Annotated in this window: 48 protein-coding genes (1 of these 48 running past the window's edge); 37 read left to right on the forward strand and 11 right to left on the reverse strand. The window is 30.8% G+C overall.

Going from position 1 to position 57,671, the window contains the following annotated elements:
- The 11 genes from ACKGJI_RS03310 to argH form a co-directional block, all read left to right on the forward strand.
- On the forward strand, nt 1-639 hold the end of the coding sequence (locus ACKGJI_RS03310) for a sensor histidine kinase (RefSeq protein ID WP_458701137.1). Its footprint begins 1,572 nt before the window's first position; 639 of the gene's 2,211 nt are visible here — the last part of the coding sequence; its start codon lies off the left edge, out of view; its stop codon occupies nt 637-639.
- Nucleotides 614-1,273 (forward strand): response regulator transcription factor, encoded by a 660-nt coding sequence (locus ACKGJI_RS03315; RefSeq protein WP_458701138.1) that lies wholly within the window; start codon nt 614-616, stop codon nt 1,271-1,273. Before ACKGJI_RS03310 ends, ACKGJI_RS03315 begins: the two co-directional genes overlap by 26 nt.
- 140 nt (nt 1,274-1,413) lie before the next feature.
- Nucleotides 1,414-2,475 carry a TRAP transporter substrate-binding protein gene (locus ACKGJI_RS03320; RefSeq protein WP_458701139.1) on the forward strand — a complete coding sequence of 354 codons (1,062 nt, stop codon included), beginning with the start codon at nt 1,414-1,416 and terminating at the stop codon, nt 2,473-2,475.
- A gap of 119 nt (nt 2,476-2,594) precedes the next feature.
- On the forward strand, nt 2,595-3,131 hold the full coding sequence (locus tag ACKGJI_RS03325; protein ID WP_458701140.1) for a TRAP transporter small permease subunit: 537 nt from the start codon (nt 2,595-2,597) through the stop codon (nt 3,129-3,131).
- Nucleotides 3,128-4,474: a TRAP transporter large permease gene (locus ACKGJI_RS03330; RefSeq protein ID WP_458701141.1), complete on the forward strand. Its 1,347-nt coding sequence runs from the start codon at nt 3,128-3,130 to the stop codon at nt 4,472-4,474. Before ACKGJI_RS03325 ends, ACKGJI_RS03330 begins: the two co-directional genes overlap by 4 nt.
- Before the next feature lie 124 nt (nt 4,475-4,598).
- The gene (locus ACKGJI_RS03335) at nt 4,599-7,427 is read left to right on the forward strand and encodes an FAD-binding and (Fe-S)-binding domain-containing protein (protein ID WP_458701142.1); all 2,829 of its coding nucleotides are present in this window, start codon (nt 4,599-4,601) and stop codon (nt 7,425-7,427) included.
- A gap of 134 nt (nt 7,428-7,561) precedes the next feature.
- Nucleotides 7,562-7,807: an OadG family protein gene (locus ACKGJI_RS03340; RefSeq protein ID WP_458701143.1), complete on the forward strand. Its 246-nt coding sequence runs from the start codon at nt 7,562-7,564 to the stop codon at nt 7,805-7,807.
- Between the two features lie 10 nt (nt 7,808-7,817).
- Nucleotides 7,818-9,599, forward strand: a complete 1,782-nt coding sequence (locus tag ACKGJI_RS03345) for a biotin/lipoyl-containing protein (RefSeq protein WP_458701144.1) — start codon at nt 7,818-7,820, stop codon at nt 9,597-9,599.
- Between the two features lie 13 nt (nt 9,600-9,612).
- Nucleotides 9,613-10,935, forward strand: coding sequence for a sodium ion-translocating decarboxylase subunit beta (locus ACKGJI_RS03350; RefSeq protein ID WP_458701145.1), 1,323 nt, complete (start codon nt 9,613-9,615; stop codon nt 10,933-10,935).
- A gap of 25 nt (nt 10,936-10,960) precedes the next feature.
- Nucleotides 10,961-12,538, forward strand: a complete 1,578-nt coding sequence (gene pckA, locus ACKGJI_RS03355; RefSeq protein ID WP_458701146.1) for a phosphoenolpyruvate carboxykinase (ATP) — start codon at nt 10,961-10,963, stop codon at nt 12,536-12,538.
- A 53-nt stretch (nt 12,539-12,591) separates the two neighbouring features.
- Nucleotides 12,592-13,977, forward strand: coding sequence for an argininosuccinate lyase (argH, locus tag ACKGJI_RS03360; protein ID WP_458701691.1), 1,386 nt, complete (start codon nt 12,592-12,594; stop codon nt 13,975-13,977).
- Between the two features lie 10 nt (nt 13,978-13,987).
- Here argH and ACKGJI_RS03365 read toward each other — a convergent pair whose 3' ends face one another.
- Entirely contained in the window at nt 13,988-14,344 is a 357-nt protein-coding gene (locus tag ACKGJI_RS03365; protein WP_458701147.1) for a histidine triad nucleotide-binding protein, read from the reverse strand.
- A 129-nt stretch (nt 14,345-14,473) separates the two neighbouring features.
- Between ACKGJI_RS03365 and pheS the strand changes: the two genes are divergently transcribed.
- The 13 genes from pheS (at nt 14,474) to ACKGJI_RS03430 (ending at nt 31,614) form a co-directional block, all read left to right on the forward strand.
- Nucleotides 14,474-15,466 carry a phenylalanine--tRNA ligase subunit alpha gene (pheS, locus tag ACKGJI_RS03370; protein WP_458701148.1) on the forward strand — a complete coding sequence of 331 codons (993 nt, stop codon included), beginning with the start codon at nt 14,474-14,476 and terminating at the stop codon, nt 15,464-15,466.
- Nucleotides 15,463-17,799 (forward strand): phenylalanine--tRNA ligase subunit beta, encoded by a 2,337-nt coding sequence (gene pheT, locus ACKGJI_RS03375; protein ID WP_458701149.1) that lies wholly within the window; start codon nt 15,463-15,465, stop codon nt 17,797-17,799. The genes pheS and pheT overlap by 4 nt, the downstream gene beginning before the upstream one ends.
- The gene (aroA, locus tag ACKGJI_RS03380) at nt 17,796-19,076 is read left to right on the forward strand and encodes a 3-phosphoshikimate 1-carboxyvinyltransferase (RefSeq protein ID WP_458701150.1); all 1,281 of its coding nucleotides are present in this window, start codon (nt 17,796-17,798) and stop codon (nt 19,074-19,076) included. Before pheT ends, aroA begins: the two co-directional genes overlap by 4 nt.
- A 327-nt stretch (nt 19,077-19,403) precedes the next feature.
- Entirely contained in the window at nt 19,404-20,234 is an 831-nt protein-coding gene (locus ACKGJI_RS03385; protein ID WP_458701151.1) for a 4-hydroxy-3-methylbut-2-enyl diphosphate reductase, read from the forward strand.
- A gap of 77 nt (nt 20,235-20,311) precedes the next feature.
- A complete protein-coding gene (locus tag ACKGJI_RS03390) occupies nt 20,312-21,991 on the forward strand; it encodes a 30S ribosomal protein S1 (RefSeq protein ID WP_458701152.1) in 1,680 nt (559 codons plus the stop codon).
- A 3-nt stretch (nt 21,992-21,994) separates the two neighbouring features.
- On the forward strand, nt 21,995-22,474 hold the full coding sequence (locus ACKGJI_RS03395) for a hypothetical protein (RefSeq protein WP_458701153.1): 480 nt from the start codon (nt 21,995-21,997) through the stop codon (nt 22,472-22,474).
- Nucleotides 22,471-24,051, forward strand: coding sequence for a phosphoglycerate dehydrogenase (serA, locus tag ACKGJI_RS03400; protein WP_458701154.1), 1,581 nt, complete (start codon nt 22,471-22,473; stop codon nt 24,049-24,051). The genes ACKGJI_RS03395 and serA overlap by 4 nt, the downstream gene beginning before the upstream one ends.
- A 211-nt stretch (nt 24,052-24,262) precedes the next feature.
- On the forward strand, nt 24,263-25,729 hold the full coding sequence (locus ACKGJI_RS03405; RefSeq protein ID WP_458701155.1) for an NAD(P)/FAD-dependent oxidoreductase: 1,467 nt from the start codon (nt 24,263-24,265) through the stop codon (nt 25,727-25,729).
- A gap of 219 nt (nt 25,730-25,948) precedes the next feature.
- Entirely contained in the window at nt 25,949-26,098 is a 150-nt protein-coding gene (locus ACKGJI_RS03410) for a hypothetical protein (RefSeq protein ID WP_458701156.1), read from the forward strand.
- A 14-nt stretch (nt 26,099-26,112) separates the two neighbouring features.
- Nucleotides 26,113-27,531 carry a TolC family protein gene (locus ACKGJI_RS03415; protein WP_458701157.1) on the forward strand — a complete coding sequence of 473 codons (1,419 nt, stop codon included), beginning with the start codon at nt 26,113-26,115 and terminating at the stop codon, nt 27,529-27,531.
- Nucleotides 27,528-28,331, forward strand: coding sequence for an efflux RND transporter periplasmic adaptor subunit (locus ACKGJI_RS03420; protein WP_458701158.1), 804 nt, complete (start codon nt 27,528-27,530; stop codon nt 28,329-28,331). The genes ACKGJI_RS03415 and ACKGJI_RS03420 overlap by 4 nt, the downstream gene beginning before the upstream one ends.
- 8 nt (nt 28,332-28,339) lie before the next feature.
- Entirely contained in the window at nt 28,340-29,962 is a 1,623-nt protein-coding gene (locus ACKGJI_RS03425) for an efflux RND transporter permease subunit (RefSeq protein WP_458701159.1), read from the forward strand.
- Complete coding sequence (locus ACKGJI_RS03430; RefSeq protein WP_458701161.1) at nt 29,959-31,614, forward strand: efflux RND transporter permease subunit; 1,656 nt, start codon at nt 29,959-29,961, stop codon at nt 31,612-31,614. The genes ACKGJI_RS03425 and ACKGJI_RS03430 overlap by 4 nt, the downstream gene beginning before the upstream one ends.
- A gap of 14 nt (nt 31,615-31,628) precedes the next feature.
- On the opposite strand, the gene ACKGJI_RS03435 is transcribed toward ACKGJI_RS03430, so the two are convergent.
- Together ACKGJI_RS03435 and ACKGJI_RS03440 are read right to left on the reverse strand one after the other, a co-directional pair.
- The gene (locus ACKGJI_RS03435; protein ID WP_458701162.1) at nt 31,629-31,784 is read right to left on the reverse strand and encodes a hypothetical protein; all 156 of its coding nucleotides are present in this window, start codon (nt 31,782-31,784) and stop codon (nt 31,629-31,631) included.
- 260 nt (nt 31,785-32,044) lie between these two features.
- Nucleotides 32,045-32,203, reverse strand: a complete 159-nt coding sequence (locus ACKGJI_RS03440) for a hypothetical protein (RefSeq protein WP_458701163.1) — start codon at nt 32,201-32,203, stop codon at nt 32,045-32,047.
- Nucleotides 32,204-32,334: 131 nt separating this feature from the next.
- Between ACKGJI_RS03440 and efp the strand changes: the two genes are divergently transcribed.
- From efp to ACKGJI_RS03455, 3 genes are read left to right on the forward strand one after another with little or no spacing between them, the layout of a single operon-like run.
- A complete protein-coding gene (gene efp, locus ACKGJI_RS03445; RefSeq protein ID WP_458701164.1) occupies nt 32,335-32,898 on the forward strand; it encodes an elongation factor P in 564 nt (187 codons plus the stop codon).
- Nucleotides 32,899-32,907: 9 nt separating this feature from the next.
- Nucleotides 32,908-33,450, forward strand: a complete 543-nt coding sequence (locus ACKGJI_RS03450; RefSeq protein ID WP_458701165.1) for a DJ-1 family glyoxalase III — start codon at nt 32,908-32,910, stop codon at nt 33,448-33,450.
- Complete coding sequence (locus tag ACKGJI_RS03455; protein WP_458701166.1) at nt 33,447-36,665, forward strand: EAL domain-containing protein; 3,219 nt, start codon at nt 33,447-33,449, stop codon at nt 36,663-36,665. Before ACKGJI_RS03450 ends, ACKGJI_RS03455 begins: the two co-directional genes overlap by 4 nt.
- On the opposite strand, the gene ACKGJI_RS03460 is transcribed toward ACKGJI_RS03455, so the two are convergent.
- Nucleotides 36,655-39,588, reverse strand: a complete 2,934-nt coding sequence (locus ACKGJI_RS03460; protein WP_458701167.1) for a MutS-related protein — start codon at nt 39,586-39,588, stop codon at nt 36,655-36,657. The genes ACKGJI_RS03455 and ACKGJI_RS03460 overlap by 11 nt on opposite strands.
- Nucleotides 39,589-39,724: 136 nt before the next feature.
- On the opposite strand from ACKGJI_RS03460, the gene ACKGJI_RS03465 reads away from it, so the two are divergent.
- Both ACKGJI_RS03465 and ACKGJI_RS03470 read left to right on the forward strand, forming a co-directional pair.
- Complete coding sequence (locus ACKGJI_RS03465; RefSeq protein WP_458701168.1) at nt 39,725-40,150, forward strand: desulfoferrodoxin family protein; 426 nt, start codon at nt 39,725-39,727, stop codon at nt 40,148-40,150.
- 73 nt (nt 40,151-40,223) lie between these two features.
- On the forward strand, nt 40,224-42,053 hold the full coding sequence (locus tag ACKGJI_RS03470) for an ABC-F family ATP-binding cassette domain-containing protein (RefSeq protein ID WP_458701169.1): 1,830 nt from the start codon (nt 40,224-40,226) through the stop codon (nt 42,051-42,053).
- 277 nt (nt 42,054-42,330) lie between these two features.
- On the opposite strand, the gene ACKGJI_RS03475 is transcribed toward ACKGJI_RS03470, so the two are convergent.
- Both ACKGJI_RS03475 and ACKGJI_RS03480 read right to left on the reverse strand, forming a co-directional pair.
- Entirely contained in the window at nt 42,331-44,127 is a 1,797-nt protein-coding gene (locus ACKGJI_RS03475) for a TRAP transporter permease (RefSeq protein WP_458701170.1), read from the reverse strand.
- A gap of 8 nt (nt 44,128-44,135) precedes the next feature.
- Complete coding sequence (locus ACKGJI_RS03480) at nt 44,136-45,086, reverse strand: TAXI family TRAP transporter solute-binding subunit (protein ID WP_458701171.1); 951 nt, start codon at nt 45,084-45,086, stop codon at nt 44,136-44,138.
- A 75-nt stretch (nt 45,087-45,161) separates the two neighbouring features.
- Between ACKGJI_RS03480 and ACKGJI_RS03485 the strand changes: the two genes are divergently transcribed.
- From ACKGJI_RS03485 to ACKGJI_RS03515, 7 genes are read left to right on the forward strand one after another with little or no spacing between them, the layout of a single operon-like run.
- Nucleotides 45,162-46,001 carry a CvfB family protein gene (locus tag ACKGJI_RS03485; RefSeq protein ID WP_458701173.1) on the forward strand — a complete coding sequence of 280 codons (840 nt, stop codon included), beginning with the start codon at nt 45,162-45,164 and terminating at the stop codon, nt 45,999-46,001.
- A gap of 41 nt (nt 46,002-46,042) precedes the next feature.
- A complete protein-coding gene (locus tag ACKGJI_RS03490; RefSeq protein ID WP_458701174.1) occupies nt 46,043-46,258 on the forward strand; it encodes a hypothetical protein in 216 nt (71 codons plus the stop codon).
- Between the two features lies 1 nt (nt 46,259).
- Nucleotides 46,260-46,544 carry a type II toxin-antitoxin system RelE family toxin gene (locus tag ACKGJI_RS03495; RefSeq protein ID WP_458701175.1) on the forward strand — a complete coding sequence of 95 codons (285 nt, stop codon included), beginning with the start codon at nt 46,260-46,262 and terminating at the stop codon, nt 46,542-46,544.
- Nucleotides 46,541-47,749 (forward strand): BaiN/RdsA family NAD(P)/FAD-dependent oxidoreductase, encoded by a 1,209-nt coding sequence (locus ACKGJI_RS03500; protein WP_458701176.1) that lies wholly within the window; start codon nt 46,541-46,543, stop codon nt 47,747-47,749. Before ACKGJI_RS03495 ends, ACKGJI_RS03500 begins: the two co-directional genes overlap by 4 nt.
- Before the next feature lie 2 nt (nt 47,750-47,751).
- Nucleotides 47,752-49,029 carry a sensor domain-containing diguanylate cyclase gene (locus ACKGJI_RS03505; RefSeq protein WP_458701177.1) on the forward strand — a complete coding sequence of 426 codons (1,278 nt, stop codon included), beginning with the start codon at nt 47,752-47,754 and terminating at the stop codon, nt 49,027-49,029.
- 45 nt (nt 49,030-49,074) lie between these two features.
- On the forward strand, nt 49,075-52,971 hold the full coding sequence (gene dnaE / locus ACKGJI_RS03510; protein WP_458701179.1) for a DNA polymerase III subunit alpha: 3,897 nt from the start codon (nt 49,075-49,077) through the stop codon (nt 52,969-52,971).
- A complete protein-coding gene (locus tag ACKGJI_RS03515) occupies nt 52,971-53,819 on the forward strand; it encodes an exonuclease domain-containing protein (protein WP_458701180.1) in 849 nt (282 codons plus the stop codon). The genes dnaE and ACKGJI_RS03515 overlap by 1 nt, the downstream gene beginning before the upstream one ends.
- Here ACKGJI_RS03515 and ACKGJI_RS03520 read toward each other — a convergent pair.
- The 5 genes from ACKGJI_RS03520 to ACKGJI_RS03540 are packed head-to-tail and all read right to left on the reverse strand — an operon-like array spanning nt 53,816 to nt 57,482.
- Nucleotides 53,816-54,223, reverse strand: coding sequence for a CBS domain-containing protein (locus ACKGJI_RS03520; RefSeq protein ID WP_458701182.1), 408 nt, complete (start codon nt 54,221-54,223; stop codon nt 53,816-53,818). The genes ACKGJI_RS03515 and ACKGJI_RS03520 overlap by 4 nt on opposite strands.
- On the reverse strand, nt 54,224-54,577 hold the full coding sequence (locus tag ACKGJI_RS03525; protein ID WP_458701183.1) for a transcriptional regulator: 354 nt from the start codon (nt 54,575-54,577) through the stop codon (nt 54,224-54,226).
- Complete coding sequence (locus tag ACKGJI_RS03530; RefSeq protein WP_458701184.1) at nt 54,578-56,074, reverse strand: DUF1538 domain-containing protein; 1,497 nt, start codon at nt 56,072-56,074, stop codon at nt 54,578-54,580.
- Complete coding sequence (locus ACKGJI_RS03535; RefSeq protein ID WP_458701692.1) at nt 56,068-57,090, reverse strand: sensor histidine kinase; 1,023 nt, start codon at nt 57,088-57,090, stop codon at nt 56,068-56,070. Before ACKGJI_RS03535 ends, ACKGJI_RS03530 begins: the two co-directional genes overlap by 7 nt.
- On the reverse strand, nt 57,090-57,482 hold the full coding sequence (locus ACKGJI_RS03540) for a DUF234 domain-containing protein (protein ID WP_458701693.1): 393 nt from the start codon (nt 57,480-57,482) through the stop codon (nt 57,090-57,092). Before ACKGJI_RS03540 ends, ACKGJI_RS03535 begins: the two co-directional genes overlap by 1 nt.
- Between ACKGJI_RS03540 and ACKGJI_RS03545 the strand changes: the two genes are divergently transcribed.
- Nucleotides 57,418-57,582: a hypothetical protein gene (locus ACKGJI_RS03545; protein ID WP_458701185.1), complete on the forward strand. Its 165-nt coding sequence runs from the start codon at nt 57,418-57,420 to the stop codon at nt 57,580-57,582. The two genes, ACKGJI_RS03540 and ACKGJI_RS03545, sit on opposite strands and share 65 nt — an antisense overlap.
- The last annotated feature ends 89 nt before the right edge of the window (nt 57,583-57,671 follow it).

Raw genomic sequence — 57,671 nt, forward strand, 5'->3', positions numbered from 1 at the left:
TCAGCAATTTTACAAGACATGGAGTTTTCATACAAAGAAGGTGAAATGGATGAAGAAAAAATGAAAGGTTTTGTAAATGAGTCTATGATGCAAATTCAGTATATGTCAAAAACGCTTAAAGATTTTAGAAATTTTTTAAAGCCATCAACAAAAAAATCTCTTTTTTGTACTAAAAAGGCATTAGAAGAGGTGATAGAGATAGTTGGAAGACAAGTATTTTATGCTCATATTAATCTAAATGTTACATGTAAAGATGAAGAAGTTTTAGTGTATGGTTATGAAAATGAGTTTAAGCAGGTACTTTTAAATATCATAAATAATGCTAAAAATAAAATTTTAGAGCAAAAAAGAGGAAAAAACATCAATATAAAATTATCAGCCAATAAAGGTTACTCAAAAATTAGAATAATGGATGATGCAGGTGAAATTCCTGAAGAAATTATTAACTTTATATTTGATCCGTATTTTACTACAAATAAAGATGGAACAGGACTTGGTTTGTATATGGCAAAGGTAATAATAGAAGACAAGATGGGTGGGATAATAAGAGCATACAATTATGTAAATAAGGCTGTATTTGATATTATATTAGTAAATAAAGAGGGAGGGAAAATTGAAGATTTTACTTTTAGAAGATAATAAACGTTTAAATGAAACAATAGTTAAAAGATTAAAAGCAAAAGGATTCAAAGTTGATAGTTTTATAGATGGTAAAGAAGCATATGATGCAATTGACAATGGTTATATATGTTTTATATTGGATATCAATGTACCATCTATTGATGGGTTAGAAATATTAAAACGTATAAGAGAATTTAATGAAGATACACCAGTTATCATAATAAGTTCTACGATAGAGTTAGATTGTATAAGAAACTCATATAGTTATGGATGTAATGATTATTTAAAAAAACCTTTTTTTATTGATGAATTGGAAATAAAAATTGATAAATTGTGCAATTTTGACAAAGATTTGATAAAAGTTTATGAGGGATGTAATTTTAATTTAAAAGACAGTACTTTAGAAATTAATGGGGAGATTGAACATCTCTCAAAAAAAGAGAGGCTTCTTTTGAATTTACTTTTAGCAAATAGGGGGAAAGTAGTTTCTTTTAGTACTATTCAAGCAATCGTTTGGGAAGGAAATTTTGCAAGTATTGAATCTATTAGGTCATTAGTTAGAAGAGTTAGAAAAAAGATTCCAAAAGATTGTATTGAAACATCAGTTGATGTTGGGTATCTTTTAAAGAAAGACTTTGAATGTAACGATTAGTAACTAAAATTATGATTTTGATTAATTAAGGTTTCATTGGCTAAAATGTCATATGCATGTCATACGGCAGAGTTAGAATAGTCTTACGTGCATGGTAGGGTATGCAAAAAAATGTCGTGAAAATCATATAAGGAGAAAATATGAAGTTAACAAAAGTTCTAGGAACTTTGGGTTTAGTGGCTGCTTTAGCAGTTTCTGCAAGTGCTGCAGAAAAAAGAGTTAAGTGGAAACTAGCTATGACTTGGGGACCAACACTAGCACCTTTTACAACAGCTGTACATGAAATGGCAGATTTAGTAAAAGAGATGAGTGATGGAAAATTTACAATTAGAGTTGATGCTTCAAATAAGCATAAATCACCATTTGGTATTTTAGATATGGTTAAGCTTGGACAATATGAGATGGGGCATTCTGCATCTTATTATTGGAAAGGTAAAGATATAAATCTTCTTCCTTTTACTACTATGCCTTTTGGAATGACTACTCCTGAGCAATATGCATGGTTTTACTATGGTGGCGGAATGGAGTTAATGGAAAAAGCATATGCCCCACACAAAGTACTATCTTTCCCTGGTGGAAATACAGGAAACCAAATGGGTGGATGGTTTAGAAAAGAGATTAAATCACTTGATGACTTAAAAGGTCTTAAAATGAGAATTCCAGGATTTGCTGGAGAAGTTATGGCTCAATTAGGACTAACTGTTACAAATATTGCTCCAGGTGAGCTTTATACTTCATTAGAGCGTGGAACAATTGATGCGCTTGAATGGGTTGGACCTGGTATGGATATCAAAATGGGATTCCATAAAGTTGCACCATATTACTATACAGGATGGCATGAGCCAGCAACTGAGTTGCAATTTCTTGTAAATAAAAAGAAATTTGACAAACTTAGTGATAAAAACAAAGCAATTTTAAAAACTGCTATGAAATTAGCTGCATATGATATGTATATTGACAACTACCATATGAGTGCTATGGCATGGGATAAAATGAAAAAAGATTATCCAAATATCAAAGTTAAAACTTTCCCTAAAGAAGTTATGGATGCTATGAAAGCTGCTAACAAAAAACTTTTGGCAGAAAAAGTAAAAGGTCATCCACTACTAAAAGAAATTTTAGATTCACAAGCTGCTTATCAGAAAAAAGTTAGAAAGTGGACTGAAATGTCAGATTATCTATACTTAAAAGATAATTTATAATACCCAATTTAACCACCATACTTTATGGTGGTTAAATTTTATAAGAGTTGTGGATAAGGATTCTTATAAAATTTAAAAAGGGAGTATTGGTATTCTCCTAAAATTAAACAAGGACAGATATGCTTGATAAAATAGAAAAATTTTATAATAAATTAACAAAATATCTTGGTACTATTTTGTTTATTATTATGCTTCTTATGACTTTCAATGTCTTTTATGATGTTGTTATGAGGTATGTGTTTAATAAAGGCTCTATTGCTATGCAAGAGCTTGAGTGGCACTTTTTCTCAGTTTTAATACTCTTAGGGATGTCTTATTCACTTATGGAAGAGGCTCATGTTAGGGTTGATATATTGTATGATAAATGGGCAGTACGTAAAAAAGCTATGGTAAATATGATTGGCTCAATCATATTTATTTTACCAATTGCTCTTTTAGTGGCAACAAACTCAGTTGATTTTGTTATGGAGGCTTTTACATCTCATGAAATCAGTGGAGACCCAGGTGGACTTACAAACAGGTGGATTATAAAAGCATTTATTCCTGGTTCATTTTGGTTATTGATATTTTTTACAGTTGGTTATTTTATTAAAAACTTAAATATTTACAAAAAAGGTAAAATTAGCGAAGATGAAGATGCAGGAGTATTAGTATGATAGGTATTGTCATGTTTTTTGCAGCACTTTGTATGCTGCTCATTGGATTTCCTGTAGCTTTTACCTTTGGTGCGGTTGCAGTATTTTTTGGTTTAGCTGCTGGTATTTTAGAAGCTATACAAGATGGAATACCACTTATGGAAGGCCTAGTTGATACTGGTATTGATATGTTTGCTTTTATGCCGTTTAGAATTTACAGCATTATGCAAAATACTATTTTGATGGCAGTACCTCTTTTTATATTCATGGGTGTAATTTTACAAAAAACTGGGCTTGCAGAAAAACTTCTTGAATCAATGGGAAAACTCTTTGGTAAGATGAGAGGTGGAGTTGCTATTAGTACAGTTTTAGTTGGAGCACTTTTGGCTGCATCAACTGGTGTTGTTGGAGCAAGTGTTGTTGCTATGGGTGTTATATCACTTCCTGTTATGCTAAAATATAACTATAGTAAAAAACTAGCAACAGGAACTATATGTGCTTCAGGAACTCTTGGTCAAATTATACCACCTTCAATTGTTCTTATTATATTAGGAGATGTATTTCAAGTACCAGTAGGTGATTTGTTTAAAGCAGCATTTATTCCTGGTCTTGCGTTGGTTGGTGCTTATGTTTTATATATCATACTAGTTTCATTTTTTGATAAAAATGCAGCCCCAGCAATCCCAATGGATGAAGATGCTGGTACAAAGATAAAACAAATTTTTGATGCTCTAAAAGCTATCATTCCTCCACTCGTGTTGATTGTCTTAGTACTTGGTTCAATTTTTGAAGGAGTTGCTACTCCTACTGAATCTGCTGCTGTTGGTTCAGTTGGTGCAATGATATTGGCAATTACTTATAAAGCATTTTCTTTAAATATGGTAAAAGAATCAGCTCTTGAAACTGCAAAAGTAACAGCTATGGTATTTGCAATATTAATCGGAGCAACTGCATTTTCAATGGTATTTACTTATACTGGTGGTGATGCTATAGTTGAAGAAGTAATGATGAGCTTGCCTGGTGAAAAATGGGGATTTATAATAACTTCAATGCTAGTCATTATGGCTTTAGGATTTTTTATTGACTTTGTTGAGATTTCATATATTATTGTTCCAATATTAGTTCCTATTTCATTGAATCTAGATATAAACCCAGTTTGGTATGCAATATTGATTGCTATGAACTTACAAACTTCTTTTTTAACTCCTCCATTTGGATTTAGTTTATTTTATCTTAGAGGAGTAGCCCCAGATAGTGTTAGAACAACTGATATATATAAGGGTGTAATGCCATTTATTGCTATACAAATGGCAATACTAGCTATCTTGGTAATCGAACCAGGTTGGTTTGGTATAAAATTTTAATTACTACTTTTCTGCATTGTAGCTTGTAGCTACAATGCAGAATAAACTTAAACCACCCTCAATATCATATAATTTTTATTTCTTGTTGATAAAATTTAAATAATATTTATACGAAGGATTTAATATGACACAGCTTAGAGGTCCGTATCTTGATTTTTACAATAAAATAGTTTCTTATATACCAAAAGATAGAATTTTTACAGATCCTTTACATACTTTAGCGTATGGAACAGATGCTTCTTTTTATAGGTTAGTTCCAAAGATTGTAATATGGGTAGATGACGCAGAAGAAGTAAAAAAAATACTTAAAATTTCTTCATCAAAGTCATTGCCAGTTGTTTTTCGTGCTGCTGGCTCAAGTCTCTCAGGACAAGCAATTACAGATTCAATTTTGCTTGTAAGTTCTCGAGATTGGAATGGTGTTAAAATCAGTGATGATGCATCTTTAGTTACTCTTGAGCCTTCTGTTGTAGGAGCGCACGCGAACGCAAAATTACTTCCTTATGGTAAAAAAATTGGACCAGACCCTGCTAGTATAAGTTGTGCTATGATAGGGGGAATTGCAGCTAACAATGCTAGTGGAATGTGCTGTGGTGTGAGCGATAACTCTTATAAAACATTAAAATATATGAAAATTATCTTTCATGATGGAAGTGAACTAGATACATCTTCTAAAAAAAGCATAGAAAAATTCAAAGAGACTCACGGAAGTTTAATTGAAGGTATAAAAGCTCTTTCTAACAAGGTTAAAAATAATAAATCACTACATGATAAAATTGTTAGAAAATTCAAAATTAAAAATACTTGTGGATACTCTTTAAATGCATTAGTTGATTTTGAAGACCCAATAGAAATTATTCAACACCTTATGATAGGAAGTGAAGGAACTCTTGGATATATAAAGGATATTACTTTTAGAACGGTTCCAGAGTATAAAGATAAAGCAAGTGCATTAATGATTTTTAAAAATATAAAGGATGCATGTGATGCTGTTATTATTTTAAAAACCAAATGTAGAGAAAATGTAGATGCTGCTGAAATTATGGATAGAGCAGGATTAAGAAGTGTTGAAGATAAAGATGGAATGCCAACATTTTTAAAAACACTAGGAGATGAAGCAACAGCTGTATTGGTTGAAACAAGAGCTGAATCAAAAGAGAAACTAAATAAAAATATAGAAATTATTTTAGATAAGTTAAAAGGTATAACGCCAGAATTACCTCTAGAATTTACTGATAAAGAGAGTGAATATAGCTTATTTTGGAAGATAAGAAAAGGGCTTTTTCCTGCAGTTGGAGCTGTAAGAGAAGCTGGTACAACAGTTATAATTGAAGATGTTGCTTATCCAATAGAAGATTTGGCTGATGCCACATTGGAGCTTCAAAGTATGTTCAAAAAGTATGGATATAATGAAGCTATTATTTTTGGACATGCACTTGAAGGAAATCTTCACTTTGTATTTACTCAGGCTTTTGATGATGAAAAAGAGGTAAAGAGATATGAAGAATTTATGGCTGAAGTTGCAAATCAAGTTGCTCTAAAATATAAAGGTAGTTTAAAAGCAGAGCATGGAACAGGAAGAAATATGGCTCCATTTGTTGAACTTGAGTGGGGAGAAGATGCTTATAATTTAATGAAAGAGATAAAATTTCTTTTTGATCCAAAAGGATTAATCAATCCAGGTGTAATTTTAAATGATGACTCAAAAATACATCTTAAAAATTTTAAAATGATGCCTAAAACAAATGATTATATTGATAAATGTATTGAATGTGGCTATTGTGAACCAACTTGTCCATCAAATTTTTTAACTCTTACTCCAAGGCAGAGAATTGTTGCAAATCGTTATATGACAACTATAAGTGAACAAAATAAACATAGTGAGTTAGAAGATTTTAAAAAGCTATATCAATATGATGGTGTTGAAACCTGTGCTACATGTTCTTTGTGCTCACTTTCTTGTCCAATTGGAATTGATACTGGTAATTTGACTAAACACTTAAGAAATGAACAAATAAGTTCACTTGGCCACAAAGTTGCTAATAGTATTGCTGATAATTATAGTGCAGTATTGGGTGTTGGTAGAGTTACTCTTAGTAGCATTAAATGGGTAAATAAAAATTTGATTTCTGATGAATCTATGAGCTCAATTAGTACAAAGCTTAGAAAATTAACAAATAATAAACTGCCACTTTGGAGCAAATCGCTACCAAGTGGAGAAAAATTTAATCCAAAACTCAGTCTAAAAAGTGATGATAAAGTTGTTTATTTTTCATCATGTATTAATAGAACTATGGCAAATCCAAATCAAAAAGATAATGAAAAATCAATACATGAAATCATTATTACTCTTTTAGAAAGAGCAGGATATGAAGTTGTAATTCCAAATCATATTGAAGGTCTTTGCTGCGGCATGCCATTTAGCTCTAAAGGATTCAAAGAAGAAGGCAAAAAGAAATCTAACGAATTAGAAAATGAGCTTAGAATTGCTAGTAAAAATGGTGAATTACCAATACTTTGTGACATGAGTTCATGTACTAAAACAATAGCTGATAATTTTCCAGAAGATTTAAAAGTTTATGATACTATAGAATTTATTTTAGAATTTTTAGTTCCAAGATTAAAGTTCAAACAAATTGATGAGCCTGTAGTAATCCATGCAAATTGTAGTGTCAAAAAAAGAGGTCTTGATAAAAAATTGGAAGAAGTTGCAAAATTGTGTAGCTCAAATGTAATTATTCCAGAAAACGTAGGTTGTTGTGGATTTGCAGGAGATAGAGGATTTACATTTCCAGAACTCAATAAATCTGCTCTAAGGCATCTTAAAAGTTCAATCCCTAGTAATGCTAAATATGCATTTTCTACAAATAAAACATGTGAGATTGGACTTAGTGAACATAGTGGGCTTGATTATAAGTCAATTTTTTATCTTGTTTATAAGTGTACCGAATAAAAATTATTACTAAACTACACAGTTAAAATTCATTTGATTTTAAAAAATATAGCATAGGGTTTATTTAATAAACTCTATGTTAGAATAAACCATAAATCTTATAGATATGTTATCTAAAATAAAAGGCAATTTCTATGGAGCATAACTTAGTCGCAGAAGGCTTAAAATTTATGGTTTTGGGTATGGGTACAGTATTTGTATTTCTCATGCTAATGGTTTTAATTTTACATTTTCAATCTAAAATTATTAATAGGTATTTTCCTCAAAAGGAAAGTGTTCCTTTAGATACTTCATCGGTTTCGAATACAACTTCAAAAAAAGACAATAATGCACTTGTAGCTGCAATAACTGCAGCAATTATTACTCATAAAAATAGTTAAAAGGAAGACAATGTCAAAAAAATACATTGATATAATGGATACAACCTTCAGGGACGGATTTCAGTCTGTTTTTGGCGGTAGAGTTTTGATGGATGATTTCATGCCAGCAGTAGCAGCTGCAAGAGAAGCTGGAATTAAGCATTTTGAGTTTGGTGGAGGAGCAAGATTTCAAAGTTTGTTTTTTTACTTAAATGAAAATGCTTTTGATATGATGGATAAATTTAGAGAAGTTGCAGGACCTGAAGCAAATCTTCAAACTTTAGCTCGTGGAGTAAATACTGTAATGCTTGATACGGGAAGTAGAGAGCTAATTGATTTACACGCTAAAATGTTTAAAAAACATGGAACTACGACAATCCGTAATTTTGACGCTTTAAATGATGTTGAAAACCTTAAATATAGTGCCGATAGAATTACTCATCACGGTTTGAAACATGAAGTAGTTGTGACAATGATGGATTTGCCTCCAGGATGTAGCGGAGCACATGATGTTGCTTTTTATGAAAAAACACTAAGAGATATATTGGATGCTGGTATTCCATATGATAGTGTCTGTTTTAAAGATGCTAGTGGAACATCTAGTCCAAATAAAGTTTATGAAACAATTAGAATGGCTAAAAAACTTCTTCCTGAGAATACACATGTAAGACTTCACACTCATGAAACTGCTGGGGTTAGTGTTGCTTGTTACATGGCGGCATTAGAAGCTGGTGTTGATGGGATAGACTTAGCAGCAAATCCAGTTAGTGGAGGAACAAGTCAACCTGATATTTTAACTATGCTTCATGCAGTAAAAGGTAAAGATTTTGATCTTGGTGGTTTAGAGCTTGAGAAAATTTTAAAATATGAAGAAGTTTTACAAGATTGTTTAAAAGATTATTTTATGCCACCAGAAGCTACACAAGTTTCACCTCTAATACCATTTTCTCCAATGCCAGGTGGTGCACTGACTGCCAATACTCAAATGATGAGAGATAATAATATCTTAGATAAATTCCCAGAAGTTATTAAAGCTATGAGAGAAGTTGTTGAAAAAGGTGGATATGGAACAAGTGTAACACCAGTTAGCCAGTTTTATTTTCAACAAGCATTTAATAATGTTATGTTTGGTAAATGGAAAAAAATTGCTGATGGATATGGCAAGATGGTTCTTGGCTATTTTGGACATACTCCAGTTGAACCAGATAGTGACATTGTGCAACTTGCAAGTGAGCAACTCAAATTAGAGCCAACCACTCAAAATGCCATAGATATAGCTGATGCTGATGAAACAAAATCTTTAGAACATACAAAAGAAATTCTTGAAAAAGAAGGAATTGAAGTAACAGAAGAAAATATTTTCATTGCGGCAAGTTGTAAAGAAAAAGGTATTGCTTTTCTAAAAGGAGAGGCAAAGGTAAATGTTAGAAAAATTGATAAAAATACAAAAGAGGAGAAAAAGGCTGTGGCAAATTCAAATGGTGAGTATACTGTAATAGTAAATGGTGAAAAATTTAATGTACAAGTTAAAGAGGGTTTAGATGCTTCTGTAGAGGTAAAATCAATTACTCCAGCATCACCAGCACCAAGCACTAGTTCTAGTGGAGAAGAAATAAAAGCTAATTTGCCTGGTAGTGTATTTAAAATTGTTGCAAATGTAGGTGATAGCGTTAAAGAAGGTGATGTTATAGTAATCCTAGAGGCTATGAAAATGGAGATAGAAGTAGTAGCACCTTGCGATGGAGTGATAAGCTCAATTGCTGTTAAAGAGGGTCAAAGTGTCGAAAATGGCCAATTATTAGCTGTCATTTAAAAGGTTAAAATTGATGAAAAAACTTATATTCTTACTACTTAGTTTTTGTGCTTTTAGTTTACTGCAGGCGAATTCTGAGGTTTCTCATGTAACTAATAGTGTGCAAGAAGTAAAACAAGAAAAACATGAGGTAAAAAGTATATCCCAAATGTTTAAAAACTTTTACAAAACAACAGGTATTTATGCATTTTTAAATCCAAAAGAAGGTGCAACAAATGCCTTAGGTGAGCCTTTGAGTAAATTTGCACAGAGTTGGGGTAGAGTTATAATGATACTTATAACTTTTGTACTTTTTTACTTAGCAATTGCAAAAGGTTTTGAACCACTGCTTTTATTACCTATTGCTTTTGGAGGTTTACTCTCAAATATACCTCTAGCAAATATTATAGGCCACGAAGGGTTTTTAGGCGTTTTGTTTAACGCAGGTATTAACAATGAACTTTTCCCACTTATAATCTTTATGGGTGTAGGAGCGATGACTGATTTTGGACCACTTTTAGCAAATCCTAAAACTGCTCTACTTGGAGCTGCAGCACAATTTGGTATTTTTGGTTCACTAATTGGGGCAGTTGCATTATCTCAATATACTGACCTTTTCGATTTTACATTGCAACAAGCTTCAGCTATATCAATTATTGGTGGGGCAGATGGTCCAACATCTATCTTTGTTGCTTCAAGATTGGCTCCAGATCTTATGGGAGCAATTGCAGTTGCAGTTTATTCTTATATGGCTTTAGTTCCAGTGATTCAACCACCTATTATGAGAGCACTTACAACTAAAGAAGAGAGAAAAATAAAAATGAAGCAATTAAGAGAAGTGAGTATGCTTGAAAAACTTATGTTCCCATTGACTGTTTTGATGCTTTCAATTTTAATTTTACCAGAATCAACTCCTCTAATTGGTGCACTTACTTTTGGAAATTTTGCAAGAGTTTCAGGAGTTGTTGATAGACTTAGTGATACAATGCAAAATGCATTAATCAACATAGTTACAATTTTCTTAGGTTTAGCAGTTGGCTCAAAACTAGCCGCAGAAAAGTTTTTAGTAGCAGATACTTTAGGAATTATAGCTATAGGCCTAGTAGCTTTTGGTCTTGGAACAGCTGCCGGAGTTATAATGGCTAAGATTATGAATAAATTTTCTAAAGAAAAAATTAATCCTCTAATAGGATCAGCAGGAGTTAGTGCGGTTCCTATGGCAGCAAGAGTTTCAAATAAGGAGGGTATGAAAGATGATCCAACTAATATGTTGCTTATGCATGCAATGGGACCAAATGTTGCTGGTGTAATAGGTTCAGCTGTTGCAGCCGGTGTTTTATTATCTATATTTAAATAAAAATTGAAAGTGGGGATATTGTATTATGTCTAAAGTGAATGGATTGGAAGATCTTAAGCTTGAAAATATCGGCAAGGTTTTTCACAATCTTGATTATGATGAATTGTTTGAAGATGAGTTGAAAAATAATGAGGGTAGAGTAACAGATAATGGCACTTTTGCAGTTGATACTGGTATTTTTACTGGTAGAAGTCCAAAAGATAAGTATTTTGTTGATCAAGAGCCTTCTAATAAATATATTTCATGGGGAAATATAAATCAACCAATAAGCAAAGAAGTATATGAAGACTTATTTGAAAAAGCCAAAAAACAATTATCAAATAAAGATTTATACATTCAAGATGCATTTTGTGGCGCTAGTTTAGATAGTAGAAAATCTATTAGAGTAGTAACTGAAGTTGCATGGCAGGCACATTTTGTAAAAAATATGTTTATTCGCCCAACTAAAGAAGAATTAGAAAATTTTAAACCTGATTTTACACTTTATGTTGCATGTAAGACTATAAATGAAGATTATAAAGAACAAGGATTAAATTCTGACGTTTTTGTTGTTTTTAATATTGAAGAAAATACTGCAATTATTGGTGGTACTTGGTATGGTGGTGAAATCAAAAAAGGTGTATTTTCAATGATGAACTATTGGTTACCACTTGAAGGTAAACTATCTATGCATTGTTCAGCTAATGTTGGAAAAGATGGAGATAGTGCACTATTTTTTGGTTTGAGTGGAACTGGAAAAACAACACTTTCAACTGATCCTAAAAGAAAGCTTATCGGTGATGATGAGCATGGTTGGGATGAAAATGGAATTTTTAATTTTGAAGGTGGATGTTATGCTAAGTGTATAAATCTTGATCCAAGTAGTGAACCAGAGATTTTTGGAGCAATAAAAAGAGATGCACTTTTAGAAAATGTTGTTTTAGATGAATCAGGAAAAGTTGATTATAGTGATGGTAGTAAAACAGAAAATACTAGAGTTTCTTACCCTATTTATCATATTCAAAATCATGAACCAAGCTCACAAGCAGGTCATCCTACAAAAATAATATTTTTAAGTGCAGATGCATTTGGTGTTTTACCTCCTGTTAGTAAATTAAGCAAAGAACAAGCAATGTATTACTTTATGAGTGGATATACAGCAAAAGTTGCTGGAACAGAAAGAGGTATCACTGAGCCAGTTGCTACATTTAGCTCTTGTTTTGGAGAAGCTTTTTTACCACTTCATCCAACAGTATATGCAAAATTACTAGGTGAAAAAATAGATAAACATAATGTTGAAGTTTATCTTGTAAATACAGGTTGGACTGGTGGTGCATATGGTGTTGGTAAGCGTATGAGTATAAAAGCTACAAGAACTTGTATCAATGCAATATTAGATGGAAGTATTAATGATTCTGAATTTGAAAAAATGCCTATATTTGATGTTTTAGTACCTAAGAGTTTAGAAGGGGTTGACTCTAATATATTAAATCCAAGAAATACTTGGGAAGATAAAGATGAGTATGATAAAACTGCTAAAAAATTAGCTTCTATGTTTATAGAAAACTTCAAAAAATATATCACAGAAGATTCAGACTTTTCAGGTGCTGGACCAAGATTATAAATAATTCAAGGGGAAATCTTCTCCCCTTGCACTTTTCAATAAAAGGATAAATGTTGGCTAAGGTAGCAAGTGGCAAAACAACAATGCCAAAAGCAAAACTATTAGATGAATTTAATGCTTCAATAATGTTTGATAAAGAGTTATACCTTGAAGATATAGAAGGCTCAATTGCACATGTAAAAATGCTAGCAAAGCAAAATATCATAGATAATGAAGCAAAAGATAAGATAATAAATGCTCTACATGTAGTAAAAAAAGAGATTGAAGATGGAGCATATGAGTTTAATATAGAAGATGAAGATATACATATGTCTATCGAAAATCGTTTGACTAAGTTAATAGGCGTTGATGCTAAAAAAATGCATACAGCTAGAAGTAGAAACGACCAAGTTGCACTTGATTTTAGAATGTATGTTTTAAAAAGCAATAAAAAGCTTGTAAATGAACTTATAGAACTAGAAAATGTATTATTAGAGATTTCAAAAAAACATACAAAAACTTTATTACCTGGAATGACGCATCTTCAACACGCACAACCTATCAATTTTGCTTATCATATGTTAGCTTATATGAGTATGTTCAAAAGAGATATAGCAAGGTTTGAAGATTCATATAAAAGAAACAATGTCTCTCCAATAGGATGTGCGGCACTTGCAGGAACTCCTTATAACACAGATAGAGAATATGAAGCAAATGAGTTAGGATTTGAGAGTGTAAGCATTAATTGTTTAGATACGGTTAGTGATAGAGATTTTGCATTAGAGATTTTATTTAACATAGCAACTATGATGATGCATATTTCAAGAATTTCTGAAGAAATTATACTTTGGAGTAGTAGTGAGTTTGGATTTGTTGAGCTTAGTGATGAGTATAGCACAAGTAGTTCAATTATGCCTCAAAAGAAAAATCCTGATGTCCCAGAGCTTCTAAGAGGAAAAACAGGTAGAGTAAATGGAAATCTTATATCATTACTTACTGTTTTAAAAGGACTTCCGTTAGCCTACAATAAAGATATGCAAGAGGATAAAGAGGGTGTTTTTGATAGTGTAAAAACTGCTTTGATTTCAGTTAAAATTTTAACTGAGGCTCTAAGAGGTATGAAAGTAAATAAAGATGCTATGCTAAATGCTACAAAAAAAGGGCATTTAAGCGCTACTGATTTAGCTGATTATTTGACTCAAAAATGTGGTTATGCTTTTAGAGATGCATATAAATTAACAGGTAAAATTGTAGCTTACGCTGATGAAATAGGCAAGGATGTTAGTGAGTTAAGCTATGATGAACTTATAAAGTTTGAGCCAAAAATAAAAGAAGATATAGTACAATCACTAGCTTTAGAAAACTCAATGAATGCTAGAAATTCACAAGGTGGAACTTCTACATGTAGTACTTTAAAACAATTAGAATATTTTGAAAAATGGTTAAAAACAAGAGCCTAAGCTCTTGTTTTTAAAAAAACTCTTTTGAGTTACTATCGCTTAAATGGCCCCACTTTAGTTTTGCACCACCTAGCAAGTGGAAATGAAGATGCATAACTTCTTGTCCACCATTTTCTCCGTTGTTTGTTATGAGTCTGTAACCAGTTTTATCAAGTCCTAAAAGTTTTGCAACTTCTTGGATAAATTCAGTCATTTCGCCCATAATTTTAGGATCAACTTCTTGAAAGCACTTATACTCTTTTTTAGGAATAATTAGTATATGAATTGGTGCTTTTGGATTGATGTCATGAAATGCTAAAAAATTATCATTTTCTAAAACTTTATTGCAAGGAATTTCTCCATTTACTATTTGAGTAAATATTGTCATTTTATCTCCTGTTTTTTAGTTGTATTTATTGTATCAAAAAAAAGTTGAATTTTACCCTTAACCCTTTTATAATCATTTTTGTAATAAAATAGGTAAAATTATTGTAAGTCATAAAAGGAAAAATATATTATGAAAGAGATGGAAAACTCTATTAATTCTTGTAGTTCTTTAAAAGAGTTAGAGAATTTAAGAGTGTCGTTGTTTGGGAAAAAAGGACACTTTGCTGGAGAGTTTGCAAAGATGAAAAAGCTCTCAAATGAAGAAAAAAAAGATTTTGCACAACAATTAAACAGAGATAAAGAGTTTTTTTTAAATCTTTTAAATGAAAAAAAACTACATTTAGAAGCTGAAGCAATTGCATATGAGATGAAAAAACAAAGTGTTGATATAACACTTTATAATCAAACTAGTGAAGCTGGAGCTCTTCATCCTGTGATGGATACTATGGATAAAATTATTGAGTATTTTGTTGGTATGAATTTTTCAATTGAAGATGGTCCATTAGTTGAAGATGATTTTCATAACTTTGAAGCATTAAACCTTCCAAAGTACCATCCAGCTCGTGATATGCAAGATACTTTTTATTTTGAAGATAGTATGTTGCTTAGAACTCACACAAGTCCAGTTCAAATTAGAACAATGTTAAAAGACAAACCTCCAATTCGTATGATTTGCCCAGGAGCTGTTTTTAGAAGAGATTATGATTTGACTCACACTCCAATGTTTCATCAAGTAGAAGGCTTAGTTGTAGATAAGAGTGGTGTTGTATCTTTTGCAAATTTAAAATATATATTAGAAGATTTTTTAAAGTATATGTTTGGAGATGTTCAAGTTAGATTTAGACCATCATTTTTCCCTTTTACAGAGCCTAGTACTGAGGTTGATATAAGTTGTATCTTTTGTAAAGGAGAAGGCTGTAGAGTTTGTTCTCACACAGGTTGGCTTGAAGTTCTTGGTAGTGGATATGTAGATGAAAATGTTTTTAAAGCTGTAGGTTATGAAGATGTAAGTGGATATGCTTTTGGACTTGGAGTTGAACGCTTTGCAATGCTATTACATAAAATACCAGATTTGCGTTCACTGTTTGAAGGAGATTTAAGATTATTGGAGCAATTTAGATGATATTTACAAGAGCATGGTTAAATGAATGGATAGATATAAAAGATATTAGTAGTGAAGATATATGTAAAACTTTAAATGCTATTGGTTTGGAAGTTGATAGTTTAACTAAGATTAGAATTCCTAAAAATATTGTAGTTGGAAAAGTTCTTACATGTAAAAAACACCCTGATGCAGATAAACTAAATGTTTGTGAAGTTGATTTAGGTGATGAAGTAAAGCAGATAGTTTGTGGTGCTAAAAATGTAAAAGCTGGTTTACATGTAGTAGTTTCTAAAGTTGGTGCTGTTTTACCAAATGGTATGAAGATTAAAGAAGCCAAACTTAGAGGCGTTGAATCAAGTGGTATGATTTGCTCGAGTGAAGAAATTGGTCTTCCAAAGATGGGTGATGGAATCATGGTACTAGATGAGAGCATAGGAAAGCTTGAGCTTGGAAAAGAATTTAGTGAGTATGAACTAGTAAATGATGATGTTATAGAAATCGAACTTACTGCTAATAGAGGAGATTGCTTAAGTATACACGGAATTGCAAGAGACCTTAGTGTGCCTTATAATTTAGATTTAAAAACATTTAGCAGTGAAGATGAAGAAAACCAGCTAGGTATAGGAAGAGTTTTAAATGTAAGTGCAACTGAAAAAGTTGATTCTTCACTTCTTTATAGGGTTTATGATAAAAAAGAGATAAAAAGTTCATTTTTGATTGATCTTCGCTTGGCAATAGCAGGTTATTACAAAGGCTGTGAGTTAGAGAGACTTGTAGAGTATGCAACTTATACAACAGGTGTACTTCTAAGAACATATGCACATAAATGTTTTGTTACAAAAGATGAAAAAGCAACAGTCAAAATTAAAAAACATACAAATAAATTAGATGCTGTGTTTGATAAAAACAATAATATAAGCTCTTATGTAGGAATTTATCAATTAGAAGAGACAAAAGCAACTTCAAGTGATGAAAGAGTGATTTTAGAAGCAAACTATACTCCACCTGAAATTATCTCTATGAATAGTGCAAATAAAAAATTAGAATCAGATAGACATTTATATCTTTCTAGTAGAGGAAGTGAGCCAAACTTGGATTTTGGTATGAATTACTTGATTGAATTATTAAAACAGTATTCAGATGTTGTAATGTATGCAGGTTCACAGCAAGTAATTCAAGATATAGAAGAAAAAAGAATACCTGTTGATTTGAATGTTTTATATAGTATTATCGGAGAAGAAGTTCCTAAAAATGATATTATTCAGATATTAAAAGGATTAGGTTTTGGTGTTGCTTTTAAGAGTGAGCAAAGCGTAATGAACGTACAAGTTCCTCCTCATAGACACGATATACAAAATATACAAGATGTTTGTGAAGAAATTGTTAGGATTGTTGGAATTGATAACATTGCTTCAAAACCGTTAATATTTGCAGAAATAAATAGAATGAATGACGCTTATCATAAGTTTATGAAGCGTAAAATGTATAGATTAAGAGCTGTTGGTGTAGGTTTTTTTGAATCTCTTCATTTTGTGTTTGACAACAAAGAAAGACTTGAAAAATATGGTTTGCCAACAATTTATAAAAAAAGAGAAATTGCAAATCCAATAACAAATGAATTAAATACATTAAGAACTTCATTAGTACCAAATTTATTAGAATCAGTAAGTAGAAATACAAAATTTGGAAAAAAATCTATAAGATTGTTTGAAGTTGGAACTGTTTTTAATAAATCAAGAGAAGAGAGAACTTCTATCGGTTTTGTATTTAGTGGAACAAAAGAGTTACCAAAAGTTGCAAATCATGGAAAACCTGAAGGGATAGACTTTTTTACATTTGCTGATCAAATTAGTAAAATCATAGGTGCTTTTGAGATAAAAAAAGAGACTCCAAAAGAAAAACTTTATAGTCCTTATGAGTATGCAAAAATCATCCAAAATGACAACGAAATAGGGTTTATAAGTAGAGTTCATTTAGAAGTTGAAAGAGATTTAGATTGTGCAAGAACTTATGTTTGCGAATTAGATATGGATAAGTTAAATTATGAAAGAAAAATAGCTTCAAGCTATTCAAAGTTTCAAGAAAGCACTAGAGATCTTAGTTTGATTGTACCAAAAGATATAGAGTTTTTTAAAATAAAAGAATTTTTACAAGAAATTGCACCAAAAGAACTTAGAAAATTTTATCCTATAGATGTTTATGAAGATGAAAATCTAGGTGATAATGTTAGTTTGACTATCAAGATGCATTTTCAATCAAACGAAAAAACTTTCGAAGAAGATGAAATTTCTAGCATGATAGAAAAATTACTCGAAGGCTTAAAAGAAAAATTTGGAATTAAATTAAGATGATAAGCAGTTTAAGAGTTGAGCCATCTGGTAGTTTTGAACAGGTTTTTGAGGATATTGCAAGTGATAAATCAATCTCACATAGATGTGCAATTTTCTCTATGCTTAGTGATAAGCCCTCAAAGATAAGAAATTTTTTAAAAGCTGAAGATACTCTTTGTACATTAAATATTGCAAGTAGTTTGGGAGCTGATGTAAAGATTGAGCCTAAATTAATAACAATAAACCCACCAAAAGAAATCAAAGAGCCACCTTTGATTTTGGATTGTGGTAACAGCGGAACTGCTATTAGATTACTTATGGGTTTTTTAGCTGGAATTGATGGTTTTTTTGTGCTTCATGGAGATAAATATTTAGCCAGTAGGCCTATGAGAAGGGTTGCTAATCCTTTAAGAGATATCGGTGCTAAAATCGATGGTAGACAAAATGCCCAGTTTGCACCTCTTAGCGTTAGAGGTGGAAAAATAAAGAGTTTTGATTATGAGAGTAAAATAGCTTCAGCACAAGTAAAAAGTGCTCTTATATTAGCTGCACTTAGGGCAGATGGAGATTGTTATTTTAGTGAACCAAGCCTCAGTCGTGACCATAGTGAAAAAATGCTAAAGCAAATGGGAGCAGACATAAAAAGTGATGGTTGTAAAGTTATGATATCTCCACTAAAAAGACCTTTAAAACCACTTGATATAACTGTACCAAATGATCCATCAAGTGGCTTTTTCTTTGCAGTAGCAGCAGCAATCACTCCAAATGCTAAAATAACTTTAAAAAATATGCTTTTAAATCCAACAAGAATTGAAGCGTATAAAGTTTTACAAAAAATGGGTGCTATTGTTGAGTTTAAGCAAAAAGAGAACTTATATGAAAGTGTTGGAGATATAGTGGTTGAGTATGCACCTTTAAGTGGTGTTGAGGTAAAAGAAAATATCGCTTGGCTAATAGATGAGCTTCCAGCATTGAGTATCGCTTTTGCTTGTGCAAAAGGCAAAAGTGTAGTTAAAAATGCAAAAGAGCTTAGAGTAAAAGAGAGTGATAGAATCTCTACAGTTGTTACTAATTTAAAAAAATGTGCTCTACATGTAGAAGAATTTGAAGATGGGTATGAAGTAACAGGTGGCGAGTTAAAAAGTGCAAAAGTAGATAGTTTTGGAGATCACAGAATTGCCATGAGTTTTGCTATTGCTGGACTTAGAGTTCCTATGGAAGTAACTGATATAGAGTGCATTAAAACATCTTTTCCAAATTTTATAGAATTATTATCACAAATAGGACATGTAAAATGAGATATATTCTTAGGAAAAGTTCAATAATAGATAGGGCATTGGAAAATTATACGACCGCAAGGTTGTGCTTCAGTGAGAAGAATTTAACTTGGGCTTTCAGAGAAACTTTTCGCTACGCGAAACCGCATTTGCTAGTTTTGCTCAAGTTAAAGGAGACAGTAAAATGAAATGTATTCTAGGCGACAGCCTAAGCTTCAGTGAGAGGAATTTAACTTGGGCTTCGCTCAAGTTAAAGGAGACAGTAAAAAAGAAACATACGACCGCAAGGTTGTGCTTCAGTGAGAGGAATTTAACTTGGGCTTCGCTCAAGTTAAAGGAGACAGTAAAATGAAAATTAAATTAGCAAAAAATTATGGATTTTGTTTTGGTGTAAAAAGAGCTATTAAGATAGCTGAAGATTCTAAAGATGCATCTACAATAGGACCATTAATTCATAATAATGAAGAGATAAAAAGATTAAAAGAAAATTTCAATGTTGAAACACTAAAAGATGCTAGTGAAGCAAACAATGTTAAAAAAGCTATTATTAGAACTCATGGTATAACTAAACAAGATTTAGAATCACTAAAACAAAAAGGAACAGAAATAATAGATGCAACTTGTCCTTTTGTGACTAAGCCTCAACAAATTTGTGAGCAAATGAGTGATGAAGGCTATGATATAGTTATTTTTGGAGATGCTAATCACCCTGAGGTAAGGGGTGTTAAGAGTTATGCAAAAAATGGGGCTTTAGTTATCAATAGCGTTGATGATCTAAAAGAGACTAAATTAAGTCATAAAGTAGCAGTGGTTTCACAAACTACTAGAAAAGTTGATGATTTTTTAGAAATTGTAAATTATTTAACTACAAATTATAAAGAAGTTAGAGTTTTTAATACAATTTGTAATGCAACTTTTGAAAATCAAGATGCGGCTTATGAATTATCTCGTGAAGCAGATGTGATGATTGTAATTGGGGGTAAAAACTCATCAAATACTAAGCAGTTATATACTATCGCAAAAGAGAATTGTGAAGATAGTTTTCTAATAGAAAATGAAAATGAGTTAAAAGAAGAGTGGTTTAAAAATAAAAAATTATGTGGAATAACTGCTGGTGCATCGACTCCTGATTGGATTATTGAAAAAATTATTGGAAAAATAAGCAAAATTAAAGTATAATAGTGCAATTTTATGCAGAGGGGTATTTTTACCCATTCTTTCTTGTGTAAAAATCAAATTTAAATAAAGGGAATATAATGGTAAATGAGGCGAACGAGATTGTTCAATCTGAAACCGCAGACGAACTAGAGGAGATGGATTTTGCGGCGATGTTAGAAGAATCTTTCAAAAAAGATTCTGGTAGAGATGCACTAATAGATGGTGTTATTGTTGAAATAAAAGATGATGTTGCTTTAGTTGATGTAGGTAAAAAATCGGAGGGAAGACTTCATACTTCTGAACTACTAGACAGTGAAGGCAATTTAGCATACAAAGTAGGCGATACTATCAAAGTTGTAATTTCAGGTTTCAGAAATGAGCATCCAAATGTTTCTCATAAAAAAGCAATCCGCAAAGAGCGTGTTAAATCATTTATTGCTGATTATACTGAAGATGATGATAGAGTATTAGAGTTAAAAGTTGTTGGTAAAAACAAGGGTGGATTTATTGCTGAAGATGAAAATGGAATAGAGTTTTTCTTACCTCGTTCTCAAGCAGCAGTAAAAGACATGAATGCTCTAATGGGTAAAAATGTAAAAGTTAAAATAATAAAAATTGATAAAGAAAATGAATCAATTGTAGTTTCTAGAAAAAAATTCTTAGATGACGAAAGAAAAAAGAGAAAAGAAATTGTACAAGAACTTATTGATGCTGATGAAGTAGTTGATGGTACTATCAAGAAAATTACAACTTATGGTATGTTTGTAGATGTTGGTGGAATTGATGGATTAGTTCATTATAGTGAAATTAGTTACAAAGGGCCAGTAAATCCTAGTACAATTTATAAAGAAGGTGAAGTAGTTCCTGTTAAAGCTATCAAATATGACAAAGAAAAAAGACATCTTTCTCTTTCAATTAAAGCAGCTATGCCAGATCCTTGGGAAGAAATCAAAGACCAATTAGAAGTTGGAGATGCAATTTCTGTAACAATTAGCAATATTGAACCTTATGGTGCATTTGTTGATTTAGGAAATGATATTGAAGGTTTCTTGCATATTTCTGAAATTTCTTGGGATAAAAATATAAAACATCCAAAAGATTATATCTCTGAAGGACAAGAAGTAGATGTTGAAGTAATCGAGATTGATCCAGTTGAGAGAAGACTTAGAGTGTCTTTGAAAAATGTACTTCCTAAACCATTTGAAGAGTTTTTGAAAAACTATAAGGTTGGAGATGTTGTAAAAGGAACAGTTACTACTGTAACTAACTTTGGAGCATTTATTAAAATTGGTGGTATTGAAGGTTTACTTCATAATGAAGATGTTTCTTGGAATAGAAATGATAAATGTAAAGAACTTTTAAAAGTTGGTGATGAAGTAGAAGTTAAAATTATCAAGATTGATGATATAAATGAAAAAGTATCTCTAAGTAAAAAAGAGCTAGAAGATAGCCCAATCCAAAAATATACAAAAACTCATAAAAATGGTGATATTGTAGTTGGTAAGATTAGAGATATAAAAGATTTTGGTGTATTTGTTGAATTAGAAGATAATGTAGATGCGCTTATTAGAACTGAAGATTTAGCTCATGGAAGTCAAGACGAATTGAAAGTTGGAGACGAAATTGAAGCTGCTATTACTTTTATAGATGATAAGAAAAATCGTATAAGATTATCTGTTAGAAGATTGTCTAAAATCAAAGAGAGAGAAGCTCTTAAAGAGATTAACAAAGAAGAGAAGATGACTCTTGGAGATATAATCAAAGATCAATTGAAGTAATATATGCAAAAAAAGGTAACTCTAGCATTATTTGCGTTTTTAATTATCGCTTTGGGAGTAGTCTTGTACTCCCTTTTAAAAGTTGATGATTCTAAAGTGTTGGTAAATGCTGATTACCTTTCGCCCTCTGTTAAAATAGAAAAAAATGAGATAAAAGATAAGAGTTGGGCTGAAAATTTAGCAGGTGCTAATAAAAGTAATTTTACTTATCCTATCAATGAGCTTTTTATGCAAATTGATTTAAAAAATTACATTCCCCCTAAGATAAAATCATATAGATTAGTAGTAGATAGAGCAGATAGGTATTCTATGTTTTGTATTATGCAAACTTTGTCTTCTATGAATTTACCATTTGTTTTAGAAAAAAAAGGTATGGTTCCTACTATCTATGTTGGTAGTAAAACTAAAGATAATCTTTTACATGTAGTAAATAAACTAAAAGATTATGATATAGAATCAAAAATAATAGAGGTATGGCTATGAAAAAAATTATTGTATGCGATGCAATTCATCAAAAAGGTTTTGAGTTACTTAAAAAAGAGAATGATATTGAAGTAATTGATGCTGTTAATGTTCCAAAAGATGAATTACTAAAAATCATAGGGGATGCAGATGTTGCCATTACTAGAAGCTCTACTGATGTTGATGAAAAGTTTTTAAATAGTGCGAAAAATTTAAAAGCGATAGTTAGAGCTGGAGTTGGTGTTGATAATGTAGATATGGAAGGTTGTAGCAGAAGAGGAATAATCGCTATGAATGTTCCAACTGCAAATACAATAGCTGCAGTTGAGTTAACAATGGCTCATCTTCTAGGAACTGCAAGAAGTTTTCCTGCTGCTAATAATGATCTAAAACTAGATAGAATTTGGAAAAGAGAAAAGTGGTATGGAGTTGAACTAAATGGCAAAAAATTAGGTGTTATAGGCTTTGGTAATATAGGAAGCAGAGTAGCAATTAGGGCAAAAAGCTTTGGTATGGATATCATAGCTTACGATCCATACATAGATGCATCAAAAGTTACAGATTTAGGTATGAACTATACTGAAAATTTTGACGATATATTAGCATGTGATTTTATAACAATTCATACTCCAAAAAATAAAGAAACTTTGGGAATGATATCTTATGATGAAATAGCTAAAATGAAAGATGGTGTTCGTTTAGTTAACTGTGCAAGAGGTGGATTGTATGATGAAAAAGCTTTATATGAAGGCTTAAAAAGTGGTAAAATTGCGTATGCAGGAGTTGATGTTTTTTCTTATGAGCCAGCAACTGATCACTTTTTACTAGATTTAGAAAATATTTGTGTTACTCCTCATCTTGGAGCAAATACTTTAGAATCCCAAGAAAAAATTGCAATTCAAGCAGCTGAGTGTGCTATAAGTGCTGCAAGGGGTGCTAGCTATCCTAATGCTCTAAATCTTCCAATCAAAGCAGAAGATTTGCCACCATTTGTTGCACCTTATTTAGAATTAGTTCAAAAGATGGGCTTTTTATCTGCTCAAATCAACAAAGCTTCAATTCAATCTTTAAAAATTGAAACTGAGGGTGATGTAAGTAAGTATGCAAAATCACTTTTGACTTTTGCAATAGTTGGATCATTAAAAGAATCAATTGGTGATAAAATAAATTATGTAAATGCAGAATTTGTTGCAAAAGAAAAAGGGATTGATACCAAAGTAGAGACGAGTCTAGAAAAAAGTGCATATAAAAATAGAATAACAGTAAAAATAACAACAAAAAAGGGTGTAACAAGTGTAAGCGGAACAGTCTTTGGAGATGAGGAACAAAGAATAGTAGGTATAAATGGATTTAAATTTGATTTTAAACCAAAGGGTAAAATGATTATCTTCAAGAACTCTGATGTTCCAGGAGTTATTGCTGATATTTCAACTATTCTTTCGAGCGAAGGAGTTAATATAGCTGATTTTAGATTGGGAAGAGATTCACATGGATTAGCAATGGCTGTTATATTGGTTGATGAAAATATAGATAAAAAACTAATAGAAAGACTCAATAGACTAGAAACTTGTATTTGGGCAGAATACGCAGTATTATAATTTTATGTAGCCTTTTTGTTTAAAAGGCTACATAACTCACATATATAAAGTGGTACTTTTCACAAGTTGTTACATTTTTGTTTCAAAATTACCACTTTTTCAAACTAATTATAATTTTTTTTTATATTTAAGATTGTTTTCTTGTAATGTTATATAGAAATTTAATATAATAATACAGTATAGTTAAGTAGGAAAAATATAAGGAGCCAATATGGCAAAAGTAGTTATTTTAGGTGCTGGAGTTTCTGGTCATACAACGGCATCATTTTTAAAGACATGGCTTGGTAAAAAGCATGAAGTTGTAGTTGTAACACCAAATAGCAAGTGGAATTGGATTCCATCTAATATCTGGGTAGGTGTTGGAGGTATGACTAAAGAAGATGTTGTTTTTGAGCTTGCTCCTGTATATGAAAAAATCGGTGTTGATTTTAGGCAAGCTAGAGCAGTTTCAATTAATCCTGAAGGCTCAAGTGAATCAGATAAGCCATTTGTTACAGTAGAATATACTGGACAAGGTAAAGTTGGTCAAAAAGAAAATATAACATATGATTATCTTGTTAATGCAACTGGCCCAAAATTAAACTTTGGTGCTACTGAAGGACTAGGACCAGATAATGGTTACACTGTTTCAGTTTGTACTGCTGATCATGCTGTTCATGCAAATAATGAGTTAGATAAAATTATTGAACAAATGAAAGCAGGTGAGAAGAAAAAGTTTTTAATTGGAACAGGACATGGAATGTGTACATGTCAAGGTGCTGCATTTGAGTATACTTTTAATGTTGAACACAAATTAAGAGATGCTGGTGTTAGAGATAAAGCTGAGATTACTTACATATCAAATGAATATGAATTAGGTGATTTTGGTGTTGGAGGAATGCATTTAAGACTTGGTGGTTATATTACAAGTGGAAAAGTATTTGCTGAATCTTTATATACAGAAAGAGGAGTAAATTGGATAACTAGAGCTCATGTTAATAAAGTTGAAAAAGATAGAGTTCATTATGAACTACTAGATGGCTCGACTCATGAAGAACCGTTTGATTTTGCTATGCTGATCCCTCCATTTGCTGGAAGTGGAATGAAAGCATATGATAAAAATGGAGAAGATATAACTTCAAAGATATTTAATCCTGGAGGATTTATGTTTGTAGATGCTGATTATTCAAAAGCAACTGCTCCATTTGAAGAGTGGGATGCAGATGATTGGCCAAGTTATTGTCAAAATCAAACTTATAAAAATATGTTTGCAGTAGGAATTGCTTTTGCACCACCTCATTTGATTTCAAAGCCTATGAAGAGTGCAAATGGAACACCAATTAACCCAACTCCGCCAAGAACTGGAATGCCAAGTGCTATGATGGGAAAAGCAGTTGCTCAAAGTCTTAAAGATATAATTCTAAAAGGAGCAGAAAAGCCAACACATACTGCAAAAATGAGCGAAATGGGAGCAGCTTGTGTTGCAAGTGCTGGAAAAGGTATATTTAGTGGAACTGCAGCTGCAATGACAATGTATCCAATCATCCCTGATTATAAAAAATATCCTGAATTTGGAAGAGATTTAAACGGTACTTTTGGAGAAATTGGACTTGCAGGACACTGGGTTAAGCATTTATTGCATTTTGCATTTTTATGGAAAGCAAAATTAAAACCATTTTGGAGAATTATCCCAGAATAATTCTCTACATGTAATACGACGGCAAGGTTAGGCTTCAGCGAGAGGAATTTAACTTGGGCTTTCAGAGAAACTTTTCGCTATGCGAAACCGCATTTGCTAGTTTTGCTCAAGTTAAAGAAGACAGTAAAAGGAAACATACGACCGCAAGGTTGTGCTTCAGTGAGAGGAATTTAGAAGTAGCTTTGCTTCTTCTAAAGGAGACAGTAAAAGGAGAAAAACATGAAAATAAAACCATATAGTCAAAACGATTTTACACCAGTTCCAACTGGATTTACAAAGTTTAGAAGAAATTGTGTTATTTGGCAATTTTTTAGGTTTATAGCAATCAATATAAAAATGACAGTATTGATTCTAAAATCACATCACTAAAGGATACATAAAGTATGAAAAAATTATGTTTGATTGCATTTCTTATGATACCGCTTTTTGCAAAAGAGGTGGTATATAAGAATTTAGATTTAAATAATGCTATTTCTATACTAAAAAAAGAGAATTTGGAAATCAATGTAGCTAGGTTTGAAGAAAAGATTAAAAGTTTTGAACATGATATAGCAAAAGGATATAACTATGGGAAGCTAGATTTGATTCAAAATGTTCTTCGCTCAAACGATGCAGGAAATGTTTTTGGCTTTAAACTTCAAAGTAGGGAAGCTAGTTTTGCAGATTTTGGGTTTTCTGAATTTTTAGCACCTATGGGAGCAGTATTAGAAAATATGAATTCTGGTACACTTCCAGCAGGGTTTACTTCTGGCATGAGCTCAATCTTGGATATTCAGCCAGAGGATTTAAACTATCCAAAAGCTAGAAATCATTTTCAAACAAAGTTGCATTATGAAGTTCCGATTTATGTTGGAGGTAAGCTTGAGCAATATGGAAAGATTACAAAAGCACTAGCAAAAATGAGTAAACTTGATACAAGTAAAATAACTAGTGAAAAAATTTATCAACTTAAAAAGAGTTATTTTGATATATATCTTTTGGATTCATATCTTCATAATTTAGATATTATAAAAAAGAATATGGATAGATTAGAAAATATGGCTCAAAGTATGATAGACGAGGGGTATGCTAAGAGAGTTGATTTGCTCGAAGTTCAATCAAAAAAGGCAAATGTAGTAAGGATGATAAATAAAGCAAAAGCAAACAAAGAGCTTGTTTACCACTTTTTATCATTTCTTCTGAATGCTAAAGTTGAATCAATTGTCGGAAATTATGAAAAAATTATGCCAAAAATGCTTGATACAAATGCCATTATCCAAAGAAACTTAGACATTAAAAAAGCAAAAGAGGGTTTAGCTATAACTGATATGGCAATCGAGCTTGAAAAATCAGCATATAAACCACAAATTGGTGGATTTGTTGAGTATGGAAGTAGTGATGATAAATTTTTGAATGATTTTACCCAAAAAGATAGCTATACTATAGGAGTGCAGTTAAAATGGAATCTTTTTAATGGGGGAATTGACAAAGCAAATATAGAAAAAGCAAGAGTTAAAAACTTGCAAGTAAAATCACAGGTAAATTTAGCAATCAAAGGTATAACTTTACAAGTTGAAAAAATAAAAACAGAAATTAAAAGTTATGATTTTGATATTGCTAGTTTAGAAAAAGAGATAGAATTAACTAGAAGTATTTATAAAAACTACTTAGGAAGGTATCAAGAAAAGTTAGTTTCAATCAATGATGTTTTAATAAAACAATCTTTAGAAATAGAAAAAGTTTTGAAACTAAAAGAGATACAAAACAACAGAAGTAGTAAAATTTTAGAATTAGAAAAAATAGCTAACGGAGAAGTAGAATGAAAAAATTAATAATTACATGTATAACTTTAGTAACTACTTTGTTTTCATCACTTAGTGCGGAGGGATTAAATCTCACAGGAAGTGTGATTTCAGATAATCAAAAGATGATAACAAGTAGATATATGGGATTTGTTATTGAAGTAGGAGTTCAAGAGGGGCAAAAAGTAAAAAAAGGTGATTTGCTTTATGAGATAGATTCAAAAGAGATTGACAGTGCAAAATCACAAGTGCAACTTGCGATTTCACAAGCCGAGCTTGCATCACAAATGTATCAAAATCAATACCAAAATGTAAAATTAAATCTTCAAAGACACAGAAGACTTTTAAAAAAAGATATGGTTTCAAAATTTGAAGTAGAAAATCTTGAATTAGCTGAGAAAAATTTAAAAGCTATGGTTGAGATTTCAAAAAAACAGATAAATCAAGCAAAAGCAAAACTACAAGAAGTATTAAACCAATATAAATACCTTAGAATTACAGCACCAAATGATGGAGTTGTAATAGCTAAAAATATAAAAGTTGGTGAAATGGCAATGCCAGGAATGCCAGCAATTGTTCTTTCTGATTTAAGTAATTTAAAAATTTCAACTGAAATTTCTGAGAGTAATCTAGATACAATTCACGTTGGCAAAAAAGTTATGTATGAAATCCCATCTTTAAATTTAAAAGGGGAGGGAAAAGTTTCATCTATCATACCTAGTTCAAACCCTCTAACGCATACATTTAGGATTAAAGTAGATTTTGATGCTAAGAATCAAAATATATATCCAGGTATGTATGCAATTGTAAAAATTAAGTAGGGGTATTTATGGATACAAATAGTGAATATGAAGTAAAAGATGTTGCTGGAAAATTAGCAAAAGGATTTTTACACAATCCTTTAACTCCACTTTTAGGAGTTTTTTTACTTTTGATTGGCTACATAGCACTAGTAATCACACCAAGAGAAGAAGATCCACAGATTGAGATTAGTGGTGGAACTATCATGGTAGTTATGCCAGGGGCTACTCCTAAAGAGATTGAAAATGTTATATTAAAACCTCTTGAGAGAAAAATAAAAGAGATTAAAGGTGTTGAAAATATCTATGGGGTTGCTGCTCAAAATGTAGGAATTGTAAATGTAATGTACTACATTGGAGAAAATAGAGAAGAATCAAATCTAAAGCTTTATGATAAAGTTATGCAAAATATGGATCAACTACCAAAAGGGGTTATGCAGCCACTTGTTAAGCCTTTTGATATTGATATTGATATACCAATCATGTCAATAACATTTTATTCAAAAGATGAAAGTGTAACTAATCAAGTAAAATTGTATCAAAAAGTAAAAGAGATTCAAAATCGACTAAATCGTATAGAAAATGTTGCTAAAAGTACTCTAAAAGGTGGTAAAAAAGAGCAATTTAATATAGAAGTTGATTTAGATAAACTATCAGGTTTCCATCTTTCAATGGGACAAATTGTTGAAGCTTTAAAATCACTAGCTGTAACAGTTCCTGAAGTTACTGATAGAACAAAAGATGGTAAATTAGTAGTATTTGGCATCAAAAATGCAATTGAGAGTGTAAAAGATGTTAAAAATCTAATAATTGCTCAGTATATGGGCTCTCCAATTTATTTAAGAGATATTGCGAAAGTAACTGATGGTGAAAATAAACAAGATCATAAAAATGTAGAGCTTTTATACAAAGACTCAAATAACCAGTTTAAAGATATCTCTTCTGCAGTTACACTTAGTTTATCAAAACTAAAGGGTACAAATGCAGTTTTTATAGCAGAAGATATCGTAAAAGAGCTTGAAGAAATTTCTAATGAATTAGAAAAAGAAAAAATTGGATATGTAATTACAAGAAATTATGGAGAAAGAGCAAATGATGCTGTAAATGAGTTAGTTTTTCATCTATTGATTTCTATTGTCATTATAGCGATACTTTTAATTTTTGTTCTTGGATGGAGAGAATCAATCATAGTAACATTTACGGTTCCAGCGATTTTAGCTGTTACTATTTTTGTAGCTTATATGAGTGGTCAAACAATCAACAGAATCACACTTTTTGCATTTTTGCTAAGTTTAGGATTGTTAGTTGATGCTGCTATTATCGTGATAGAAAATATTCATAGGCATTTACACTCTCATGATGCAGTTGATAAAAGTATGGATGAGATTATGGTTGAAGCAACAGATGAAATTGGTGCACCAACAAATATAGCAACAGTTGCCATAATTTTAACAATGGTACCTATGGCATTTGTTGGTCAGATGATGGGGCAGTTTATGAAACCAATACCACAAAATGTGCCAGTAGCTCTTTTTGCTTCTTTGGTAATTGCGTATATTTTTACTCCTTACCTTGCAAAGAGGTTACTAAAAAAGCCAAAACTACATCATCATAAACACCATTTTCAAAAAGATATTAAGGAGGAAAAATGAAACGATTTGAATCAATCATATTTTCCATACTAGATAGTAAATTTAAAAAATTTTTAGTTATATTATTGACATTATTGGCATTTGTAGGATCTCTTATGATGTTTCCAACTAAACTTGTTTTAGCAAAAATGCTACCTGGAAAAAGTGAAAATACATTTACAGTTTATGTTGATACTCCTGTTGGAAGCTCATATTTAGAAACTAACAGTGTAAATGAGTGTGTTACTAACATTTTGAAAAAAGAAAAAGAAGTTGTTAATATGCAGGTTTATTCTGGTATGGGCTCGCCACTTGATTATGCTGGTTTAGTAAAAGGCTCTGGTATGAAAATGGGTGAGCATGTTTCTGAGATAGTTGTAAATTTAACAGATAAGCACACAAGAGATGAGAGCTCATATATGATGGTACACCGCTTAAGGCCAGTTATTCAACAAACTTGTGAAAAGATAAAAGTGGGAACTTCTATAAAGATGGTTGAACAACCAGCAGGCCCTCCAACATTAGCTGCAATTGCTATTGAGTTATATGGCGAAAATGCAAATGAGCTAAGAGATTTATCTAATAAAATAAAAGATGTATTAGCAAATACTGATGGTTTGGTTGATGTAGATATTATGCAAGATGAGTTGTATGATAAATTTCAATTAAAGGTAGATAAAGAAAAAATTATCAAATCTGGTCTTAGTATAAAGCAGGTAAATCAAATCTTGTATCTTGCCTTTGAAGGTATGCAAATAGCTGTAAAAAACAGTGAAAATTCACAAGAGCAAATTCCACTATTTTTAGTTTTAAGTGATGAGACTAAAAAACTAAGCAGTTTTTCAAAGCAAGATTTAGAAAATAAATTATCATCGCTAAAATTGATGAATAAAAAAGGTATGATGATACCAGTTAATGAAATCGTTAAAATTACAAAGGTAAAATCAAATCCAACGATAATGTCTAAAAATCTTAAAAGGATGGTAAATATAACAGCTGAAACTGATTTGGTTTCACAAGTTTATCCTCTTTTGGAAGCTAGAAGTAAAATCAAAGAAGTACTCTCAAAAGATTACATTGTAACTTCAGGACATCTTTTCGATTTAAAACTAGAAAATAAAAAGAGTGGTGAAGTTTTTGATTTGGTTTGGGATGGTGAGATGAAAGTAACAATGGATACTTTTAGAGATTTAGGTGGTGCTTTTATAGCGGCTTTAATACTTATTTTCTTACTGATGGTAATTTACTATAAGAGTTTTGCAATAAGTGGCATCATACTTCTTGGAAGTTTTCTATCCATCATAGGAGTTATAGCTGGACATTGGCTCATGGACATCTTTACAAAAGATACATTTTTCTTAACAGCAACATCTCTTATAGGTTTTATTGCTCTTATGGGGATTAGTTCGAGAAATTCACTATTGCTTATTGATTTTGCGAAATCTTTGATAGAAAAAGGAATGCCTAAAAGAAAAGCTATTGCAGTTGCAACAGCTACTAGAGCAAAGCCTATCTTTTTAACAGCTGCTGCTATTATATTAGCTAGTACCTTGTTAGCAAGTGACCCAATCTTTGGTGGACTAGGGGTTGCTTTGATTTTTGGAACTATTGCTGCTGTGATTGTTTCTTTGGTATTTATCCCAGTGTTAATGGATAATACAAAGGCAATCTAACTTAAAAGTTTCTCCTAATTTTTAATTGGGAGAAACTTTCTTTTTAAAAACTGATTTTTATAAAATAAAAAATACTTCTTAAGACAAGCCAACCTTTTTTCTTTTCTATCTTCTAAACATATAAAAACTTCTTCAAGTGCTATTTTTTCTGAAATACTAAGACTTGTCATTACCTTCCTTTGCCCTTTAGTAGTATAAATTATACAATAAAACGAATTAAAATTTACTAAAACTATATAAAAAATAAATGTTAATTTACAAAATATACGTTAAAATAAATTTAATATAATATAAAAAGTATATTTTATGTATAAAATTAGTTTTAAAAATATTAAAAATAGATATATTATACAGTTTAACGTATAATAAATTTTAAAAATGTATAGTTTGTTTAAATTGTGAAAGAAGAATTATATGTGAGTTTTTAAAATTATTTATCTTTTACTGATAGTTCTTTTGCAATTTGTGCACTTGAACCATTTAATATATCATCTGTTATAATAATAAAAGATACTATACTAAAGATTGTAAGTACTGTAATAATTCCTGAGACTAGATAAATGTTTGCATATTCTTTATTGATAGTCATTTTCAATCCTTTTTTCTTTATTTTAAGATAAAATTACTCCTATATTTTTGACTTATATCAATTACTGAGAAAATTTATGTTTAAATTTATTTTGGATATAATCTACTTTACTTATTATTTTAGGAGATTATATGGCAACTATAGGAATGGGCGATTTAAAAAAAGGCCTTAAAATTGAGTTAAATGGAATACCTTATAAAATTGTTGAATATCAACATGTTAAACCAGGAAAAGGTGCAGCATTTGTTAGAGTAAAAATCAAATCATATGCAAATGGTAAAGTTATTGAGAAAACTTTCCACGCTGGTGATAAGTGTGAAAAGCCTGATTTGCAAGATAAGGTAATGCAATATCTTTATGATGATGGTGAAATGATGCAGTTTATGGATACTGAGACTTACGATCAAATCGGACTTACTCATGACCAAGTTGGAGATACTGCAAAGTGGATAATAGATGGAATGAATGTAGATATGTTATTTCACAATGGACAACCAATAGGAGTTGAACCTCCAGCAGTGGTTGAGTTAAAAATTGTTGAAACTCCTCCAAACTTCAAAGGAGATTCTCAAGGTGGTAAAAAACCAGCAACACTAGAGAGTGGAGCTGTTGTTCAAGTTCCTTTTCATGTATTAGAAGGGGATGTTATAAAAGTAGATACTGCAAAAGGTGAATATCTAGAAAAAGTAAAATAAGGATCTATTATGCCAAGAGTTTTAGTACCAATTGCAACTGGTTTTGAAGAGATTGAGGCGATTACAATAATCGATATCTTAAGAAGAGCAGATATTGATGTAGTTACAGCTGGACTTGAAAGAAGATGTGTAAAAGGTGCTCATGGTATTGAGATAAAAACTGATCTACATGTAGATGATGTAAAATCAAATGAATTTGATATGATTGTTCTTCCTGGTGGAATGCCAGGGAGTTTAAATCTGAAAAATTCCTCTAAAATCAAATCACTATTAGGTGAAATGGATCATGATGGTAAACTCATAGGTGCAATTTGTGCTGCACCAATCGCACTAAATGAAGCTGGAGTTTTAAAGAGCTCGTACACTTGTTATCCTTCATTTGAAGAAGATATAAAAAGAAGTAAATATATTTCAAGTGAAGATGTCGTTAGTGATCAAAACATTATCACCTCAAATGGACCAAAAAGTGCTATAAAGTTTTCCTTGACTTTAGTTGAAAAGCTTATTTCAAAAGATAAAAAAGAGGAAATTCAAAGGCAACTTCTTTTATGACATTAGAGCAATTTTATAAAAAAAGAGATGATACTTTAAACGAAGATGTAACTTTACAGCAAGTTGTTGATAAGATGTATAGTTTACATCTTCGTTATATTGTCTTTATTGATTCTCAAAATTATCCAATTGGCATTTTAACTGAAAGAGATATCCTTTTTTTGTATGAGCAAAGTATAGACTTTAAAACAACAAATGCTTATAAATATGCTACAAAATACCTAATAAAAGCTCATAAAGAGAGAAAACTAGAATATGCTCTTAACTTTATGGTTGATCATAACATAAGAAGAGTGATAATTGTTGATAATTCAAAGAGATACTTAGGAACAGTTGAGCAAGAAGAGATTGTTTTTGCTTTTGAATCATGTGAAAATAAAAATAATTTAAAAATTTATGAAGTTTTGATGAATGAGTCAAAAGCTCTTAGTGTTCAAATAGATGAAACTTTAGAAAATGCTATTTGGATCATGAAAGAGCATAAAATTGGCTCTATTTTAGTAAATGATGGACTTAAAAGTGTTGGAATTTTAACTGAAAGCGATATTTTAATTTTAGCCAAAGATAAGATAAACAAAAAAGAAAAAGTATCAAAGTTTATGCACTCTCCTATATATAAAATTTCCATTAAAGATTCACTTACTGATTGTGTTAATTTAATGAAAGAAAAAAACATAAGAAGAGTTGTGGTTGAAGAAGTAATTGAAGAGAGTGGAAAAATTGTTGATTATATTATTACAACCAAAGACATACTTAACAATTTACAAGGAAATTACTCAAAATTTTTAGAAAAAAAACTGCTTTCACAAAAAAATATATTTAATAGTCTTGAAGATCTAGTAATAGAAGCATATGATTTTAGAAATACTCAAGTTATTAGTTGGGTTAATAAATCTGCAAAAGAAAAACTTGATATTGGTATTGATGATACGCTAGAAAATATAATGTCATATTCAATTTTAAAAGAGATTTTAAAAGCTTTAGACAAGCAAGAAATTTTTATTAAAGAAAATGTAGAAATTGCTGGAAGATTTTACAGATGTACTGTAAGTAGTGATTTTATGTATGATTCAAGAATCATTAGAATATTACTAAGTGATTTTACAGAACTTTATCTTTCAAATCAACAATTAGCTGATCAAGTTGACTTTATGAGTGATTCAATCTTAGAGCAAGAATCTATGCAAAAAGAGATAATCAATCAAAACGCGATAGGGATTGGCTATATATCAACTGAAGGAGAAATTCTTTTTGTAAATAAATATACTCATGATTTATTGGGTTACGAAGAGGGTGAGTTAATAGGTAAAAATATAGAAGAAATTACTTATAAAGAAGATATTGAGAAGTCTCTTTCTTATAGAAAAGAGTTAATTAAAGCTGGAGTTAAAAAAAGCAAAACAAATATTGAAAAAAGATATATACACAAAGATGGCTCACTTATTTGGGTAAATCTTAGTCTTTTTTATTCTATGAATAAAGATAGAAAAGTCAAATACATCATAGGTTTTATAAAAGATATTAGAGAGAGAAAAGCAATTGAGCAGCAGTTAATACTGGCAAAATCAGTTTTTGATAATTCTAAAGAGGGCATTGTTATAGTTGATAGAAAAATGCATGTTAGAGATATAAACAAAGGCTTTACTGAGATATTAGGGTATAGCAAAGATGAAGTATTAAATAAAAATATAGAATTGTTTATATCTATAAATTATGGTAGAGAATTTTATAAGGCAATGCTAGTAGAAGTTAATCAAAAAGGTTTTTGGCAGGGCGAAGTTTTTGGAAAAAGAAAAAATCAAGAAATCTTTCCAAAGTGGTTAAATATCAATACAATAAAAGATGAAGCTGGGAAAATCATATATTATGTAGGGATTTTTTCAGATATAAGTATGATTAAAAAATCAGAAGAAAAATTAGAATTTTTAGCTCACCATGATCATTTAACTAAACTTCCAAATAGACTTTTGATAAGTGAAAATTTAAAACAAGCAATAAAAAGAGCAAATAGAAAAAAAAGTAAAGTTGCAATCATATTTTTAGATTTAGATAATTTTAAAACCATAAACGATACCTTTGGTCACTCTTATGGCGATGAAGTACTTTTAAATATCTCAGCTAGATTAAAAGAAGTTCTAAGAGAGCAAGATAGCGTAGGAAGACTTGGTGGTGATGAGTTTATCATTTTGATTGAGGATTTTCAAGAGATTTCAAATTTAGAGCCGGTTTTAGAAAAAATTATTTCAGTTTTTAAAAAGCCTATTTTGATTAACAACAATAGTTTTAAAATCTCAGGAAGTTTGGGAATTTCAGTTTTTCCTGATGATGGAAGAAATATTGAAAGTTTGATAAAACATGCAGATGCAGCAATGTATAGTGCAAAAGATGCTGGAAGAGATACTTATAAGTTTTATGCACCTGATATGACTCATGAGCTTTTTACTAAGATGTTAATGAAAACAGAGTTGCAAAGAGCAATTGAAAATGAAGAATTTATACTTCACTATCAACCACAAGTTTCTTTGATAGATGGCAAAATAATAGGCCTAGAAGCTCTTGTTAGATGGCAACATCCAAAAATGGGATTATTGTATCCAGATAAATTTATACAAATTGCTGAAAATACAAGACAAATCATTAGCATAGGAAAAATAGTTTTAAAAATGGTTTGTAAAGATTTAAATAAACTATTATCTCTTGGTTTATTTGATGCTAGAATTTCAGTTAATATATCAGCTGTTCAAATAAAAGAAGAAAATTTTTATGATGATATAATTCAAATATTAAGTGAGAATAACATAAATGGAAACAACATAGAGCTTGAGTTAACTGAAAGTCATATGATGCAAAATCCAGAGCGCTCTATTGAATTATTTACCAAATTTAAAAAACATGATTTAACTTTAGCAATTGACGATTTTGGAACGGGATATTCTTCTTTAAGTTATTTAAAGCGTTTGCCTGTTGATAGACTAAAAATTGATAGAGAATTTATAAAAGATATTCCTAGTGACCATGATGATATGGCAATAACTAGTACAATTATTGCTATGAGTAAAAGTTTGGGTTTAGGTGTAATTGCTGAGGGAATAGAAAACGAAGAACAGCATGATTTTTTAAAGCAAAGAGGCTGTTACGAAGGGCAGGGTTACATGTATAGTAGACCTATTTCTTTTGATAAAATTGTTGAGTATTTAAAAAAATTTAATCTTTGATATGTGTATAATGCAACTTTAATCCATCTTCACTCATTACAAATCCTTGAATGATTATTTTTCCTTCATGAACCATTTTATGGTGCTTTTTACAAAGTGGGATGAGGTTGTATTTGTGATTTTTATGAAAATGAGCAATATTGCCTTTTTCGTTAGCTTCTTTTTGTGGGTTGATGTGATGAACATCTTCTACAACTTCATCACAGAGTGCACACTTACTTAAAAGTACATTTTTATTGTATTTGCTTCTTTTTTTTCTTTTTAAAAGTTTTAATTCACTTTGTTCCCCTGAAATTTCATCTCTTATTTCATATGCTTTTTTTATAAATTCTTCATCCATATGTAGTGATTTTGCAAACTCTAAGCCATAAAGACTACTTCCTCTTCCAAGAGATAATTTTCTATTGTAAATGAGTTTATCTTCTTTATCATCGTAACTTACACCTAAGTGAAGATACAAAATTTTATCAAGTTTTTTTAGACTTTTTATTTCACTTAGTTGATGAAGATGAGTTGCAAATACAAAAATAGATTTTAGATTATAAAGCTTTTCAACTGCACTTGCTACAATCGCTAAAGCTGAGCCAGTTTCTGTTCCATGGCTTATTTCATCTCCTAAAATCAAAGAGTTTTTACTTGCACGATTAAAAATATTTTTAAGCTCCAACATTTCAATGCTAAAAGTTGATAGCCCTTTATATAGATTATCGTGACTTACAATTCTTGTAAAAATTTTATCAAATATACTAAATTTCAAAGATGCACATGGTACAAAAAAACCGGCTTGAGCCATGATGACACTGATTCCCAAAGATTTCATCAAAGATGACTTTCCACTTGAATTTATCCCATAAAGAAGCATCCCTCTAATTTCATTAAGATTGTAATCTTCTAACATTATGTGATCATGTTTTATATCAGTTGGAATATCACCCAAAATAATATCATTTGGAATATATATACCATTTTCTTCTCTTGATTCTATTATAGGATGTCTAAGAGCAATTGCTTCTATGAATCTTTTATCATCTCTTGGTTCAATCAAACTTGGTCTAGTATAATTATACATATTTGCACATTTAGCATTTGAAATTGCAACATCTAGAGTTCCTACAAAACTTATGAGATGTTCAATCGTATGAGAAAACATAGTTTCTATTTTTTCTAAACTCTCATCAAATCTTTGTTTAACCAAAGCAATCATTTTGATATTTGAAAGGCTTATCTCTTTTGAAATTTCTTCAGTTAGCAAAGAAGTTATTTTAATTGAATTTTTAAGAATCTTAAAGTTAAAATCCCTAAAAAAATGATGCACTCCATCTATGGTAACAAATGAGTTATAGAGCTTTTCTTTTATAATCGCATATCTGTTTTTGGTCAATGAGATATAATACCCCTCACTCTCAAGCCAATTGATAGAAACTGAACTTTTAGCATTTTCTTCAAAAAGACTCTCTACATGTAGAGCTATTTGTTCAATCTTTTTATAAGCAGATTCTTTTTGTTCTATGATCTTATCAATTTGAGGATGAACACCGCTTAAAAAGAGGTTTTCATCGATTTGCTCTTTTCTAAATTTTGCACATATATCTAAAAGAAATGTTGATTGAATGATCTTTAAAAGTGCTTCACACTCATCATATAGATTTTTTGGTGTAGGAATTTTTTTAAATTGAGCCTCTTTAAAAATACCCAAAATCGCCTCAAGAGAGGTATTTAGATAATCAAGCTCTAAAGGATGTAGTTTTTTTAGCTGTATTCTTCTTAGAATTCTTTCTAAATCATAAACTTGTTTTAGAGCAATTTCAAATTTTTTGTAATCTTTTAAAAGTTGCTCACTTAAATCAAATCTTTCATTTAGTGTCTTTATATCGCAAATTGGATTTAAAAGTCGCTCTTTTAAAAGTCTTTTTCCAATAGCTGTTGAAGTTTGATCGATAAGATTTAACAGTGTCATTTCATTTGGATTTTTTGAAATAATGCTTAGTTGCTCTAGCGCGTTATTTCCAATATACATGTAGCGTTTATTTCCAAGTAGTATTGGTCTGCTCATTTTTTCAATTATATTTTCATCATGCTCTATTATAAAATCACACAAAATCGCTAAAGATTCACTGGCATATGGGTGTCTCTCAAGGTCTAAATATTCTATTGGAGTTAGAAGTGACCTTATAGAATAAATTCTTTCAAATAAATCATTTTGATAGTTTATTTTAGCTCTTTTTTTATTGATTGAAGTGTGTAGTGAGTTGATTTCAAGATAGCTTTTAACCCACTCTTTATCTATATCATCACTGTTAAATGTTAAAACAATTTCACTTGTTTTATAAGTTTGAAGAAGATTGAAAATTTCATCAAGCGCATATGTTTTATCTTCTCTAGTTCCATGAATTTCATTTATAATTGTTTTTCCAGTACTAACATCAATACCACTATACCCAACAGAGTAGATTTGATGGTTACAATCAATCAATAAAGATACAAGATAATTTTCACTAGATTCAATCAAATAATCAAAATTCGTACCAGGACTTATGATGTTAGAGAGATATCTTTTTACATGTGGAGGCTCACCCTTTTGACGAATGATTACAACTGTGTACTTTTTAGTCTGAATTATACGGTTTAAATACCTCTCAAGAGAAACAGCAGGTACTCCTGCTAAAAGAGGATTTTGTAAAGAGTTTTCTATAATGTTTTTGTTTTTTCGCGTAAGTTGGATGTTTAAAAGTTCACTAATCTCTTTTGCTTTTCCTATGTGATGTGTTTCATTGTTTACTTCATAGGTTTCAAAAAAACTTCCAATTTCCATTAAAACTATTGTATTTGAGCCATATTTTTCTTCAAAATACAACTGCAAATCAAAATAAATCTCAGTTAAAAGTTTTTTTGAATTTAGTATCCTAGTAACTTCCGTGTTCATTTACCCTCTTTACATGTAAAGTTATATTATATAAAAAGTTGTATAAAAATTTGGTTTAAATAGGACTTTTTAAGTCTTAATTAAAAATAAAGTTTAAACATGTTAATATAAACTTAAGAATAAAAAGGAGTTTAGAATGAACAGAAGAGATGCCCTCAAAGTTGCAGTAGCTGCTGCACTTAGTACAACAGTTGCAAGTGCTTATGATAAAAAATTAGTAGTAAATACAATGGATATGAAGATGAAAGACCCTTCAAATCCAACCAAAGGTGAACTAAAACATACACCAGAAATTAAAGTCGGTGCTAAAGATGCAAAAGGGTACTCTGTTGTTGAAGTTAACATTGGACAACAAGGAATTATCCATCCAAGTACAGCAAACCATTGGATATATGAGATAGAACTTTTTGCAGATGGCAAAAAAGTATCAAGTGTTTCACTAGAGCCAGAAACTTCAAGAGGTTACCTAGCAACTAGAGTCAACTTATCTAACGTGAAAACACTCTCAGCAGTTTCAAAATGTAACTTACACGGAAACTACACAGCTTCAATAAACGTATAATTAATAAGCCCTTCTTTAAGGGCTTTTCAAAATTTGTTTTTAAAATGATATAATTCGATAAAAAAAGATTTATATGATACAACTTACAAATATTTCAAAAAGCTTTGCAAAACAAGAGCTTTTTTCCAACCTTAGTTTTAGACTAAATGCAAAAAATCGTGTTGGTTTGGTAGGGCGGAATGGTAGTGGAAAATCTACTCTTTTTAAGATAATATTAGGTGAAGAACAGCCTGATGACGGAGAAATCTCAATTCCAAAAAACTACAAGATAGGTGCGCTAAAACAACACCTTGGTTTTAGCGAAGCTTCACTTTTAAAAGAGGCTTCACTTGCGCTTGATGAAGAGCATAAGTATGATACTTACAGGGTTGAGAAGATTTTGTTTGGGCTTGGATTTAGCAAGGATGATTTAGAAAAAAATCCTCTTAGTTTTTCAGGAGGTTATCAAATCAGGATTAACTTAGCTAAACTTTTAGTTACTGAGCCAAATTTGTTACTTTTAGATGAGCCTACAAACTATCTTGATATTGTATCTTTAAGGTGGTTAAGAGAGTTTTTAAAAAGCTTTGATGGAGAAGTAATCCTCATAACTCACGATAGAGATTTTATGGATAGTATCACAACTCATACTATGGGAATAGTTAGAAAAAAAGTAAGCCTAATAGAGGGTAATACACATAAATTTTATGAACAATTAAAAGCAAATGATGAGTTACATGTAAAAACAAAAATATCACAAGATAAAAAGATAAAAGAGCTTGAAGAGTTTATTGCTAAAAACAAAGTTAGAGCTTCAACAGCAGCCCTAGCCCAATCAAAAATGAAACAGCTTGAAAAGATTGAAAGACTTGAAGATATAGTAAATGAAGCAAGATTGAAGTTTGATTTTAATTTTTTGCCAACTCCTGCTAAAAATTTACTTGAAGTTAAAAATTTGAGTTTTGGATACACTAAGGATAAGATTTTATTTGAAGATATCTCTTTTACACTTAAAAAAGGTGAGTGTTTAGGGATAATCGGAAAAAATGGAAAAGGTAAATCAACTCTTTTAAATGTTTTAAGCGGTGAGCTAAAACCACTTAGTGGTGAGATAAATCTACATGTAAGCACAAAATTTGCTCATTTTGGGCAAACCAATATAAACCATTTAAATTTAGAAAATACAGTTTTCCAAGAGATTTATGGCTCAAACGAAAAGCTTTCTATGGCAAGAGCTAGAAGTATTTGTGGTGCTATGATGTTTAGTGGAGATATGGCAGATAAAAAAATCTCATTACTCTCAGGTGGTGAAAAAAGTAGAGTAATGCTTGGCAAGATTTTGGCTGAAGAGGTAAATTTACTGTTTTTAGATGAGCCTACAAATCATTTGGATATGGATTCGATTGAGTCGTTAAAAGAGGCTATTAAAAACTTTGAAGGCTCAAGCATCATAGTAACTCACTCAGAAGATCTTTTAAGAGCACTTGCTAGTAGATTAATAGTTTTTGCCAAAGATAAGGCTGAACTTTTTGATGGGAATTATGATGAGTTTTTAGAAAAAATAGGATGGGAAGAAGAAGAGGTAGAAAAAAAGGAAAAAACTAAGCTAAAATCAGATTACTATCAAAATAAAAAGCAAAGAGCATATCTGATTTCTCAAAGAAATAAAGAGACTTCACCATTGAAAAAAAAGATAGAAAAACTAGAGCAAGAGATAATAAAAACAGAAGAAAAACTACAAATTGCTCAAGATGAGCTTATAAAAGTTTCAAGCAGTGGCGATAGTGGAAAATTAGCAGAACTTTACAAAGAAGTAGCAAGTATGGAATCAAAAATTGAAGAGGATTTTGAAGAGTTAGAAGAGTTACAAAACAGACTTGATGAAATTATACAAGAGTATGAAACAAAAATAATATCTTTGTAATTTTAATTGACCTTACGCACTATATATAGTTCTTGATAAAACAAGAAGGCGTTATATGCAAGGCAGATTTTTGAAAGCCTAGCCAAAGCTAAGGTGAGAAAATCTAACGATGTCAGATAATGCCTTATTGTTTTACCCTTTGGGTGCTTTTTGCAACACTCCCCCCCCAGGCGTTAAAAAGTTTCAAGTTACCTACGGGTAGCTTTTCAACTTTTTACCTACCAATGAAATGTTGCAAAAAACATCAAGTACTACATATAGTGCGTAAGGTCAGTTTTTAAAATGGAAACATTATAATCCCTATCGCAATTAATCCCATCAAAAGTCTTAGCGGTTTTGATAAATTATCATTTACTAAATAATTTGAAAGTATTGCTAAACCAAAAGCAATTTTTATAAATGATAATATTGCAAAAACAAAGTGAGTATCAGGATAAATTAGGTATTGATTTGCTATAAAAGCTATAGGGACTATGTAAAGTCCAATCCCTAGTTTCATAGCTTTTGAGGCTACTTTTATCCAGTTTGTCTCAGCCATACCTGAAGCTATAAAAACAGTTCCACAAACTGGTGGTGTAATAGTAGATAAAAGTGCAAACCAAAAAATAAATAAGTGAGTTTGAAGTGCAGAAAGTCCATATTCTTGTAAAATTGGTCCGGCAACTGCGACACAAATAATGTAAGCAGCTGTAGTTGGAACTTCCATGCCTAAAATAAGGCAAGCAATAGCAGTTAAAATTAAAGCAATCCAAAGTTGACCACTTGAAATAACTAAAATAGCAGAGGTTATTTTTACTCCAACACCAGTTATGTTTAAAACACCAATTATAATACCTGCACAAATTATAACTGAAGCAATAATTGAAATTTGTTTAGATGCTATTATACTACCATCTAAAAATTTGATTATAAAGTTTTTAAATGATATTTGCCAATTTTTATCTATAATGAGTAAAGCAATACTTGCAAATATTGCAAGAGCTGCAGCAAACTGAGGAGTTCGTCCAACAAATAAGAGTGCATATAGTAATATACTAAAAGGAATCAAGAAAAATGGACTTAGCTTTAAAACATAATTTAAAGATGGAATTTCATCTTTATTCATAGCTACTAAATTGTATTTTTTTGCAAATACATCGATACCGATCCATACTGTAAAAAAAAACAAAATTGCAGGAAATATTGCTGCGCTCATAATAGCAGAGTATTTTACGCCTAATAATTCAGCCATAATAAAAGCACCAGCGCCCATAAGAGGAGGCATAATTTGTCCTCCAGTTGAAGCAACTGCTTCAACTGCTGCTGCTAGACTTGACGGATAGTTTAGTTTTTTCATAGTTGGTATTGTAAATGCTCCAGTAGAAGCAACATTTGCTGAAGCTGAACCAGAGATAGAACCAAAAAAAGCTGAGGCTAGTACAGAAACTTTTGCAGCTCCTCCTCTTAGTCTTCCTGCTAATTTTGTTGACATAGACATAAACGCATTTCCACCTTCACCTACTCCTACAAAAGCGCCAAGTATTACAAATACAGCAACTACATTTACAGAAATTCCCGTAAGTGATCCAAATATACCACCTTCTGCTATAACTAGAGTTCCTAAAAAACTTTCTATTGGTATCTCTTGGTGGCCAAAGTTTCCAGGTATATAGTGTCCGAAGAGACCATAAGCTAAGGCAATAAGAGCTGTTAGCGGTAAAGCAAGTTTTATAGCTCGCCTTGCCATTTCTAATACAGAAAGAATTAGAACTATAGAAATAACAAGCTGAAGATTCCCTTCTAAAGAGCCATATTGATCTTCTAGGTCTATATGGTAATTTATTATGTAATACGTGGATAAAAGAGCAGCAATAAGTAAAATAAATCCAAAGTATTTTGTAAAATTAGATACCTTTGAATTATCTCCTAATAAAAACACCCATGGCAAAACAAGAGCAAGGTGTAATGGACGACTAACTAAATTTGGCATTAGTCCTGTAAAAATCAAATATATATGAAAACCAACAGTAATAAGAGAAAAAGAAGCTACTAACAAATATTTATATGAAAGTAGCTTTTCTTTAGTAAAGTTCATATATTAATTTACTTTAAATTCTCAGGTATATTAGCTTTTATTTCTTTATAATATTTTAAAGCACCCTTGTGTAATTTTGTGTTAAAGATTGCTAAATCTTTTGTAGTAATTGCTTTCCACCACTTGTTTTGTTTTTCTAAATTTGGTTTAGATTCCCAAAAAGCTTTAGTAAGTTTATATGCTACATCTTCACTCATGTTAGTTGTTGTATATACTCCAACAGGAAGAGTAGTAGTTACTATATCTTTGTCTATTCCAGCATAAGTGCCAGCAGGAATTATTAATTTAGTTCTCTTAGTTTTCTTAATTTGATCATCACTCATGCTTAAAATATTGATTTTAACAGTCGAAGCTGCTTCTATAACATTTGGGGCAGGGTATGATCCTGCTGTTGCAAAAGCATCAATTTGTCCATTTTTAAGAGCAGCAACAGCTCCTGAAAGTTCTGCTCCTACTAGCTTTACATCTTTTTCTAATCCAAATAGTTTAATATATTTTGCAGCTTCTTTAGCTCCAAATGATCCTTTTCCAATAAGTAGTGATTTTCCTCTTAGATCGTCAAAGGTTTTGATACCAGAATCTTTTCTTGCAACTATGTGCATAGTTAGATATGGTATTGGAAATAGTGATCTTATTTTTCTATAAGCTTCAGGATTATCTTTTTTAAACATCGCTTTTTTGTTTTGTGCTAGTTTTACTAAAACAGGTGGTGTAGTAAATACATAATTTCCTTTTCTTTTTCTTGCCTCTTTTACATTTTGAACAGATCCTTGAGATTCTTCTATAGTTATTTTTAATTCATTGTTTGAAGTTTTTGATATATTCTCTCCAAGTTGAACTGCCATTTGATAGTATGATGATGTTGATTTTGCTGATTTGTAAGTAATCCTTATATCATCACTTGCATTAGCAAAAACTGAAAAAAACATTATGCAAAATAGCACCTTTAATAATTTCATGATTTACTCCTAGTTTTAATTTCTTTTATTGTACCAATATATGTTGTTTTTATCAAATATACGATAGAATATGTTATGAATGAAAAGATAAAATTAGGAGTAGTAAATACTCTACAAATAGACAGAGAAAGTGACCATGGTTACTATTTGGTTGCACTTGACGGAGATGACGTACTTCTTCCTCGTGCTTATGTAACGAAAGATATGAAAGTAGGAGATGAGATAGATGTTTTTGTCTATACTGACTCTGAAGATAGATTCGTTGCAACTACAGAGCGTCCAAAAGCGATGCTTGATGAATTTGGCTATTTTGAAGTAGTTGGAGTCGAGAATTTTGGTGCTTTTGTTGATTGGGGTTTGCAAAAAGATTTGTTTATTCCCAAAAAGTATCAAAAAATACCACTTGCAGTTGGTATGAAATTTGTATTTAGGGTTTGTTTGGATGAAGATAGTGATAGACTCTTTGGCGCTCATAAATTCAATGACTTTTTATCAAAAGATACTAAAAAACTAAAAACTAATCAAGAAGTAAAATTAATCATAAGAGAAAAAACACCTCTAGGTTTCAAAGTAATCGTTGATAATCTTTATGATGGTATGATTTTTCACAATGAAATTTTTGAAGATATTTGGATTGGTCAAAAAAAGATTGGGTATATTAAAAAAGTTAGAAGTGATGGAAAACTTGATGTTTCACTAAGACCTATTGGCAAGGCAAATGAAGAAATTGCAACTTATAGGATAGAAAAAGTTTTAAGAAAAAATGGTCGCTTTTTAGAGTGCAATTACAAAAGTGATCCCAAACTTATAAAAGAGCTTTTTGGACTTAGTAAAAAGAGTTATAAAAAAGCTTTAACAGAACTACTTGATAAAAAAATCATTAAACTTTCTGAAGATGGTATAAGCTTGATTTAAACACAAATTTGGTGTATAATTATACACTAAAGGAGATAATTATGGGTACAGCAAGATTAAATATAACAATACCAGAATCATTAAACAACGATATAAACCACTATGCAGAGGAATTAGGCAGAAAAAAAAGTCATATTATAGCAGCAGCTTTGGATATGTATTTTGATTATATTGACCTTAAAATGGCTGAGAAGAGATTGGAATCAGATGAACCTACTTATTCATTAAAAGAGATGAAAAAAGAGTTAGGTCTATAATTTGTATAGCATTGAATTTAGCCGTTCTACAAAAAAAGAGTTAAAAAATATAGACAAATATCATCAGCATTTTATTATAAACTCTTTAGAAGAGTTTATTAATAAGTTTTCTAATGAGTATGAAATTTCTTTGTTAAGAACTGGAAAAATTAAAAAACTTCAAGGTAAAAAAGAGGCTTTATTTCGTTTAAAACTTCGCTCTTATAGAGTTGTGTATAAAAAATATAAAAATAGATTAGTAATCTTAGTTTTACATGTAACTTCAAGAGAAAGTGCGTATAAGTGATAGCTATCATTGGGGCAGGGGCTAGTGGATTGGTTGCTAGTATTGTTCTTGCTAGAAGAGGCTTTAAGGTTTTAGTGTTTGAAAAAAATAATAAAATAGGCAAAAAACTTTTAGCAACTGGTAATGGAAGATGCAATATTACAAATAAAAATATTTCATTATCAAACTACTACTCTTCAAATCCAAAATTTATTAAACCAATTATTGCTAGATTTAGTACTTCTACATGTAGAGATTTTTTTGAGCAATTAGGCATAGATATGATTGAGGGAGAAAATGGAAGACTTTATCCTAGAAGCCTTCAAGCTTCGAGTGTTGTAAATCAGCTTGTATATGAGGCAAAAAGACTTGGAGTAGAATTTATTTTAAATACAAATGTAAAAAGTATTTCAAAAAATGAGAAGTTTTTTTCTTTACATGTAGAAGATGATAAAACTTATAAAGCGAACAAAGTTATCTTAGCAGCGGGCTCAATTGCTATGCCTACTCTTGGAGGAAGTGTTAGTGGATATGAGTTAGCCAAGAGTTTTGGACATAAGATTGTTTCTATACATCCTAGTTTGGTACAACTTGTAACAAAAGAGGATTTAAAAAGTGTGGCTGGTGTTAAGCTAAATGCTAAGGTTAAACTGCTTGTTGATAATGAAGTAAGATTAGAAAAAGAGGGTGATTTTTTATTTACAAATTATGGGGTATCTGGAAGTGTTATTTTAGATATTAGCAGGATTGCATCTCATGCTTTGTTGTATAAAAAAGATGTAAAAGTCATAGTTGACTTACTTCCTGAATTTAGTAAAGAAAGATTAAAAAACATACTTAAAAAAAGACTTGATTACGCACATCAAAAGAGTGTAAAAGATTGGCTTGATGGATTTTTAAATTCTAAATTGGCTCTTTTTTTGGCAAAAAAGCTAAATCTACAATTGGCTTCAAGTTTAAATCAAAAATCACTTAGTAAACTTGTGTATGAACTTAAAAATTTTGCGTTACATGTAGAGGATACAAAAGGGTTTAAAAGTGCTGAAGTGTGTGCAGGTGGAGTTGATACAAAAGAGATAAATCCTAATACTCTTGAATCAAAATTTGCAAAAGGGCTTTACTTTTGTGGAGAAGTTATGGATGTTGATGGTGATTGTGGAGGTTATAATTTGCACTTTGCCTGGGCTAGTGGGTATAATGTTGGCTTAAGTATACAAAAGGGATAAAAATGAAAGAGAATATTCCAGTTTTTGATTTAGAAAGTTATGTAAAACTTCTTCATGAAACGGCAAATGTTGTTATATTGATGCTTGATAAAAAAGCAAATATATTATATGTTAATAGTTATATTGAAGATTTAACAGGTTACAAAAGAGAAGAACTTATAGGTAAAAATTGGATAGAAATTTTTATACCAAGCTTATATGATGAAGAAATTGACAATGTATTTCATGATGTTATAGAAAATAAAAATATGCATTGGGGAAATGAAAATGAAATAGTTTGCAAAGATAACAGTTTAAAAATGTTTTCTTGGAATAATTCTCTATATTTTGATAGAGACGGCAATTTTGAAGTAGTACTTTCAGTTGGAAAAGATATAACACAATTTAAAGAAGCAGAAAAAAATTTAAAAAATACAATAGAAGATCTGAAATTAGAGCACAAAAGTAGAGAGTTTTTATTTAATCGGTTTAATAATATACTAATAGAAACTGATGGTGAAAATATGATTAATGCCAACAAACAATTATTGGAGTTTTTTGGCTATGATAGTTTGGATAAATTTAAAGAAGATACAAAGTGTATATGTTATAGGTTTATTGAACACAATGATTATTTTCATCTTGGGCTAGTTCCCAAAGAAGATAATTGGATAGATGTATTAAAGAAACTTCCAAAGATTAAGCAAACTGTTGTCATGCTAAATAAAGATTATGAAAGCCGTGTATTTAAGGTTAGGTTTTCTTCTTATACTGATAAAAAATTTTTAATATATTTTGACGATGTAACTGAATTAATGGAAGAGGCAAAAAAATATGAGTATAAAGCATATCATGATAATTTAACAGGCATTTATAATAGAGAAAAATTTAACTTAATTTTTAATAATTTAAAAGAAAAAGTTTCTTTTATTATGTTTGACATTGATCATTTTAAAAAGGTCAATGATACTTACGGACATGATATCGGAGATAAAGTTTTAAAAGAACTTTGTAAATGTGTTTCCAAAGAGCTTAGAAGTAGGGATATTTTTGTCAGATGGGGTGGCGAAGAATTTATTATTATGATTCCTTTTTTAGGCGAAAAAAAAGCGTTTAATATAGCACAAAGAATTCGCATGAGAGTTGAAAAATTAGATATCAAAGGTTTACCGAAAATTACAATTAGTTTGGGTGTAACTAATCTATTAGATAAAAAAGATAAAGATGATGCTATAAAACGTGTTGATAAAGCACTTTATGAAGCAAAAGAAAGCGGAAGAAACAGAGTTGTAGAATTGTAGAATTTAAGTAGCTTTTTTGTAAAATAAAAACAAAAAAGATACACTATGAGCAAATTTACACACTTACATTTACACACAGAATTTTCACTTCTTGATGGGGCAAATAAGATCCCAGTCTTAGCTAAAAAAATCAAAGATTTAGGTATGAACAGTGTTGCTATGACTGATCATGGCAATATGTTTGGAACAATTACTTTTTACAATGAAATGAAAAAAAATGGTATAAAGCCTATCATTGGGATGGAGGCTTATATACACAATGAAGATGATATAGGAGATAAATCAACAAGACAAAGATTTCATCTTTGTTTATATGCGAAAAATGAAATTGGCTATAAAAATCTTATGTATTTAAGTAGTCAAGCCTATATGAATGGATTTTACTACTACCCTAGAATCAACAAAAAATTACTTCGCGAACATAGTGAAGGTTTAGTTTGTAGTGGAGCTTGTTTGCAAGGAGAAATTCTTTGGCATTTAAACACAAATAATTCAAGAAATCTTCAAAATGGAGCAAAAGGGTACGAAAGAGCTAAAGAAGTTGCCTTGGAATATAAAGAGATATTTGGAAATGATTTTTATATCGAAATTATGAGGCATGGTATCAATGATCAATTAGCAATTGATAAGCAACTTATCCAAATATCTTTAGAAACAGGCATCAAGTTAATAGCAACTAACGATACTCACTATACTGAGCAAAAAGATGCAGAGGCTCATGAAGCTTTTATGTGCATTGCTATGAATAAACTTTTTGATGATCCAAACAGACTAAGACACAGTGTACATGAGTTTTATGTAAAATCTCCCGAGGAGATGGAGAAGCTTTTTGCTGATATCCCTGAAGCCATTTCAAACACTCAAGAGATAGTAGAAAAATGTAACCTAGAAATAAAACTAGGAAATCCAACACCACCAAATTTTAAATTTACAAGAGAAAAAGCAAAAGCTCAAAACCTTACTTTGCCAGAACCTGAAGTCGAATACTCTATGGCAAATGATGAAGTTCTGTTTATCCATGAGTGTAAAAAGGGTTTGGAAAAAAGACTTCAAATTGTTCCAAAAGAGAAGCATCAAGAGTATAGAGATAGACTGCAAGTAGAGATTGATATAATAAACAGTATGAAGTTCCCCGGATATATGCTTATTGTTTGGGATTTTGTGAATTTTGCTAAATCAAAAAAGATTCCAGTAGGTCCAGGAAGAGGAAGTGCTGCTGGTTCTTTAGTTGCTTATTGTCTTTTTATTACAGATATTGATCCAATTCCTTATGGATTACTTTTTGAGAGATTTTTAAATCCTGAAAGAGTTTCCATGCCAGATATAGATATGGACTTTTGTCAAGCTAGGCGTCAAGAAGTAATTGATTATGTTGTAGAAAAATATGGTAGGGAAAATGTTGCTCAAATCATCACTTTTGGTAAACTACTGGCAAAAGGGGTTATCCGCGATGTTGCTAGGGTTTTAGATATGCCATATGCTCAGGCTGATGCAATGGCTAAGTTGATTCCGGATGAACTAAAAATAACACTAAAAGATGCTTGGGAGAAAGAGCCAAAGATAAGAGAGCTTTGTGAAAGAGATGCTAATGCAAAAAGAGTTTGGGAGTACTCTTTAGCTTTGGAAGGTCTAAATAGAAATGCCGGAACACACGCGGCTGGTGTTGTTATATCAAATGAGCCATTATGGAAAAAAACTCCTCTTTTTAAACCAAGTGGTATGGATACTATCGCTACTCAATACAATGGAAAATATGTAGAAGATGTAGATTTAATCAAATTTGACTTTTTAGGACTAAAAACATTAACTGTTATTGAGTGGGCAAATCAACTTATAGAGAAAAAATATGGTAAAAGAGTAGATTTCTTACATGAAGATATTTCTGATAAAGGGGTTTATGAGCTTATTCAAACAGGAAATACAATTGGCTTGTTTCAGATAGAATCAAGTGGTATGCAAGATTTAGCTAAAAGGTTAAAGCCTTCATCTTTTGAAGATGTTATCGCGATGTTGGCACTTTATAGGCCAGGTCCTATGGAATCAGGTATGCTTGATGATTTTATAAACAGAAAACATGGACTTGCAAAGATTGATTATTTTTATGATGAGTTTGAAGAACCACTAAAACCTATACTTGAGCCTACTTATGGAGTTATTGTTTATCAAGAGCAAGTTATGCAAATAGTTCAGGTAATCGGTGGCTTTTCTTTGGGTGGTGCAGATTTAGTAAGAAGAGCTATGGGTAAAAAGATTAAATCTGAGATGGATAGGTTAAAAGGCGAATTTGCTGATGGTGGGGAGAAAAAAGGATACAATAGAGCACATTGTGAAGAACTTTTTGATTTGATTGTTAAGTTTGCAGGATATGGTTTTAACAAGTCTCACTCGGCTGCTTATGCGATGGTTACATTTTATACTTCATTTTTGAAAAAATACTATCCAACAGAGTTTATGGCGGCACTTTTAACTAGTGAAAAAGATAACACAGACAAAGTTGTTCGTTATGTTGATGAGGTCAAAAGGATGGGCTTTGAGCTTGTTCCACCTGATATTAACCATTCGCACCTTGTTTTTAGTTCAAACAATATCGATGGTAAAGAAGTTGTTATGTTTGGTATGGGTGCCCTAAAGGGTGCTGGTGATGTTGCGATAAAATCTATACTAAAATCAAGGCAAGAGGGTGAGTTTAAAGATTTAAGCGATTTTATTAGCCGTATTGATGGCTCTAAAGTTAACAAAAGAGTAATCGAAACTCTTATAAAATCTGGCGCATTTGATTGCTTTGGATATTCAAGAAGAGCTTTGCTTGAGCAATTAGAGTATATAGTAGAGTCTGTTAAAAAAGCAGGAGAAGTTAAAAAACAAGCTGTAGGAAGTCTTTTTGGAGATGACGAGGAGATAAATTCGGTTGAAATCAAACTTGAAGAAATGCCAGAATATGATAGTAAAGTAATCCTAGAGTTTGAAAAAGAGTCTTTAGGTTTTTATGTGTCAGGTCACCCACTAGATGATTTTAGAGAAATAATCGAGTCAATTCCTCATACACTCTCATCACATCTGCAAGAGGCAAAAGAAGGAAAAACTCTTTTTATTGGGAAAATTGATCATATCCAAGAAAAAATAAGTAAAAATGGCAATAAATTTGGCATAGTAACAATCATGGATTTTCATGGAAACCTTGAGTTTATGGTTTTTAAAAGTATCTTGGATAAACTAGAAATTATGGATCAGCAAAAACCAGTAGGTTTTGCAGTAGAATTAAAAAAGGATGATAGAGGTGTCAAAATCAATTGTAAAGATGTTCTTTCTTTTGAAGAATTAAGCAATCAAAAAGATAAAGCAAAAGTCTTAGAAGAGTTAAAAGAAGAGATTGATGAAATTCCTCATACAAAATCAAGTAAAATCAAAGAATTTGAAAATGCAAAGGTATTTTTTATAGGAAAAGTTGATAGCGTAGATGAAAAAATGAGTAGCAAAGGAAATCCTTATGCTTTTGTTAATGCTTTTGATTTAGAAGGAAGCATTGAGTTTATGGTTTTTGAAAAACAGCTAGAAAAATTAAATAGTTTAAATTTAGAAAAACCAATTGGTTTTTTACTAGAAATAAAAAAAGATAATGAAAAAGTAAGAATTTCTGCAAAAGGTGTTTTTACACTAGAAGAATCAAAAAAGAAGAAAAATAGCATAAAACAAGATGAGCCAAAAGAAATCAAAGAAGAGCCTAAGCCACTTCCGCCAACTACTGTAAGGATTGAGCTTAGTGATGAATTTGATGTTTTAGAAGAACTTTATAAGCTTGTTAGAGAACACCATGGAAGAAGTGAACTTCAACTTGTGATAAATTCAAAGCTTGTAGATGTAAAAATCAATACATATTTAAAGATAGATCCAATAATAACAAAAGAGATAGAAAAATTAGAAGGTATTGAGGTGATAGGTTAATGGCATATAATATATTTTTTGATACCGAAACAACAGGGATTGGGAGTGAAGATGAGATTGTTCAAATTGGAGCGATTATTACCAATGAAAAAGGAGAACTTTTAGAAAATGGAGTTTTTGATGAGCTTTGTTCAACTTTAGTTCCTATTAAACTAAAAGCTATGGCAACTCATGGAATAAGACCAGAAGATATAAAAGACAAATCAGAGTTTAAAAAATCTCGTTTTTGGCAAGTTTTAAATGAATTAAATAGTGAAGAAAACTACCTCATTGCTCATAATTTACCTTTTGATTTGAGTATGATTCAAAAATATGGATTTACTAACAAGTTTAAGCTTATTGATACGCTAAAGTGTGCCATGCATCTATATAATATAAAAGTTCCCCACTCAAGTGCAGGTTTTGCTCAAGAAGATTTAATTGAAGAAGAGATAAGAGATAAAACAAACAACATAGTTCCAGACTATCAGCTTCAAACTTTTAGATATAAGCTTTTTAGTAAAGCTGATGAGCAAATAGAGATGCAAAAGTATAATGTAGAAGTCAAAGCTCATGATGCTATTGGTGATGTTTTGATTTTGAAGATGTTTTTAAAAGAACTTTTCATAAGAACTAAAAGAGAATTTGATTTAGAACTTTCAGAAGTCATGGATAAATTGGTTGAACTGTCAAATACTCCAGTTAAATTAAATATGATGACTTTTGGAAAATACAGAGGAATGAGTTTTGAAGATATATATAGGCTTGATAGAAGCTATCTTGAATGGCTTCTAAGAGAGCAAGAAAAATCTGGTGACAAGTGTGATTTAAATCTAAAATTTACACTTGAGAGTTGGTTGAAGAGTTAACTCTCTTCAACCTCTTTTACACTTTTAAGTAATTCACTTAAGATATCAGTCATAGTAAGTATACCTTCAAGTTCATTGTTATCAATCACTAAAAGTCTTTTAACTCCACTATTTACCATGATTTGAGCGGCATATTTTAGGTCTAATTGTTCACTTACTTGAAAAGCTGGTTTTGAGTAAATATCATATACTCTTAATAAGTCAATATCTCCATTGTTTGCTACTATTGAAGTTAGTATATTTTTGTAAGTGAGCATTCCATATGCATCATGGGGTTTTAGTTTATCTACAACAAGTGATTTTACTTTTTTTTCTCTCATGATATTAAGCGCTTCTCTTACTGGAACCATTGGGGAAACTTTTACTATGTTTTCTGCTTTTATCATGATATCTTTAACTAACATTTATAACTCCTCTAAAATTTCTTTTTCAAACAATTCAACTTCTTTACTTTCCATTCCTGTTAAGTGAGTAAGAGGAAAAGTAAAGACCATACCATTTGAGTTGTCATCATTGTGTAAACCTAACTCTTTTCTAAAGGCTTTAAAAACTTTCATACTAAGTTTTAAAGGTAAGATAAAGAGTAAAACACTTACATTTTCTTCTAAAGTTAGACCAAAAAATACTTTTTTTTCTTCAAGTCCTATGCTTTTTCCATGTAAGATTGTAACTCCTCCAGCTCCAGCTTTTTTTGCTATGTCTATTGCTTCTTCCTCTTTTGAATCAGGAACAATCGCAACTAATGATACAAATCTCATCTATATTTCCTTTTGTGTTTTTATTTGAGCTATTATGCCATATCCCATAACTGTAATCATTGGGAAAAGCGAAGCAAAAGCTATAAGTCCAAATCCATCAATGAGAGGATTTCTTCCATCTATATTTTCAGCCAAGCCTAGTCCTAAGGCTGCAACAAGAGGTACAGTAACAGTAGAAGTTGTAACTCCACCACTATCATATGCTATTGGGATTATATATTTTGGTGCAAAATAAGTCATGATTATAACTACAATGTAACCTACTATTATATAATAATGAAGTGGATCACCACTAATAAGCCTATATGCTCCAAGAGCAATTCCAAGGGCCACGCCAAATGCAACTGAAATCCTAAGTGTTTTTTGATTTATATTTCCATTACTGATTTCATTTGCTTTTATCGCAATCGCAATTAGTGCAGGTTCAGCCATAGTTGTTGAAAATCCTATCATAAATCCAAATAGATATATTAGATAATGATTTCCCATAGAAGTAAGAGCAAATGCAATACTCTCTCCGATAGGAAACAACCCAAGTTCTAAGCCAACTATAAAAGCATCAAGCCCAATTATAAGTAAAATGACTCCTACGATAACTTTTTTAAGATGTGGAATTGGCTTTTTTATTATGATATATTGGAAAAAAGAGATAACTAAAAGGATTGGTAAAACATCTTTTATAACCCCTAAAAATTCTATAATCAAATTGTATAATCCAAATCTATTTACATGCTCAACAACTTGGGCACTACTAGTTGTTAGAGTTGATACATCTGAAGTTGAGCCAAAATTATAAACTATGATTCCAAAAACTTGAACAAATATCATGGGAGTTAGTGAAGCAAAAGCGATAAGTCCAAAACCATCAATTGCTGGGTTTCTTCCTTTAATCGAAGAGCTAAGACCAATGCCAAGAGCTGCAACAAGTGGTACAGTGACAGTAGAAGTTGTAACTCCTCCACTATCATAGGCAAGTCCAATGATTTGGATAGGAGCAAAAAATGTTACACTAACAACTATAATGTATCCAGCTATTATGTAGTATTGTATTGGATGTCCTAAAAGGATTCTTAAAACTCCCAAAGAGATTGCAAAACCTACTGAAAATGCCACTGTTAAGCGAAGAAAAAATGCGTCTATTCGTCCATCACTTATGATTGAAGCTTTATTTGCAATTGCAATGAGAGCTGGCTCAGCAATGGTTGTTGAAAAGCCTATTAAAAATGCAAATAACAAAAGCCAAAATATTGAGCCTTTTTTTGCAAAATCATTTGCTAAATTTTCTCCAACAGGAAATATCCCAATTTCCAAACCTCTTATAAACAAAGCAAGTCCAGATGCTACAATAAAAAGTCCAATACAAATAGCTACAAGATCATCAGGCATACTTTTGATGATAAAAATCTGAAAAAAAGCAACAACAGCTATGATAGGTAGTAAATCTTTTGATGAGTTTTTTAAGTCTTGAACAAATAGTTTTAAACTCTCTATTAGCATTTATCTTCCCATATTATTTTAAAGCCTTTTGGATTTTCAAGTAATTCTATCTTTCCATTGTGTGCATTTATGATTTGAAGGCTAAGAGCAAGTCCTAAGCCATGACCTTTTGTTTTTGTTGTTTTAAATGGTTCAAAAAGTATATTTTTGTTTTCTATATCTTTACCATTATCTATTATATCTATTTCAAAATTATGATTTGCTTTTTTAAAAGCCAAGTTTACTTCACCCTCACTGTTATCACTATCTTCAATGGCATCAATTGCGTTAAAAATAAAGTTTTGAAGAACTAAAACTAAAAGTTCAATATCTCCATATACTAATGTTTCTTGAAAATCAAAATTAAAATTTATATCTTTTGAGTAAGTGTACTGCTCTATAGCTAAATTGCATTCATTTTCTAAATCTTTTAAGTTAAAGTACTGAAAGTTTGGCTGAACACCTTTTGTAAAAAGTAATGTGGCCTTTATGATTCTCTCAACTCTCCAAATTGATTTTTTTATCTCTAGTACTAAAGGTTTGTTTTCGATGCTCACTCTTTTAAAAAGAGTTGAAGCTAAAAGTGCAACTGAGCCTATTGGGTTTCTTATTTCATGAGATAGATGAGCTGCTACTTGTCCCATGGAAGCTAGTCTTTCTTTTCTTTTTTCTTGAGTGATATCAGTAGCACTAATGACAGTTTTATCTACATGTAAAGCAACTTTAACAAGATAGTAAACTCCATCACACTCAATCTCTTGAGTTGCCTCTTCTAAGTTTATATGGGCTAAAAGATTGCTTATTTTTTTTGCTTCTGAGTTTTGTAAAAAAATCTCTTTATCAGCATCTAAAACCCAAAGTGCATTTGGTTGTACTTCTATGATTTGTGCAATGAAATCTTGTAAAGCAGTGTAAGATTTGTTTAATTGCTTATACTCTTCTTCTATAACATAAGTCTGATTTATAAGGTCTTCTAAACCTTTTTTAAATATCTCTTTTTCTTCATTGCTTAAAGAGTTTAGTAGTTTTTCATCTATCAATATAAGTTCCTATCCATAAGTAATCCCTCAAAATCTTTTAATTCATATAATAAAATTTGTTTGTCATTAATCGCTTTTAACTCTTTACTAAAACCACTTTTTGAAAACAATGCAAAATAATCTGGATTAATATCTGCTCTTTGGCATTTTGCTTGAAGCTTATTTAAAATATTTTTACATATTTTGTGATTTTTCCATTTTGCCTCACCTGTGATTATTGTACCATCTTTTTTTTCAATAAGTAAGTCAATCTCAACTTTTTTATCCCAGTATGAGCCATGATTTAAAATATTTTCTTTTTTATATTTGTGTATTAAAAGCTCATTGCTTAATTCTTCAAAACTAAGACTTATAAAACTCTCTATATTGTCTATTATATTTTGTAAAATTTCATCTACATGTAAAGATTCTTTGATTGCTGGAGCGATGAATGTAAACCAAAACCTTGTAAAGTTATCAACAAAATGGATTTTATCTTGGATTTTATAGTGTCTTAGGCTTTTTTTGATTAATTGTCTTTTAAATTCTCTTTTTGGTTTTTCTCTGCTTTTTTCTCTTTTGATTATATTTTTTTCATA

Source organism: Sulfurospirillum sp. 1307, from assembly GCF_054408545.1.

Bases quoted from the DNA above. Each gene is read 5' to 3' on its own strand.
- ACKGJI_RS03320 (WP_458701139.1), top strand. From the start codon at position 1,414: ATGAAGTTAACAAAAGTTCTAGGAACTTTGGGTTTAGTGGCTGCTTTA.
- ACKGJI_RS03325 (WP_458701140.1), top strand. From the start codon at position 2,595: ATGCTTGATAAAATAGAAAAATTTTATAATAAATTAACAAAATATCTT.
- ACKGJI_RS03330 (WP_458701141.1), top strand. From the start codon at position 3,128: ATGATAGGTATTGTCATGTTTTTTGCAGCACTTTGTATGCTGCTCATT.
- ACKGJI_RS03335 (WP_458701142.1), top strand. From the start codon at position 4,599: ATGACACAGCTTAGAGGTCCGTATCTTGATTTTTACAATAAAATAGTT.
- ACKGJI_RS03340 (WP_458701143.1), top strand. From the start codon at position 7,562: ATGGAGCATAACTTAGTCGCAGAAGGCTTAAAATTTATGGTTTTGGGT.
- ACKGJI_RS03345 (WP_458701144.1), top strand. From the start codon at position 7,818: ATGTCAAAAAAATACATTGATATAATGGATACAACCTTCAGGGACGGA.
- ACKGJI_RS03350 (WP_458701145.1), top strand. From the start codon at position 9,613: ATGAAAAAACTTATATTCTTACTACTTAGTTTTTGTGCTTTTAGTTTA.
- pckA (WP_458701146.1), top strand. From the start codon at position 10,961: ATGTCTAAAGTGAATGGATTGGAAGATCTTAAGCTTGAAAATATCGGC.
- ACKGJI_RS03365 (WP_458701147.1), bottom strand. From the start codon at position 14,344: ATGACAATATTTACTCAAATAGTAAATGGAGAAATTCCTTGCAATAAA.
- pheS (WP_458701148.1), top strand. From the start codon at position 14,474: ATGAAAGAGATGGAAAACTCTATTAATTCTTGTAGTTCTTTAAAAGAG.
- pheT (WP_458701149.1), top strand. From the start codon at position 15,463: ATGATATTTACAAGAGCATGGTTAAATGAATGGATAGATATAAAAGAT.
- aroA (WP_458701150.1), top strand. From the start codon at position 17,796: ATGATAAGCAGTTTAAGAGTTGAGCCATCTGGTAGTTTTGAACAGGTT.
- ACKGJI_RS03385 (WP_458701151.1), top strand. From the start codon at position 19,404: ATGAAAATTAAATTAGCAAAAAATTATGGATTTTGTTTTGGTGTAAAA.
- ACKGJI_RS03390 (WP_458701152.1), top strand. From the start codon at position 20,312: ATGGTAAATGAGGCGAACGAGATTGTTCAATCTGAAACCGCAGACGAA.
- ACKGJI_RS03395 (WP_458701153.1), top strand. From the start codon at position 21,995: ATGCAAAAAAAGGTAACTCTAGCATTATTTGCGTTTTTAATTATCGCT.
- serA (WP_458701154.1), top strand. From the start codon at position 22,471: ATGAAAAAAATTATTGTATGCGATGCAATTCATCAAAAAGGTTTTGAG.
- ACKGJI_RS03405 (WP_458701155.1), top strand. From the start codon at position 24,263: ATGGCAAAAGTAGTTATTTTAGGTGCTGGAGTTTCTGGTCATACAACG.
- ACKGJI_RS03410 (WP_458701156.1), top strand. From the start codon at position 25,949: ATGAAAATAAAACCATATAGTCAAAACGATTTTACACCAGTTCCAACT.
- ACKGJI_RS03415 (WP_458701157.1), top strand. From the start codon at position 26,113: ATGAAAAAATTATGTTTGATTGCATTTCTTATGATACCGCTTTTTGCA.
- ACKGJI_RS03420 (WP_458701158.1), top strand. From the start codon at position 27,528: ATGAAAAAATTAATAATTACATGTATAACTTTAGTAACTACTTTGTTT.
- ACKGJI_RS03425 (WP_458701159.1), top strand. From the start codon at position 28,340: ATGGATACAAATAGTGAATATGAAGTAAAAGATGTTGCTGGAAAATTA.
- ACKGJI_RS03430 (WP_458701161.1), top strand. From the start codon at position 29,959: ATGAAACGATTTGAATCAATCATATTTTCCATACTAGATAGTAAATTT.
- ACKGJI_RS03435 (WP_458701162.1), bottom strand. From the start codon at position 31,784: ATGACAAGTCTTAGTATTTCAGAAAAAATAGCACTTGAAGAAGTTTTT.
- ACKGJI_RS03440 (WP_458701163.1), bottom strand. From the start codon at position 32,203: ATGACTATCAATAAAGAATATGCAAACATTTATCTAGTCTCAGGAATT.
- efp (WP_458701164.1), top strand. From the start codon at position 32,335: ATGGCAACTATAGGAATGGGCGATTTAAAAAAAGGCCTTAAAATTGAG.
- ACKGJI_RS03450 (WP_458701165.1), top strand. From the start codon at position 32,908: ATGCCAAGAGTTTTAGTACCAATTGCAACTGGTTTTGAAGAGATTGAG.
- ACKGJI_RS03455 (WP_458701166.1), top strand. From the start codon at position 33,447: ATGACATTAGAGCAATTTTATAAAAAAAGAGATGATACTTTAAACGAA.
- ACKGJI_RS03460 (WP_458701167.1), bottom strand. From the start codon at position 39,588: ATGAACACGGAAGTTACTAGGATACTAAATTCAAAAAAACTTTTAACT.
- ACKGJI_RS03465 (WP_458701168.1), top strand. From the start codon at position 39,725: ATGAACAGAAGAGATGCCCTCAAAGTTGCAGTAGCTGCTGCACTTAGT.
- ACKGJI_RS03470 (WP_458701169.1), top strand. From the start codon at position 40,224: ATGATACAACTTACAAATATTTCAAAAAGCTTTGCAAAACAAGAGCTT.
- ACKGJI_RS03475 (WP_458701170.1), bottom strand. From the start codon at position 44,127: ATGAACTTTACTAAAGAAAAGCTACTTTCATATAAATATTTGTTAGTA.
- ACKGJI_RS03480 (WP_458701171.1), bottom strand. From the start codon at position 45,086: ATGAAATTATTAAAGGTGCTATTTTGCATAATGTTTTTTTCAGTTTTT.
- ACKGJI_RS03485 (WP_458701173.1), top strand. From the start codon at position 45,162: ATGAATGAAAAGATAAAATTAGGAGTAGTAAATACTCTACAAATAGAC.
- ACKGJI_RS03490 (WP_458701174.1), top strand. From the start codon at position 46,043: ATGGGTACAGCAAGATTAAATATAACAATACCAGAATCATTAAACAAC.
- ACKGJI_RS03505 (WP_458701177.1), top strand. From the start codon at position 47,752: ATGAAAGAGAATATTCCAGTTTTTGATTTAGAAAGTTATGTAAAACTT.
- dnaE (WP_458701179.1), top strand. From the start codon at position 49,075: ATGAGCAAATTTACACACTTACATTTACACACAGAATTTTCACTTCTT.
- ACKGJI_RS03515 (WP_458701180.1), top strand. From the start codon at position 52,971: ATGGCATATAATATATTTTTTGATACCGAAACAACAGGGATTGGGAGT.
- ACKGJI_RS03520 (WP_458701182.1), bottom strand. From the start codon at position 54,223: ATGTTAGTTAAAGATATCATGATAAAAGCAGAAAACATAGTAAAAGTT.
- ACKGJI_RS03525 (WP_458701183.1), bottom strand. From the start codon at position 54,577: ATGAGATTTGTATCATTAGTTGCGATTGTTCCTGATTCAAAAGAGGAA.
- ACKGJI_RS03530 (WP_458701184.1), bottom strand. From the start codon at position 56,074: ATGCTAATAGAGAGTTTAAAACTATTTGTTCAAGACTTAAAAAACTCA.